This window comes from Ancylobacter sp. GW821-FHT10E12, assembly GCF_058809335.1.
The window spans coordinates 111291-153979 of the sequence record NZ_JBXASN010000016.1; the positions used below are offsets into that span (position 1 = coordinate 111291).

The 42689-nt window shown below is 64.5% G+C and carries 41 protein-coding genes (1 of these 41 only partly in view); 27 read left to right on the forward strand and 14 right to left on the reverse strand.

All coding sequences use genetic code 11. The features are described 5' to 3' along the window. The 6 genes from AC1RU4_RS20300 to AC1RU4_RS20325 form a co-directional block, all read left to right on the forward strand. On the forward strand, positions 1-329 hold the final stretch of the coding sequence (locus AC1RU4_RS20300) for an ABC transporter ATP-binding protein (protein ID WP_492892951.1). The gene continues 778 nt to the left of window position 1, outside the view; only the last 329 of its 1107 coding nucleotides appear in the window; the start codon falls outside the window, past its left edge; its stop codon occupies positions 327-329. A 2-nt stretch (positions 330-331) separates the two neighbouring features. After that, entirely contained in the window at positions 332-1402 is a 1071-nt protein-coding gene (locus AC1RU4_RS20305; protein ID WP_492892952.1) for an ABC transporter ATP-binding protein, read from the forward strand. A 3-nt stretch (positions 1403-1405) separates the two neighbouring features. After that, a complete protein-coding gene (locus AC1RU4_RS20310) occupies positions 1406-2311 on the forward strand; it encodes a carbohydrate ABC transporter permease (RefSeq protein ID WP_492892953.1) in 906 nt (301 codons plus the stop codon). Next, on the forward strand, positions 2308-3096 hold the full coding sequence (locus AC1RU4_RS20315; RefSeq protein WP_492892954.1) for a carbohydrate ABC transporter permease: 789 nt from the start codon (positions 2308-2310) through the stop codon (positions 3094-3096). The genes AC1RU4_RS20310 and AC1RU4_RS20315 overlap by 4 nt, the downstream gene beginning before the upstream one ends. Positions 3097-3106: 10 nt before the next feature. Then, the gene (locus tag AC1RU4_RS20320) at positions 3107-3412 is read left to right on the forward strand and encodes a DUF2160 domain-containing protein (protein WP_492892955.1); all 306 of its coding nucleotides are present in this window, start codon (positions 3107-3109) and stop codon (positions 3410-3412) included. 123 nt (positions 3413-3535) lie between these two features. Continuing rightward, positions 3536-5266, forward strand: a complete 1731-nt coding sequence (locus AC1RU4_RS20325) for an ABC transporter substrate-binding protein (protein WP_492892993.1) — start codon at positions 3536-3538, stop codon at positions 5264-5266. A 182-nt stretch (positions 5267-5448) separates the two neighbouring features. Here the strand turns inward: AC1RU4_RS20325 and AC1RU4_RS20330 are convergent, their stop codons facing one another. The 12 genes from AC1RU4_RS20330 to AC1RU4_RS20385 all read right to left on the reverse strand — a co-directional run bounded on the left by AC1RU4_RS20330 (position 5449) and on the right by AC1RU4_RS20385 (position 15231). Continuing rightward, positions 5449-5892, reverse strand: a complete 444-nt coding sequence (locus tag AC1RU4_RS20330) for an acyl-CoA thioesterase (RefSeq protein ID WP_492892956.1) — start codon at positions 5890-5892, stop codon at positions 5449-5451. A gap of 9 nt (positions 5893-5901) precedes the next feature. Next, positions 5902-7428 carry an acyl-CoA carboxylase subunit beta gene (locus AC1RU4_RS20335; protein WP_492892957.1) on the reverse strand — a complete coding sequence of 509 codons (1527 nt, stop codon included), beginning with the start codon at positions 7426-7428 and terminating at the stop codon, positions 5902-5904. 1 nt (position 7429) lies between these two features. Continuing rightward, entirely contained in the window at positions 7430-7648 is a 219-nt protein-coding gene (locus tag AC1RU4_RS20340; protein ID WP_492892958.1) for an acyl-CoA carboxylase biotin carboxyl carrier protein subunit, read from the reverse strand. Positions 7649-7661: 13 nt separating this feature from the next. Next, positions 7662-8408 (reverse strand): amino acid ABC transporter ATP-binding protein, encoded by a 747-nt coding sequence (locus tag AC1RU4_RS20345; protein WP_492892959.1) that lies wholly within the window; start codon positions 8406-8408, stop codon positions 7662-7664. A 1-nt stretch (position 8409) separates the two neighbouring features. Next, on the reverse strand, positions 8410-9255 hold the full coding sequence (locus AC1RU4_RS20350; RefSeq protein ID WP_492892960.1) for an amino acid ABC transporter permease: 846 nt from the start codon (positions 9253-9255) through the stop codon (positions 8410-8412). Further along, complete coding sequence (locus AC1RU4_RS20355; RefSeq protein ID WP_492892961.1) at positions 9252-10001, reverse strand: amino acid ABC transporter permease; 750 nt, start codon at positions 9999-10001, stop codon at positions 9252-9254. The genes AC1RU4_RS20350 and AC1RU4_RS20355 overlap by 4 nt, the downstream gene beginning before the upstream one ends. Positions 10002-10049: 48 nt before the next feature. Further along, positions 10050-10868 (reverse strand): transporter substrate-binding domain-containing protein, encoded by an 819-nt coding sequence (locus AC1RU4_RS20360; protein WP_492892962.1) that lies wholly within the window; start codon positions 10866-10868, stop codon positions 10050-10052. Between the two features lie 63 nt (positions 10869-10931). Beyond that, entirely contained in the window at positions 10932-11843 is a 912-nt protein-coding gene (locus AC1RU4_RS20365; protein WP_492892963.1) for an HpcH/HpaI aldolase/citrate lyase family protein, read from the reverse strand. After that, positions 11840-13099, reverse strand: coding sequence for a CaiB/BaiF CoA transferase family protein (locus AC1RU4_RS20370; RefSeq protein WP_492892964.1), 1260 nt, complete (start codon positions 13097-13099; stop codon positions 11840-11842). Before AC1RU4_RS20370 ends, AC1RU4_RS20365 begins: the two co-directional genes overlap by 4 nt. Then, the gene (locus tag AC1RU4_RS20375; protein ID WP_492892965.1) at positions 13096-13575 is read right to left on the reverse strand and encodes a MaoC family dehydratase; all 480 of its coding nucleotides are present in this window, start codon (positions 13573-13575) and stop codon (positions 13096-13098) included. The genes AC1RU4_RS20370 and AC1RU4_RS20375 overlap by 4 nt, the downstream gene beginning before the upstream one ends. A 1-nt stretch (position 13576) precedes the next feature. Further along, positions 13577-14731, reverse strand: coding sequence for an acyl-CoA dehydrogenase family protein (locus AC1RU4_RS20380; RefSeq protein ID WP_492892966.1), 1155 nt, complete (start codon positions 14729-14731; stop codon positions 13577-13579). Beyond that, positions 14728-15231, reverse strand: a complete 504-nt coding sequence (locus AC1RU4_RS20385; RefSeq protein ID WP_492892967.1) for a MaoC family dehydratase — start codon at positions 15229-15231, stop codon at positions 14728-14730. The genes AC1RU4_RS20380 and AC1RU4_RS20385 overlap by 4 nt, the downstream gene beginning before the upstream one ends. A gap of 234 nt (positions 15232-15465) precedes the next feature. Here AC1RU4_RS20385 and AC1RU4_RS20390 point away from each other — a divergent pair, with 234 nt between their 5' ends. The 18 genes from AC1RU4_RS20390 (at position 15466) to AC1RU4_RS20475 (ending at position 36451) form a co-directional block, all read left to right on the forward strand. After that, entirely contained in the window at positions 15466-16218 is a 753-nt protein-coding gene (locus tag AC1RU4_RS20390; RefSeq protein WP_492892968.1) for a helix-turn-helix domain-containing protein, read from the forward strand. Continuing rightward, positions 16218-17624: an acetyl-CoA carboxylase biotin carboxylase subunit gene (locus tag AC1RU4_RS20395; protein ID WP_492892969.1), complete on the forward strand. Its 1407-nt coding sequence runs from the start codon at positions 16218-16220 to the stop codon at positions 17622-17624. The genes AC1RU4_RS20390 and AC1RU4_RS20395 overlap by 1 nt, the downstream gene beginning before the upstream one ends. Before the next feature lie 68 nt (positions 17625-17692). Then, a complete protein-coding gene (locus tag AC1RU4_RS20400; protein ID WP_492892994.1) occupies positions 17693-18046 on the forward strand; it encodes a RidA family protein in 354 nt (117 codons plus the stop codon). A gap of 36 nt (positions 18047-18082) precedes the next feature. Further along, positions 18083-19507: an aldehyde dehydrogenase family protein gene (locus AC1RU4_RS20405; RefSeq protein ID WP_492892995.1), complete on the forward strand. Its 1425-nt coding sequence runs from the start codon at positions 18083-18085 to the stop codon at positions 19505-19507. A gap of 314 nt (positions 19508-19821) precedes the next feature. After that, positions 19822-20037: a hypothetical protein gene (locus AC1RU4_RS20410; protein WP_492892970.1), complete on the forward strand. Its 216-nt coding sequence runs from the start codon at positions 19822-19824 to the stop codon at positions 20035-20037. Positions 20038-20230: 193 nt separating this feature from the next. Continuing rightward, positions 20231-21445: an efflux RND transporter periplasmic adaptor subunit gene (locus AC1RU4_RS20415; RefSeq protein ID WP_492892971.1), complete on the forward strand. Its 1215-nt coding sequence runs from the start codon at positions 20231-20233 to the stop codon at positions 21443-21445. A 10-nt stretch (positions 21446-21455) separates the two neighbouring features. Next, complete coding sequence (locus AC1RU4_RS20420; RefSeq protein ID WP_492892972.1) at positions 21456-24611, forward strand: efflux RND transporter permease subunit; 3156 nt, start codon at positions 21456-21458, stop codon at positions 24609-24611. 52 nt (positions 24612-24663) lie between these two features. Then, on the forward strand, positions 24664-24936 hold the full coding sequence (locus AC1RU4_RS20425; protein ID WP_492892973.1) for a hypothetical protein: 273 nt from the start codon (positions 24664-24666) through the stop codon (positions 24934-24936). Between the two features lie 305 nt (positions 24937-25241). Continuing rightward, positions 25242-25499, forward strand: coding sequence for a hypothetical protein (locus AC1RU4_RS20430; RefSeq protein ID WP_492892974.1), 258 nt, complete (start codon positions 25242-25244; stop codon positions 25497-25499). Between the two features lie 180 nt (positions 25500-25679). Then, on the forward strand, positions 25680-26399 hold the full coding sequence (locus AC1RU4_RS20435; protein ID WP_492892975.1) for a response regulator: 720 nt from the start codon (positions 25680-25682) through the stop codon (positions 26397-26399). Continuing rightward, positions 26396-27934 (forward strand): ATP-binding protein, encoded by a 1539-nt coding sequence (locus AC1RU4_RS20440; protein WP_492892976.1) that lies wholly within the window; start codon positions 26396-26398, stop codon positions 27932-27934. The genes AC1RU4_RS20435 and AC1RU4_RS20440 overlap by 4 nt, the downstream gene beginning before the upstream one ends. 420 nt (positions 27935-28354) lie before the next feature. Further along, complete coding sequence (locus tag AC1RU4_RS20445; RefSeq protein WP_492892977.1) at positions 28355-29104, forward strand: DUF2189 domain-containing protein; 750 nt, start codon at positions 28355-28357, stop codon at positions 29102-29104. Positions 29105-29163: 59 nt separating this feature from the next. Next, on the forward strand, positions 29164-29970 hold the full coding sequence (locus AC1RU4_RS20450) for a cytochrome c oxidase subunit II (protein WP_492892978.1): 807 nt from the start codon (positions 29164-29166) through the stop codon (positions 29968-29970). Positions 29971-30029: 59 nt separating this feature from the next. After that, complete coding sequence (locus AC1RU4_RS20455) at positions 30030-31802, forward strand: cytochrome c oxidase subunit I (RefSeq protein ID WP_492892979.1); 1773 nt, start codon at positions 30030-30032, stop codon at positions 31800-31802. After that, a complete protein-coding gene (locus AC1RU4_RS20460) occupies positions 31799-32503 on the forward strand; it encodes a cytochrome c oxidase subunit 3 (RefSeq protein WP_492892980.1) in 705 nt (234 codons plus the stop codon). Before AC1RU4_RS20455 ends, AC1RU4_RS20460 begins: the two co-directional genes overlap by 4 nt. A 15-nt stretch (positions 32504-32518) precedes the next feature. After that, positions 32519-33241: a heme-copper oxidase subunit III family protein gene (locus AC1RU4_RS20465; protein WP_492892981.1), complete on the forward strand. Its 723-nt coding sequence runs from the start codon at positions 32519-32521 to the stop codon at positions 33239-33241. A gap of 5 nt (positions 33242-33246) precedes the next feature. Further along, on the forward strand, positions 33247-33600 hold the full coding sequence (locus tag AC1RU4_RS20470; protein WP_492892982.1) for a cytochrome C oxidase subunit IV family protein: 354 nt from the start codon (positions 33247-33249) through the stop codon (positions 33598-33600). 1444 nt (positions 33601-35044) lie between these two features. Further along, a complete protein-coding gene (locus AC1RU4_RS20475) occupies positions 35045-36451 on the forward strand; it encodes a TolC family outer membrane protein (protein ID WP_492892983.1) in 1407 nt (468 codons plus the stop codon). 303 nt (positions 36452-36754) lie between these two features. On the opposite strand, the gene AC1RU4_RS20480 is transcribed toward AC1RU4_RS20475, so the two are convergent. Beyond that, positions 36755-37387: a hypothetical protein gene (locus AC1RU4_RS20480; RefSeq protein ID WP_492892984.1), complete on the reverse strand. Its 633-nt coding sequence runs from the start codon at positions 37385-37387 to the stop codon at positions 36755-36757. 208 nt (positions 37388-37595) lie between these two features. Here AC1RU4_RS20480 and AC1RU4_RS20485 point away from each other — a divergent pair, with 208 nt between their 5' ends. Then, positions 37596-38360 (forward strand): response regulator, encoded by a 765-nt coding sequence (locus AC1RU4_RS20485; protein WP_492892985.1) that lies wholly within the window; start codon positions 37596-37598, stop codon positions 38358-38360. Then, positions 38357-39613: an ATP-binding protein gene (locus AC1RU4_RS20490; RefSeq protein ID WP_492892986.1), complete on the forward strand. Its 1257-nt coding sequence runs from the start codon at positions 38357-38359 to the stop codon at positions 39611-39613. Before AC1RU4_RS20485 ends, AC1RU4_RS20490 begins: the two co-directional genes overlap by 4 nt. A 57-nt stretch (positions 39614-39670) precedes the next feature. Here the strand turns inward: AC1RU4_RS20490 and bamA are convergent, their stop codons facing one another. Beyond that, complete coding sequence (gene bamA, locus AC1RU4_RS20495; RefSeq protein ID WP_492892987.1) at positions 39671-42043, reverse strand: outer membrane protein assembly factor BamA; 2373 nt, start codon at positions 42041-42043, stop codon at positions 39671-39673. A gap of 415 nt (positions 42044-42458) precedes the next feature. Between bamA and AC1RU4_RS20500 the strand changes: the two genes are divergently transcribed. Then, on the forward strand, positions 42459-42689 hold a 231-nt coding region (locus tag AC1RU4_RS20500; protein ID WP_492892988.1), incomplete at its 3' end, for a GCG_CRPN prefix-to-repeats domain-containing protein.

Below are 42689 nucleotides of genomic sequence, written 5' to 3' on the forward strand. Positions count from 1 at the left end.
CCGGCGGGCCGCTCGCGGGGCTGGCCGACGGCGCCTACCGGCTCGGCGTGCGTGCCCATCACCTGCGCCTCGCGCCCGGAGCGGGGACGCTGGCCTTCACCGGCACGGTGGACGTCACCGAGATCACCGGCTCGGAAAGCTACATCCACATCCATGCGGGCGCGCTGCGCTGGGTGGCGCTGGCGCCGGGCGTGCACGAGCTGGTGCCGGGCGCGCCCATCGTCGTGCATGTCGATCCGGCGCGGATGTTCGTCTTCGATTCCGGCGGGCGCGTGATGATCGCGCCCGACAGCGCGGCGCCTGGCGCGCCGCTGCGCGTGGGAGGCTGACCATGGCACGCATCGAACTCGTCGACCTGGCCCACGCCTACTGGCCCAGCGCGCAGCTCTCCGACTACGCGCTCAAACCAATGACCACCACCTGGCGGCAGGGCGGCGCCTATGCGCTGCTCGGGCCCTCCGGCTGCGGCAAGACCACGCTGCTCAACATCATCTCCGGCCTCGTCGTGCCCTCGCACGGAAAGGTGCTCTTCGACGGCACCGACGTCGCCCGCCTGCCAACCGAGCGGCGCAACATCGCGCAGGTGTTCCAGTTCCCTGTCGTCTACGACACCATGACCGTCTACGAGAACCTCGCCTTCCCGCTGCGCAATCGCGGGCTGGACAAGGGCCGCGTCGATGCGCGGGTGCGCGAGATCGCCGCCCTGCTCGACCTTGCCCCGGACCTGCAGCGTCGGGCGCGGGGGCTCGGGGCCGACGCCAAGCAGAAGATCTCGCTGGGGCGCGGCCTCGTGCGGCCGGATGTGGCCGCGGTGCTGTTCGACGAACCGCTGACCGTCATCGACCCGGCGCTGAAATGGGAGCTGCGCTCCAAGCTGAAGGCGCTGCACCGCGCCCTCGACATTACCATGATCTATGTGACGCATGACCAGACCGAGGCTCTGACCTTCGCCGACACGGTGGTGGTAATGCACGATGGCGGCATCGTGCAGTCCGGCCGGCCAGACGAGCTCTACGACCGCCCCGCCCACACCTTCATCGGCCATTTCATCGGTTCGCCGGGCATGAACCTCATGCCCGCCGAGGTGGACGGCGCCCGCGCGCGGGTCGGCCAGGCGGTGATCGGCCTCGCCCGCCCCTATGCGGCGCTGCCGGTGGCGGCGCGGGTGGAGATCGGCATCCGGCCCGACCATCTGCGTCTCACCTCGGGGCCGGGCCACGCGGTGCGCGTCGAGCGGATCGAGGACCTCGGGCGGGTGCGCTATGCGCGCATCGCCTTCGAGGGCCAGCGCCTCGCCGCGGTCGTGCCGGAGGGCGAGCCGCCGCCGACCGGGCCGGAGGCGCGCATCGCCTTCGATCCCACACAGATCCACGTCTATGCCGACAGCCGGCTGGTGGTGTGAGCCATGACAAAGCCCTTCGACAACCGCGCCTGGTTCTTCGTGCTGCCGGTGTTCGCGCTGGTCGCCTTCAACGCCATCCTGCCGCTGATGACGGTGGTGAACTACTCGTTCCAGGATTCCTTCGGCAACAACCAGTTCTTCTGGAACGGCACCGGCTGGTATCTGGAGCTGCTCGACCCCTCGAGCGAGCTCGGCGGACGCTTCCTCGCCGCGCTCGGGCGCTCCACCGCCTTCTCCCTCGCCATCCTCGCCATCGAGGTGCCGCTCGGCATCCTAGTGGCGCTGTGCATGCCGCGCCACGGCACCCAGCTCGCCGTCGGGCTGGTGGTGATGGCGCTGCCGCTTCTTGTCCCGTGGAACGTGGTCGGCATGATCTGGCTGCTCTACACCCGATCCGACATCGGGCTGTTCGGCTGGCTGATCAACTGGGCGGGGGTCGACTTCAACCCCACCAGAAACGTCGCCGACGCCTGGGTGGTGCTCATCGCCATGGATGTGTGGCACTGGACCAGCCTCGTGGCGCTGCTCTGCTTCGCCGGGCTGAAGTCGATCCCCGACGCCTATTACCAGGCGGCGCGCATCGACGGCGCCTCGCGCCTCGACGTGTTCCGCCGCATCGAGCTGCCCAAGCTCGGCCGGGTCCTGATGATCGGCGTGCTGCTGCGCTTCATGGACAGCTTCATGATCTACACCGAGCCCTTCGTGGTGACCGGCGGCGGACCCGGCAACGCCACCACCGTGCTGTCCATCGACCTCGTGAAGATCGCGCTCGGCCAGTTCGACCTCGGCAAGGCCGCCGCCATGTCGATCGTCTACACCCTCATCGTGCTGACGGTGTGCTGGGTGTTCTACACGGTCCTCGTCACCCGCGACAGCCAGACCTCCGACAGTCAGGAGCCCCGGTCATGACCCGCCGGATCGTCTTCTACGCCTATCTCATCTGCCTGATGCTGCCGCTCTACTGGCTCATCAACCTGTCCTTCAAGGACAATGTCGAAATATCGACCACGATGACGCTGTGGCCGACGCAGCCGACCCTGAAGAACTACACCGTCATCTTCACCCAGCCGGAGTGGTTCGACGGCTTCGTGTTCTCGCTCACCTATGTGACGCTCAACACGCTCATCTCGATCAGCGTCGCCCTGCCGGCCGCCTATGCCTTCTCGCGCTACACTTTCCTCGGCGACAAGCACCTGTTCTTCTGGCTGCTGACCAACCGCATGGCGCCGGCGGCGGTGTTCGCGCTGCCCTATTTCAACCTCTACTCCTCGATCGGGCTGTTCGACACGGTGTGGGCGGTCGCACTCGCCCATTGCATCTTCAACGTGCCGCTGGCGGTGTGGATCCTGGAGGGCTTCATCTCCGGCGTGCCGCGGGAGATCGACGAGACCGCGCGCATCGACGGCTATCCGTTCCCGACGTTCTTCGTGAAGATCTTCATGCCGCTGATCGCCAACGGCATCGGGGTGGCGGCGTTCTTCTGCTTCATGTTCTCGTGGGTGGAACTGCTGCTCGCCCGCACGCTGACCAACAGCAAGGCGATCTCCGCGATCATGACGCGCTCGGTCTCGGCCTCCGGCATCGACTGGGGCCTGCTCGCCGCCGCCGGCGTGCTCACCCTCATTCCCGGCGCGCTCGTCATCTGGTTCGTCCGCAATCACATCGCCAAGGGCTTTGCCCTCGGGCGGGTGTAAGGAGGCTTTGATGGACGGCTTTTTCGCCCATTTCGCCGAGGCCACCGCCTGGATGGCCTGGACCTGGCAGACCGGCCTGTTCTTCCTCGCCCTCGCCGCCACCCTCGTGGTGATGACGACGCTGGCGGCGACGCGGCCGGAGGTCGCCCGTACCGGCGTGCTCGACTTTCCCACCACGCGCGGCGACCGGCTCTTCGTCGCCCTGCTCACCGCCGCCTTCATCCACCTCGCCTGGATCGCGCTCATGAGCACGGATCTCGTCTGGGCCACCGGCCTGTCGCTGCTCGTCGCGGCGGCGGTGTTCCGCTGGGTCTGACCTCTTCGTTCACGCCCCGCAATTCCAAGGCCGGCGCCAGCGCCCAGCGCCGGTCATTCATCACGAGAGGCGCAGTCACTAGGTTCCAAGGAAACGACCATGCAGACAGTCTCGCGCATCTCAATGGCGGCACTTCTCGTCGCCCTGTCCGTACCGCTGTCCGTCCCTCTCGCCCGTGCCGACGATGCGGCGGCGAAGAAATGGATCGACAGCGAGTTCCAGCCCTCGACCCTGTCGAAGGACGACCAGCTGAAGGAAATGCAGTGGTTCGCCGAGGCGGCCAAGCCCTATAAAGGCATGGATATCTCGTTCATCTCGGAATCGCTGACCACGCATGACTACGAATCCAAGGTGCTGGCCAAGGCCTTCGAGGAGATCACCGGCATCAAGGTGAAGCACGACATCGTCCAGGAGGGCGATCTTGTGGAGAAGCTGCAGACCGCTCTGCAGTCCGGCAAGTCGGTCTATGATGGCTGGATCAACGATTCCGACTTCATCGGCACCCATCCGCGCTACAACCAGACCGTCAACCTCTCCGACTGGATGGCCGGCGAGGCAAAAGACGTCACCGACCCGATGCTCGACCTGAAGGACTTCATCGGCAAGTCGTTCACCTCCTGGATCGACGGCAAGCTTTATCAGCTTCCCGACCAGCAGTTCGCCAATCTCTACTGGTTCCGCTACGACTGGTTCACCCGCCCCGACATCAAGGAGAAGTTCAAGGCAAAATACGGCTACGAGCTCGGGGTGCCACTCAACTGGTCGGCCTATGAGGATATCGCCGAGTTCTTCACCAACGACGTCAAGGAAATCGACGGGGTGAAGGTCTACGGCCATATGGACTATGGCAAGAAGGACCCCTCGCTCGGCTGGCGCTTCACCGACGCCTGGCTGTCCATGGCCGGCAATGGCGACCGCGGCCTGCCCAACGGCAAGCCTGTCGACGAATGGGGCATCCGCCTCGAGGGCTGCAACCCGACCGGCTCCTCGGTGGAGCGCGGCGGCGACACCAACGGACCGGCGGCCGTGTATGCGGTGAGCCGCTATCTCGACTGGCTGAAGAAATACGCCCCGCCGCAGGCCGCGGGCATGACCTTCTACGATTCCGCCCTCATCCCGGCGCAGGGCAACGTCGCCCAGCAGATGTTCTGGTACACCGCCTTCACCGCCGACATGGTGAAGCCCGGCCTGCCGGTGATGAACGCCGACGGCACGCCGAAATGGCGCATGGCGCCCTCGCCGAAGGGCGCCTACTGGAAGGACGGCATGAAGCTCGGCTACCAGGATGTCGGCTCGCTCACCCTCTTGAAGTCGACGCCGGTGGAGCGGCGCAAGGCAGCCTGGCTCTACCAGCAGTTCATCGTGTCGAAGACGGTGTCGCTGAAGAAGAGCCATGTCGGCCTGACCTTCATCCGCGAAAGCGACATCTGGGACAAGAGCTTCACCGAGCGGGCGCCCAGGCTCGGCGGCCTGATCGAGTTCTACCGCTCCCCGGCCCGCGTGCAGTGGACCCCCACCGGCGTCAACGTGCCGGACTATGCCAAGCTCTCGCAGCTCTGGTGGCAGAATATCGGCGACGCCTCCTCCGGCGCCAAGACCCCGCAGCAGGCGATGGACGCGCTCGCAACCGCGCAGGACTCGGTGATGGAGCGTCTCCAGCGCTCCGGCGTGCAGGGCGATTGCGGCCCGAAGCTGAACGCCAAGCACCCGATGGACTACTGGGTCGATCTCGCCAAGAAGGAAGGCAACCTCGCCCCGCAGCCCAAGCTCGCCAACGAGAAGCCCAAGCCCGAGACCATCGATTACGACACGCTGATCAAGAGCTGGCCGGCAACCCCGCCGCAGAGCAACTGACCTTGGGGCAGACCTCCTCGGAAGGCGGAGCCGGTCCCGGCTCCGCCTTCACCGTTCCCATTGCACGAACCGGCCCGCTGGACAAAATCCTGGCCGGACTGCACACCTCACTGCACTCACTGGACAGTCGGTCGCAGCGCCCGCAGCCACTCGCACCAGTCCTCCGCTCGACCGTGACGCCATCACTGGCCGAGCAGCCGCAGCAACCCTTCGCGCTCGTTGTCGGCGAAGGGAGCCGCCTTTCGCTGCACGCGATCGACGTTGACGGTCACCGCCCGGCCGGTCGCCGCCACCCGCCCGCCGTCGAACAGCGCCTGTCCGAACACCACCGAGGAGCGCCGCACCTCGATGATGCGGCAGGCGGCGTCGACCGTGCCGGGATAGTGCAGCTCGCCCATGAAATCGGCCTCGAGATGCACCAGCATGAAGGTGCGCTCATCGTTCCGAACCAGCGGGGTGCGTCCGGCGATGAAGCGGTTGCGGACATTCTCGAACAGCTGCAGGAAGGCGATGTTGTTCACATGGCCGTTCTGATCGAGATCGGCGATCCGCAGGCTCTCCTGGGTGAAGAAGTCGAAGGACGAACGCTGCTTGAGGTCGATGGCCGGCTCGGTCGTCTCGTTCATCGCGGATCCTCAATAGGTCGTCGGCCAGGTCGACAGGCGGTGCAGCCCGATGCCGCCGGAAGGCCGGCGCGCGTGCAGTGCCCGCATGCGGATCAGCCAGTCGCGTGTCTCGGTCGGCTTGATGACGTTCTGCGCCATGAAGGCATCGGCGAGCGCATAGGCCGAGGTGTTGCGGGTCAGCTGGGCTTCGAGCTCGGCATATTGCTCCGGCGTCTCGCCGGGCTTGAGCCGGTGCAGCACGTTCATCGCCGGCTGGCGACCCATGAGGCTGACTTCGGCGGTGAACCACGCCGCCATCTCGTCGCAATAGCCCGCACCCATGTTCAGATGCGCCTGCCCGTAGGACTTGCGCATGATGACGCTGAGCTTGGGCACCGTGGCCGCGCCGAGCGCCTGCAGGTAGTTCATGATCTTGCCCGGCATCTTCTGCCGCTCGCCGGCGGCGCCGACCATGAAGCCCGGCGTGTCGGCGAAGGTGATCAGCGGGATGTTGAAGCTGTCGCACAGCACGATGAAGCTGACGATCTTGTCGCAGGCGTCGGCGTCGAGCGCGCCGCCCTTGTGCATCGGGTTGATGGCGATGATGCCGACCACCTCGCCGGCGAGGCGGGCGAGGCCGGTGAAGGCCACCGGGGCGAAGCGCTCCTTCAGCGGGAACAGCGTGCCGGCATCGAAGACCACCTGCAGGATGCGGCGCACGTCATAGGTCCGCTTCGGGCTCTCCGGCAGGATGGCGAGCAGGCTCTCCTGGTCGCCGCCCGGCGCGCCGGCAGCGATGCGCGGCGGCAGTTCCTGGCCGTGCGAGGGCATGTAGGAGAGGAAGCGCTTGATGAGGTCGATGGCTTCCTCGTCGGTGTCGACCGCGCGGTCGACGACACCGGTGACGGAGGTCTGCACCTCCCAGCCGCCGAACTCACGAGGATCGCCCGCCTCGGCCAGCGCCACCGACGTGACGTGCTCGCTCGATACGGCCATCACCGCGCCCTTGCGCATGACGACGAAGTCTGACATCGAGGCGTAGAAGGACCCGTCGCCATAGGTGAGACCGAGGATCGCCGCCGCCCAGGGCGACGACCGGTCGCGCCAGAGCTCCGAGTGCTCGCCGGCGCGGTGCAGGCCCTGCGCGCCCATGATGTCGGGGATGCGCGAACCCGCGCACTCGTTCAACAGCACCAGCGGCACGCCGTTCCTGGCAGCGTTGGCCTTGGCGTGGTGGAACTTCTTGTCGCCGATCGCCGAAGTCGAGGCACCGAGCGTGGTGAAGTCGGCGGCGTGGACCACCACGGGACGGCCCTCGACGCTGGCACTGCCGCTCACATAGCCGTCGCCGGCCGAGCGCTCGCGGTCCTCGGGACGCACCGAGACCGCGAGCAGTCCCCATTCGGCAAAGCTATCCGCGTCGGTGAGACGGGCGACGCGCTCGCGTGCGTTGAGGATGTTCTGCGCGCGCCGCTCCTCGATGCGCTTGGCCGAACCCATGGCGAGCGCGCGTGCGCGGCGGGCTTCGAGTTCGTCGATTTCCTTCTCGAACGCCATGTCAGTCGATCCACGCGACGGTCTGCCCGGCGGCGACGGAATCCTTCTCCACCACCGGGATCTCGGCGACGCGGCCGGCGCGCGGGGCCAGCACGGGAATTTCCATCTTCATAGATTCGATCAGGAGCAGCTCCTGAAATTCCTCGACGGTGTCGCCGACGGCCACCAGCACCTGCCACACGGTGCCGGACACCTCGGATATCGCTGCGGTCTTCGCCATGATGCCGAACGTCCTATAGGAGATGATTGAGGAAAGTGCGGGTGCGCGGATTCTGGGGCTCGTTGAAAAGCTGCGCGGGAGGCCCCTCCTCGACGATGCGTCCCCCATCGGTGAAGCAGACGCGATCGGCCACTTCGCGTGCGAAGCCGATCTCGTGGGTGACCAGGATGCAGGTCATCCCCTCCTCCGCGAGCTGGCGGATGGTGTCGAGCACGTCCTTCTTTTTTTCGGGATCGAGCGCGGCGGTTACCTCGTCGAAAAGCATGACTTCCGGCCGGAGCGCGAGCGAACGGACGATGGCAACGCGCTGCTGCTGGCCGCCGGACAGTTCGCCCGGATAGCTCCGCGCCTTGTCCTCCAGCCCGACCTTTCGCAGCAAGGCCTGCGCTTCTTCCCGCACCTCGCGGCGCCTGCGGCCGAGCACCTGCACCGGAGCCATGCAGATATTGTCGAGCACAGTGCGATGCGGAAAGAGGTTGTACTGCTGGAAGACGATGCCGACGGCCCGGCGCAGTGCCGCCTTGTCCATGTTCGGATCGTCGACGCGAATGCCGGCGACCTCGATCGAGCCTTCGGTGATGGGGGTGAGCGCGTTGACGCAGCGCAGGAAGGTCGACTTGCCGGAACCGGACGGACCGATCAGGCAGATGGTCTCGCCGCGCGCCACCCGGAGGTTGAAGTCGCGCAACACGACCGTCGTCCCATAGGACTTGCCGACCATCTTGGCGGCCAGGATGGGCTCCCCGAGTGAATGCGCCATATCAGCCCCGCTCCGCGATCCGGCGTTCGAGATAACGGGTGTAGCGGGCGATCGGATAGCAATAGGAGAAGAACATGGCGAGGAGGATGAGATAGACGGGGATCAGGAGGTCCGAGCGCCCCTCCGCCACCTGCGCCGCCTGCGCCATCGCCAGCCCCTCCTGAATGCCGACGATGGAGATGATCGTCGTGCTCATGGTGAGGATGGCGTACTGGTTCATCCAGGGCGGAATGATCCGGCGCACCGCCTGCGGCAGGATGACGAGCAGCAATGTCTGCGTGCGCCCGAGCGAGAGCGCCTGTGCCGCTTCCCACTGCCCGCGCGGCAGCGATTGCAGAGCGCCGCGAACCGTCTCGGCGATGTTGGCCATCACCGGCAGCGACAGGCCGAAGACCGCCTTGATCCAGGCCGGAAAGGAGATGGTGATCCCGAAGACGCTGAACTGGAAGGGTACCAGCAGCATCACCGCGAAGAGCACCACGAGCCAGGGAGCATTGCGGAAGAACAGCACCGGCGGGCGGCAGATGCCGCGCAGCACCCGGTTCGGCGAGGAGGTGCCCGCGCCGAGAAGGACGCCGAGCACCGTCGCCACCATCATGGTCACAACGCTGACCAGCAGGTTGAACAGGAAGCCGGAGAAGATGAGCGGCGTCCATTTGACGGCCAGCTCGAACGCGCTCGCCTTCGAAGGGGCAAGGCCCTGCGCAAGGGCGGCCGAAGCCGTCAGGCAGCCCAGGACGACGAGAAGCGCCGAACGCGGGCCCAGCCGGCCGACATCGAAGACCCCTTCGCACGAAGGGCCGGTGAAGGCGGCGGCGAGAACCGAGACGGGACGCTTCGCGCTCATCGGCCGTATCCCGGCACGCGCAGCCACCGCTCCAGCTGCCACATGACGAGGGCGACGACCACCACGAGCGCCATGTAGCTGACGAGCAGCACCACCATCATCTCGCGCACATTCAGCACTTCCGACCAGATCTGGGAGCAGACCGACAAAAGCTCCTGCACGCCGATGGCGAAGGACAGGCTGGTGAATTTCACCAGCGCGACGAGGTTGTTGGTAAGCGAGGGCAGGCAAACCCGGAATCCCATCGGCAGGATGACATAGACGAACGCCTTGAAGCGTCCGTAGCCGAGCGCCTCCGCCGCCTCGATGGTCGCGCCCGGCACCGCCTCGATACCCGAGCGGAACACCTCGGCGTTGAAGGCGCCGGTGGCGAGCGACAACGAGATCACCGCCCAGCCGAAATTGGAGATCAGTGGCTCGCGCAGCCCCGGCGCGACTTCCACGGTCGGAAGCAGCGTGCTGAAGGCGAAATAGAAGAAGGCGAGTTGCACCAGCTGCGGCGTGTTGCGAAACGCCTGTACATAGGCATTGACGACCGTGCGGACGAAACGGTTCGGGCTCGTCTGTAGCCAGGCGCAGGCGACACCGATGACGACGCTCAGCGCAATGCACGAGGAGGCCAGCTCGATGGTCGTGCGAAAACCCGCCAGAAAGCGGCCCTGGTCATAGGAATCGTAGAGGACCGAAAAGTTGATTCCGTGGGCGTCGTTCAGCCAGCGGAAGAACTCGGCGACCGTGCCGTCCATCGCGGTTCACTTTCCTGCGGCGGCGCGGCAGAGATACGTGACTGATGATCAGTCGTTCTTATGCTTCTCGTGCATCTCGACGAGGTATTCGTTCGGCTTGATGCCCCACTTCTTCTCGAACTCGATCAGCCGACCGGCCTTGTGCCAGCCCTTCGACGTGTCGATCATGAATTTGCCGAACGGACCGTCGAGATCGGAGAGCTTCACGCCGATGATCCAGGGCTCGTTCTCCTCGGTCTCCAGCGGCATCTCGTAATCGGCCCATTGCGGGTCGCCGGCAGCGAGAGTGCCCTCGATCAGCGAGCTGTCGAACAGGAAAGCCACGCAGTTGCCGCCGAGCAGCGCCTTCTTGGCGTCCTCGACACCGGGGAACACCACGAGATCGGCACCGTAGTGCTGCGCCGTCGGGCGGTTGTAGTAGGCGCCCTGAATGGCGCAGACCTTCTTGCCCTTCAGCTGCTCCCAGGAGGTGAACTTCGCGGCCTTCGGGGCGAGGATGTTGCCGCCCGAAGCGTAGTATTGCGGCTCGATGGCGCCGACCACCTTGCGGCGGTCCGGGCGGTCGCCCATCGTCGCGATGATCAGGTCGATGCGCCCCTGGTTGAGGAATTCCATGCGGTTGGCGGCAGTGACCGGCACCATCTCCAGCTTGACGCCGAGCTTGTCGGCGACGTCGCCGGCCATGTCGATCTCCATGCCGACGATCTTGCCCGACGGATCGAGATAGCCCCAGGGCTTGTAGTCGGTCTTCACGCCGACGACGATCTTTCCGGCGTCCTTGATCCTGGCGAGCGTGTCCTGCGCGAGGGCAGGCTGGACCGCCAGTCCGAAGACCAGGGCGGCGAGTGCGGTAAAGCGTGTCTTCATAGTCCCCTCTTCGTTTTTGATGGACGCCGGCTTGAGCCGGCGCGGAAAGAAAGCAACGCCTCCCTACATGCCGATCAGGTCGGCTCTCTTCAGGATCGCCCCGAACATGCGGATCGAGGCGACATCCACCATGGTGCCGTCGACCTGGATGGCGCCAAGGCCCTGCGATTCCGCCTCCTTGTAGGCGGCGGCGAGCTTGCGGACGCGAGCCACCTCGCCGGCGTCCGGCGTGAACACATCGAGCGCCCAGTCGATCTGCGCCGGATGGATCGCCCATTTGCCGACGCAGCCGAGGGTGAGCGAGCGCGAGGCTTCCTCGATGTAGCCGGTGGGGTCGCGGAAATCGGCATAGGGGCCGTCGACCGGGTCGATGCCGGCGGCGCGGCAGGCCATCACCAGGCGGAAGCGCGAATAGTGCCAGACATCGCCCGGATAGGGCCCCACCTTGCCGTCCGGCTTGATCAGCACGCCCATGGAGGCGGAAAAGTCACCCATGCCGAAGATCAGGCATTCGAGGCGCGGCGAGGCCTTGGCGATCGCCTCGACGTTCTGCAGCCCCTCGACCTCCTCGATGAGCGCTTCGAGGCCGATGGACTTGGTCAGCCCGATATCCTGCTCGACCTGGTTCAGCAGCGTGTCGGCGAACAGGATGTCGGCCGGCGTCTTCACCTTCGTCAGCATGATCGTGTCGAGGTTTTCGCGCGCGCCTTCGACCACCTCGATGATGTCGCGATAGGCGTATTTCGTCGTGAAGTCGTTGATGCGGATGCAGCGCGTCTTGCCACCCCAATCCAGCGTGTTGAACGCCTCGACGATCTTCTTGCGCGCACCGGGCTTCTCGCTCGGCGCGACCGCGTCCTCGAGATCGAGGAAGACGTGATCGGCGGCCGAGGCGGCCGCTTTGCGGATCATCTTCTCGGAGGATCCCGGAACGGCGAGCTGGACGCGCCGCAGGCGCTGGGGACGAGTGGTCATGCTGCTGTCTCTGTGGTCTGGGAAGGCGCGGCACCGAAAACGTCGGCGGCGCGCAGTTCTTCAATGGCGGCGAGGGTGAGCCCGGCCTCGGCGAGCACGTCGTCGGTATGTTCGCCGAGAAGCGGCGCGCGATAGCGGATGGAGCCGGGGGTCTGCGTCATCTTCACCGGCACGCCGGCAAGCATGACCGGCCTGTCCATGCCCGGCTGCTCGACCGGCACGATCATCTCGCGGGCGGCGAAATGCGGATCGGCCATGATGTCGGCGACGTTATAGACAGGCCCGAAGGGGATGCGCCCGCCGAGAAGGGCGAGCAGTTCCTGCTTGGTCTTCCGCCGCGTGAAGCCGGAGAGGATATCGATCAGCGCGACGTGGTTGTCATAGCGCGCCTGCCAGGTGGTGAAACGCGGATCGGCGGGCAGTTCCGGCATGTCGAACAGCCGGCACAGTTCGCCGAACATCCGGTCGTCATAGGCGGTGATGGTGCAGGAGCCGTCGCGGGTCGGGAAGGTGCCGAAGGGGCAGAGGAAGGGATGCTGGTTGCCCTGCGGTGCCGGCACCATGCCGCCATAAGCGTATTGATGGAGAACGCGCTCACACAGGGCGAGGATCGAATCCACCATGCTGACGTCGACGAACTGCCCCTGCCCCGTCCGCCGCGCATGATGCACGGCACAGACGATGCCGAAGGCGGCGAACATGGCGGGAACGATATCGCCGATGCCCGGACCGATCTTCGTGGGCTCGCCTCCAACCTCCCCGGTAATCGCCATGATGCCGCCGAAGGCCTGCGCGACCACGTCATAGGCCGGCCAGTCGCCATAGGGGCTCGGCAGGGTGCGTGCGTCGCCGAAGCCGCGAATGGTGGCGTAGACGAGCCGCGGGTTTCGCTCGCGCAGGGTCTCGTAGGAGAGACCCAGCTTCTCCATCACCCCGGCACGGTAGTTCTCGACCACGACGTCGGCCCGATCGACCAGCTGGAGCAGCACCTTGCGCGCCGCTTCCTGCTTGAGATCGAGGGTAATGGATCGCTTGTTGCGGTTCACCGAGGCGAAATAGCCGGCATAGGCCTTCAACCCGTCCTCGGGGTGGAACGGCCCGAAGGTGCGGGTGACATCGCCTCCCGGCGGCTCGACCTTGACCACGTCGGCGCCCTGGTCGGCCAGCATCTGCGTGCAGTAGGGGCCGGCAAGGAAATGCGTCAGGTCGACGACCCTGAGGTCGCCGAGCGCCCCTGCCGGCGCGCCGCCGCTCACGCCGCCCCCCAGTGGCTGGCGCGCTTGACGAGCACCGTGCGCACGCACTCGCAAACGACGACGTCGTCCTGGTTCACCCCCCAATGCCTGAAGGTGACGAGACCGGCATCCTCGCGTCCGGCATCCTCCTTGGCGAGCACCTCGGTATAGGCATAGAGCGTGTCGCCGTGGAACACCGGCGACTTGAGGCGCAGCCCGGTCATGCCGATCTCGGCGAGCGCGTTCTCGGCGGTGTCCTGGCTCGCCATGCCGATGACCAGCGAGGCCGTGACGCCGCCAAAGGTAACGCGTCGGCCGAAGGGCGAGTCCTTCATCGCGTGCTCGTCGAAATGACCGGCGGCAGTGTTCATGACCAGATTGGTGATCAGCACGTTCTCCAGCGGCTCCACCGTCTTGCCGCGCGCGTGCCTCATCACCTCGCCGACGGTGAACGCCTCGAAATAGCTGTCTGGTGACGTGAGCGATGCGATCCTCATCTCACATCCTCCCGAGGATCTGGTCGGAGATGACGCGCAGCTGGATCTCCGAGGTGCCTTCGAACACCTTGGTGAGGCGCGCGTCGCGCCAGTAGCGCTCCACCGCGTGGTGAGTGGTGTAGCCGGCCCCGCCGTGGATCTGCAGCGCCTCGGAGGTCACCTTCTCCGCCATCTCCGAGGCGAGATACTTCGCCATGGAGGCCTCGCGGTCACAGCGCTCGCCGGTGTCGATACGGTCGCAGACATAGTGGACGAGCTGCCGGCAGGCCTCGATCTCCGAAGCCATCCTGGCAATCTTGAAGCGGGTATCCTGGAAGCTCGCGATCGGCTTGCCGAACTGGACACGTTCCTTGGCGTAGTCGACCGCGTCCTCGAGGCCGGCGCGCGCCACGCCGACCGCGCGGGCGGCCGTCTGGGCGCGGGCGGATTCGAGTCCCTGGGTCGCGTAATAGAAACCCTTGCCCTCCTCGCCGATCATGTTTTCCGCCGGGATGCGGAAATTGTCGAAGGCGAGCTCGTAGGTCTTCATCCCGAAATAGCCGATCTTCGGAATGGCCGAGCCTGCCATGCCCTCCGGGAACTCGCCCCGCTTCTTCTCGAAGATGAACATGGACAGGCCGAGATGCCGGCGCTCCGGCGGCGCCTTGGAGGTGCGCGCCACCAGGATGACGAAGTCCGCCTCCTTGGCGAAGGTGCACCAGTATTTGTTGCCGGTAACGAGATAGGAGTCCCCGTCCTTCACCGCGCGGGTGCTGATGGAGGCGACGTCGGACCCCGCGCCCGGCTCGGACATGGCGAAGGCGCCGATCATCTCGCCCGCCGCCATCTTCGGCAGGTAGTGCTTGCGCTGCTCCTCGCTCATCATGTGGCTGCCGACGAGCAGGTTGCCGCGCACGATGATCGAGCCGACCGACATCCAGCCGCGCGCCAATTCCTCCGAGACCAGGCAATATTCGAAGCAGCCCATGCCGAGGCCGCCATATTCCGACGGGATCAGGATGCCGAAATAGCCCATCTCGGCGAGCTTCTCGCGCAGCGACATCGGAATGTCGGCGCGTTCGGGGTCGAGCTTGTTGGCGAGCGAAATCACCTCGCGGCGGGTGAACTCGCGGGCGTGCTCCTGAATGTCACGCCGCTCTTCGGTCATGTAGGTCATTGGACGGTCACCTCCCGCGGCTCGAGGCGCGGGACCATGTTGGTGCGGACGAAGGAGATCACCCGCTCGCCCTTCTGGTTGAAACCTTCGGTGTGCCAGGTCGCGATGCCCATCATCGGGTTGGACGAGGAATCGCGAAGGGCGATCACCGTGCTTTGGGCGGTGAGCGTGTCGTCGGGATAGACCACGACGCCGTATTCGAGGTCGTCGACGCCGAGAAAGGCCCCGCCCACCTCCGACAGGTCCTCCACCGAGAGCCCGAGCACGAGGGTGAACACCATCAGCGGATTGACCGGCGTGTCGGCATGGCCGAGCGCGACGGCGTATTCGCGATTGAAGTACAGCGGATTGAAATGAAGCGTCAGCGTGGAGAACAGCGCGGCTTCGGAATGGCGCAGCGTCCGCCCCCAATGATGTTCGAAGCGCTTTCCCACTTCGAAGGCCTCGAAGTGGTTTCCCTTCGGCCTGAGCCGTGCCGATTTCAGGAAATCATTCGTCATTTCAACATGATCCACCCAGACACGATGCCATGGCCACATTTTTCGGCATCGCTGCACAACCTTTAATCACGATTAAATCAGTGCTGACAGGTTTGATGGAGTGAAAAAAAATGTCAACGGCAATTTTTCATGAGATCAAAACTTGACACCGAATTTTCGATACCACTAATTGTCATCCAACCGCCGCGAAGGCATCGGCCACCCGGAAGCGAGTGGCCCGCAGGAAGCGTTTCCATGAATGACAGGACCAAGATGGCCGGCACGAAGTCCCGGACGAGGGCAGCGAAGGCCGGGGTGGATGCCGGAGAACACCCGCCGGCGAAGCCCGCGGGCAAGACGGTGCACGCGCCCCGTAGCGACACGGACGCGGCCGCCGACATATTGCCCGACGACATTCATGCCGAGGCCGATGCCCGTGTCGGCGCCGTGGTGCGCGCCGAACGCCTCCGGCGCAGCTGGTCCCTGGGGACGCTGGCCGAACAGGCGTCGATCTCGATCGGCATGCTGAGCCAGATCGAGCGCGGCCTCGCCACGCCCTCGCTGCGCACGCTGCGGCTTCTCGCCGGCGCGCTCGACATGCCGATCACCCAGTTTTTCCAGGGCGATTCCGTCCCGCCCTCGGCCAATCCCTTCATCGTCAGGGCCGGCGCGCGCCACTGCCTCAACCTCACCGAAACCGGCATCAACAAGATGTTCCTGATGCCGCCGGGGGCGAGCCTGCTCGAAATGTGGGAGTTCCGCTTTGCGCCGGGCGGCACGTCGGGCGGCGCGCTCTACAATCACAACGGGGAGAAGGCCGGCATCGTCATCAAGGGACGCATCCGGCTGCTCATCGGCGACGAAACCTACGTGCTGGAGGAAGGCGACAGCTTCCGTTTCTCCAGCATGCTGCGCCACCGCGTCGACAACGATTCCGACGAGGAGGCCCGGGTCATCTGGGTGGTCACCCCGCCTGCCTCGGGAGGCCGTGCCCCGTCACGGCAGTGATGAGCCCATCGGTTCTGGAAGGCTATCTCATGAAGAAGGTGCTGGTCGCCAATCGCGGCGAGATTGCCAGACGCGTGTTCCGTTCCTGCCGCGCGCGGGGCATAGCGACCGTCGCGGTCCATTCGGAGGCCGATGCGACGGCCGCTCACGTCGCCGAAGCCGACGAGGCGGTCGCCATCGGTCCGGCGCCCGCCCGAGAAAGCTATCTGCGCCCCGACGCGATGATCGCGGCGGCACGCGCGAGCGGAGCGGACGCCATACATCCCGGCTACGGGTTTCTCGCCGAGAACGCCGCCTTTGCCCAACGCGTCGCCGATAGCGGCCTCATCTGGATCGGCCCCTCGCCCCGGGCCATCACCGACATGGGCGACAAGCAGCGCGCTCGCGAGATCGCCAGGCAGGCGGGCGTGCCGGTGGTCCCCGGCAGCCCGCGCTTCGGCGTGGAGGACGGGGGCTGGCAGGAAGCTGCCGCGGAGGTCGGCTATCCCCTGCTCGTCAAGGCCGCCGCCGGCGGTGGCGGCATCGGCATGCGCCGTCTTGACAAGCCGGATGCGCTCGCCGGCATGATCGCCGCCACCCGCTCGATGGCGGCGAAGGCCTTCGGCGACGCCACGGTCTATATGGAGCGCTACGTCCCCAGAGCCCGCCACGTCGAGGTGCAGGTCTTCGGCTTCGGCAATGGCGAGGCCATCCACCTTTTCGAGCGCGACTGCTCGCTCCAGCGACGCTTCCAGAAGGTGATCGAGGAGAGCCCCGCTCCCGGCCTTCCCCCGGAAACGCGCAATGCTATGGCGGAAGCGGCGCTGAGGCTCGCGCGTGTGACGCGCTATGCCGGTGCCGGGACGGTCGAGTTCATCTTCGACGTGACGAGCGGCGAGTTCTTCTTCCTGGAGATGAACACCCGCATCCAGGTCGAGCATCCGGTCACCGAGATGGTGACCGGTCGCGATCTTGTCGGCATGCAACTGGACTTCGCCGCCGGCACGCTCGACGGAATGTCCCAGGAGAGCATCACGACGAGCGGCCATGCCGTCGAATGCCGCCTCTATGCCGAGGACCCCGCCAAGAACTTCCTGCCCGCTCCCGGCCCGATCACCCGCTACGAAGAACCACCGGAGATGGAAGGCATTCGCGTCGATTCCGCCTATCGCCAAGGCGACGTGGTGACGCCCTTCTACGACCCGATGATCGCCAAGCTCATCGCGCATGGACCGACCCGCGAGGTGGCTCTCCACCGAGCGGTGGAGGCCCTTTGCCACTTCCGCATCGAGGGGATCGTAACCAATCGCGACTTCCTCATCGCGTGCCTCAAGGATGCCGAGTTCGCTGCGGGCCTCGTGCATACAGGCTTCATCGAGACCCGTCGCCCGCTGCTTCTGCAAGCGCCCGCTGCGGCGGCCGAGTAACCGGCGCCTGCAAGACCACCCTTTCTCTCGTCCCCTATAAAATTGGAAGGTCGCCCATGAGCGCCAGCATGCCGATCGAGCGTCTCGGAACCGGCCCGCGCATGTCGCAGGTCAATGTCTTCGGCGGCGAGACCGTCTATCTCGCCGGGCAGATCGCCAAGGCGAAGGCCGGCGCCTCCATCCGGGAGCAGACGGAGGAAATCCTCGCCAATATCGACGCGCACCTCGCCTCGGTCGGCAGTTCCAAGGAGCGCATCCTTCAAGCGACCATCCTGCTCGCCGACATGAAGGACTTCGATGAAATGAATTCGGTGTGGGATGCCTGGGCGCCTCAGGGCAGCACGCCCGCCCGCGCGTGCTACGAGGCGAAGCTGAACCGTCCGACGCTTGGCGTCGAGATCATCATCGTGGCGGCACGCTGAGCAACCGCCGTGGCACATGCGAGGCAACAGACCGTCATATCTCGGCTCGATCGGTTCTATATCGACGGCGCCTGGGTCGAACCAAGCTCCACGGCCGCCATATCGCTGGTCGATCCGGCGAGCGAAGCGCCGATTGGAGAGATCACCCTCGGCAGCGAGGCCGACGTGGATCGAGCCGTCGCCGCCGCGCGTGAGGCCTTTCCGGCTTTTGCCGTGACGGATGTCGCAGAACGAATCCGGCTGCTCGAACGGATCGCGGAGATCTATCGCCGGCGCATGGGCGAGATGGCAGAGGCCATCTCGCAGGAAATGGGGGCGCCGATCCGACTGGCGACCAAGGCGCAGGCGCCCGCCGGTCTCGGACACATACTCGAGGCGGCAGACGTCCTGCGCCGTCACGATCGCGATGAGATGATCGGGAAAACCCTGGTCACCCGGGAGCCGATCGGCGTCTGCGCCCTCATCACGCCCTGGAACTGGCCGATGAACCAGATCGGCTGCAAGGTTGCGCCGGCACTCGCGGCCGGCTGCACGATGGTGCTGAAACCCAGCGAGTTCGCGCCGCTCTCGGCCTTGCTCTTCGCCGAAATCCTGGACGAGGCCGGCGTACCTGCCGGCGTCTTCAATCTCGTCAACGGCACCGGAACGGTCGTCGGGGCCGCGCTGTCGCGCCACCCGGATATCGACATGATCTCCTTCACCGGCTCTAACCGTGCCGGGGCGCTGGTGGCGAAGGCCGCAGCGGACAGCGCCAAGCGCGTTCATCAGGAACTCGGCGGAAAGTCCCCCAATCTTCTTCTCGACGACGCGGACTTCGCCAAGAGCGTCCCGGCGGCCGTGCGGGCCTGCTTCCTCAACAGTGGCCAGAGCTGCAATGCGCCGACGCGGCTCCTCGTACCCCGCAGCCGGCTTGCCGAGGTCGAAGCCTTGGCGCGGGCCGAGGCCGGATCGCTTGCGGTGGGCTCGCCGCACCACGAAAACAGCTTCATGGGGCCGGTCGTCAGCGCGACCCAGTTCCAGCGCGTGCAGGCCTTCATCGAGGCCGGACTTGCGGAAGGGGCGAAACTCCTTTGCGGCGGCGTGGGCAGGCCGGAGCACCTCGCGACGGGCTTCTATGTCAAGCCGACCATTTTCAGCGACGTCGACAATGCGATGTGCATTGCTCGGGAGGAAATCTTCGGTCCCGTGCTCTGCATCATCACCTATGAGAGCGACGAGGACGCCATCGCTATTGCCAACGACACGCCCTACGGCTTGTCCAGCTACGTTTCCTCCGCGGACCCGCAGCGCGCACGCCATGTCGCCCGGCAGTTGAGGGCCGGCATGGTGCATATCAATGACGCCTTCTCCGACTTTGCCGCACCGTTCGGGGGCTACAAGGCTTCAGGCAACGGTTCTGAATGGGGCCGCTACGGAGTCGAGAGCTATATCGAGGTGAAGTCGATCTTTGGCCATGCGTGACCGGGCAGCACGTTGCCGCAGGATATGATCGGAAGCGTGCGGAACGGGCGCCATGGCCAAATTCCACGCGCCACCAGCATCCTTGCCTTTGCGAGGGCGATCCGGAATCCGTCAACAACGCGCTTGTAGCAGCTGACTTTCCAAGCATGCTCCCGGCGGCTCCTTGCGATACGCCGAGGACAAGCATTCCACGATTGTATCAAGACGTATGCTCACCGCGGTTGGCGACAGCTGACGACAAAACTCATGCTGCGCCGCGGAAAATCTGCGACAATTGCCCCCTAATGTGCCTCACGGTTCAACCGAGGGCAGCCATGTGCAATCCCATCACTCTCGCCGTGACGGTCGGTGCGGTCGCCCTGGCGGCGCCTGATGCCGGTCAGCATCGGCGCGATCCCACGATCCGGTCATTGCCGGTATCGGCGCCGGCCGCGGCCGCCGGCTGCAGCTCCATGCCAACTGCCGCGGCCGCCGGGCCGGCATCGCCGCGGCTCTGCATTGTCGAACTGGAAGCGCTGGGCCGCGATTAGCCCGGTCCGGCCCGGCATGCTTCGAGCTCTCTCCCAATAAGCGACGCCTGCGGCAACAGGGCCGGCAACGAAGCACTCCATCGCCCTTGCGGCTTGGGGGCCGGCCTCGTTCGTCCTTCACCGCGTCAACCTGTGCGTGCCGCAGCGGACCCCCGCGACTCCGCAGGCTACCGCCAAGATGGAAAAACACCTGATGTCTCGTCACGGCAAACTCATGATCGGCGCAGGACTTTCCGTTTCCGCCGCCCTCGTGGCCGCCGGCGTCATATGGAGCGGCCTCGGTGCCCTGCCATTCGACGCCTATGCGCAGACGGCTCCGCAGAGCCTGCCGCCGACACTCCCGACCGTCATGGTGGCCCGCCCGGTCACGCGCGAGATCGTCGAATGGCGGGAGTTCGCCGGCCGCTTCGAACCCAGCGCCGGAGTGGAGATCCGTGGACGTGTAGCGGGTCATCTCGCCTCGATCGATGTCGAGGACGGTACGCTGGTCGAGCAGGGGCAGTTGCTCTTCACCATCGACCCCCGTCTCTATCGCGCGGCACTCGACGAGGCGCGCGCCCAGCTCGCCAGCGCTGCGGCACAGGTCGAGCTTGCCGATCTGGAGCTGAACCGCGCCGAACAGCTCGTCAGCACCAGCTCCGTCTCGCAGGCGACGCTCGACCAGCGGCGCCAGCAGAAGAAGGCCGCCGACGCCGCGCGGGCGCTGGCGGAGGCCGCCGTCTCCCGCGCCGAGATCGACCTCGGCTTCACGCAGGTGCGCGCCCCCTTCGCGGGGCGCATCTCCAACCGCCGGCTGGACCTCGGCGCCCTGGTGACGGATGGCTCGATACTGACGACGCTGGTGGCGCTCGACCCGCTCTATTTCGTGTTCGACATGAGCGAACAGGACCTGCTGGCCTATCGGCAAGCCGCAGCGAGCGGCGCATTGCCGCTGCTCTATGGCCGGCAGATCCCGGTCGAGGCGCGCGGACAGGCGGATCGCGACTGGCCCCACAAGGGGACGATCGATTTCGTCGACAACCGGCTCGAAGCCGGCGCCGGCACCATCCGGGCGCGGGCGGTGATCTCCAATGCCGGAAGCGACATCGTTCCCGGCCAGTTCGGCCGGGTGCGCCTGCCTTTCTCCGGCTCCTACCCAGCGATGCTGGTGCCGGAGACCGCGCTGCTGACCGATCAGGCCGGCCGAATGGTGCTCACCGTGGCGCCGGACGGCACGGTCAGTTCCGCCAAGGTGCAGCTCGGCCCGCGCGAGGCGGACGGGCTGCGCATCGTGCGCGGGGGCATTGCCCCGGACGACCGTGTCGTCGTCAGCGGCCTCCTGCGCGTTCGCCCCGGACAGAAGGTGACGGCGCAGGCCGCCGATGCCGAGCCGCGCGCCGCCGCGCTCGCTCCCCTTCCCGTCAACTGAGGGACGCCCGATGCGCCTCGCCCATTTCTGCATCGACCGGCCGATCTTCGCGACGGTGATGTCGATCCTCGTCGTGCTGGTCGGCCTCGCCGGCTATTTCACCCTGCCGCTGGCGCAATATCCCGAGATCGCGCCGCCGACCGTGGTGGTGAACGCGCAATATCCCGGCGCTTCCGCGGAAGTGGTCAGCAATACGGTCGCCACGCCGATCGAACAGGAGATCAACGGCGTCGAGAACATGCTCTACATGTCCTCGCAGGCGACCGGCGACGGCCAGCTCACCATCACCGTCACCTTCACGCTCGGCACCGATATCGACGAGGCACAGGTGCTGGTGCAGAACCGCGTCGCCGTCGCCGAGCCGCGCCTGCCGGAGGACGTGCGCCGCCTCGGCGTCACCGTGCGCAAGTCGTCGCCGGACATATTGATGGTGGTGCAGCTGTTCTCGCCGGACAATTCGCGCGACCAGCTCTATCTCGCCAACTACGCCACCCTGCAGATTCGCGACGCGCTCTTGCGCGTACCCGGCGTCGGCGACGTGCGCATGCCGGCCTCGCGCGACTACGCCATGGTGGTCTGGCTCGATCCCGACCGCGTCGCCGCGCGCAACCTCACCGCCGGCGAAGTAGTGGCGGCGCTCAGGGCGCAGAACGTGCAGGTCGCCGCCGGGGTGATGAACCAGCCGCCGGTGCCCACGAGCGGCGCCTTCCAGCTCAATGTCGAGACATTGGGACGTCTCTCCGATCCGGCGCAGTTCGAGGACATCATCGTGCGCACCGACGCGGATGGCCGCGTCATCCGGGTGCGCGACATCGCCCGCGTCGAACTGACCGCGCAGAGCTATCGCGCCGGCGCCAATTTCGACGGCCGCCCGTCGCAGCCGATCCAGGTGTTCCAGCAGCCGGGCTCCAACGCGCTGGAGACCTCCGAGCGGGTCGCCGAGGAGATGCAGCGGCTCGGCGAGCGTCTGCCGGCCGGCCTCGCCTATGACATCCCCTTCAACCCGACGCTGTTCATCGCCGAGTCGGTCGACGAGGTCTACAAGACCCTCGCCGAGGCCATCGTGCTCGTCGTCGTGGTCGTCATCCTGTTCCTGCAGAGCTGGCGCGCCGCGATCATCCCGATCCTCGCCATTCCGATCTCGCTGGTCGGCACTTTCGCGGTGATGGCGGCGCTCGGCTATTCGCTCAACAACCTGTCGCTGCTCGGCCTGGTGCTGGCCATCGGCATCGTGGTCGACGACGCCATCGTGGTGGTAGAGAACATCGAGCGGCATCTGCGGGCCGGCCTGTCGCCGCGCGACGCGGCGCATCGCTCGATGGACGAGATCTCCGGCGCGCTGGTCGCCATCGCTCTAGTGCTGTCGGCGGTGTTCATCCCCGCCGCGCTGATCCCGGGCATTTCCGGCCAGTTCTTCCGCCAGTTCGCCGTCACCATCGCCGCCTCGACCATCATCTCAGCCTTCGTCTCGCTCACCCTCAGCCCGGCCCTCGGGGCGCTGCTCCTCAAGCCGCACCAGCCGCATGCCCCTCGGCGCGGCCCGCTCGGCTGGCTGGAGCACGGCTTTGCCATCTTCAATGCCGGCTTCGACCGGCTCGCGCGCGGCTATGCCGGCATGACCCGGTGGGTGCTGCGGCTCGGCGCCTTCACCTTGCTTCCCTATGCCGGGCTGCTCGCCCTAACCGCCTGGCAACTCGAACGCGCGCCGCGCGGCTTCATCCCCGAGATGGACCAGGGCTATTTCATCACCTCGGTGCAGTTGCCGCCCGGTTCGGCGCTGCCGCGCACCGAGGCCGTCATGACCCAGCTGTCGAACCGGCTGATGGAGATGGACGGCGTCGCCCATGTCGTCGCCATTGCCGGCATCGACGGCGCCACCTTCACCAGCAACTCCGCCGGCGGGGTCGCCTTCGTGATCCTCGATCCCTTCGCCGAGCGGGCGGCGCGCGATCTCGGCGTCGATGCCATCATGGCGGCGATGCCGCGCCGGACCGCCGACCTCTCCGAGGCCCGGCTGATCCCGATCAAGCCGCCCTCGGTGCGCGGCATGGGCAATGCCGGCGGCTTCAAGATGATGGTGCAGGATCGCGGCGGCGGCACCCCGGCCGAGCTGGAGGCCGCGCTGCGCGCCGTGGTGGCGGAAGCCGCCCGCCATCCCGAACTGATGCGCGTCTTCACTCCGTTCAACACCGCCACCCCGAAGCTCTATGCCGACATCGACCGGGTGAAGGCGGAGATGCTGGGCGTGCCGGCGAGCCGCGTCTTCGAGACGCTGGAGGTCTATCTCGGCTCCTCCTATGTCAACGACTTCAACTTCCTCGGCCGCACCTTCCAGGTGCGGGCGCAGGCGGACGGCGCCTTCCGGCAGGATCCCGCCGTCATCGCCGGCTTCCGGACCCGCAGCGACTCGGGCGCCATGGTGCCGCTGAGCGCGGTGGCGACCTTCGAGGAGCGCACCGGCCCCTACCGCGTGCCGCGCTACAACCTCGCGGCGGCCGGCGAGGTGCAGGGCGCGGCCGCGCCGGGCGCCTCGACCGGCAACGCACTCGACCGCATGGAGGAGATCGCCGCACAGGTCCTCCCCGAGGGTTACGGCTTCGAATGGACCGAGCTCGCGCTGCAGGAACGGCTCGCAGGCAATTCCGGGCTGATCGTCTTCGCGGCGTCCATCGTCTTCGTCTTCCTGCTGCTGGCGGCGCAGTACGAGAGCTGGATGCTGCCGCTTTCTGTCATGCTCATCGTGCCAATGTGCCTGCTCGCGGCGGTGAGCGGCCTGCTCGTCGCGGCCATGAACGTGAACATACTGGCGCAGATCGGCTTCGTGGTGCTGATCGGGCTCGCGGCCAAGAACGCCATCCTGGTCGTCGAGTTCGCCCGCCAGCGCGAGGAGGAGGGCGCGAGCCCGGCGGAGGCCGCCGTGGACGCGGCGCGGGTGCGGCTGCGGCCGATCCTCATGACCTCGCTCGCCTTCATCCTTGGCGTGGTGCCGCTGGTCCTCGCCACGGGCGCGGGAGCGGAACTGCGGCAGGCGCTCGGGGTGACGGTCTTTTCCGGCATGTTGGGCGTCACGCTGTTCGGGCTTCTCTTCACGCCGGCCTTCTATGTGATCTGCCGCACGCTGCCACGGCAATCCCGTGCAGGCCGGCTGACACAGGAACACGCCTGAGGCGGTCGGGTCAGTCGCCCTGACCGTCACCTCATCCGGAACGGAGGTTCACATGTCGTATGATCCCAGGGATTTCATGCTCGCTTGGCGCGATGTCGGCGCGGGGTACCTGCTGTTCGCCATTGTGCTTGCTGGCCTGTTCGCCTTCGGCGGCGACGGCGCGACGAGCACCGATCGCGTCGAATACGCCTATCGGGTGCAGATGCCCGACGCGCAGGCCGATGAAGCGGATTTCCATGAAGAAGAAGAGCGCGACGACTGGAGGCTTCGCTCCCGGCTGTATTGCCGCAGCGACCAGCCCATCATCCTGCTGAAACCGAGTTGAACCGGCTTGCGGGCTCATGACCGGGAGACGACGTGGTCGCGGATGACGACCCGCTGTCTCCTCATGCACCAGGGACGATCCGGCGCCGGCAGCCCGATCGCCGGAGGACGGCCTGCAAATGTATCGGGTCACACTTAAGGTACAATATCGACCGTTTACGGTACATTATACCGACAATAAGGTATAATGACGCGACAGACGAAAAATACATTTGTCATCGGGCGATAAGCACCTCGCCTATCACCACCAACACGTTGTCTTCGTGGAGATCTGTACTTCACGTGGATAACCGAAAGGAATGGCAAATGCGTACGACGTTTTCTCTTGTCCTCATGATGGCGGCGCTCACCGGAGCCGCCATGACACCGGCCCGTGCCGAGCCTCGCGATCCCAGCGATGCCGCTGGGTTTGCCGAGGCGCTCCGCAGCGCGAGCCAGGCGCGGCGCGGCGCGATCAATGTTCCTCCCGCGAAGGAACATCGCCACGTCGGGATGCCCTCGACCATCGGCGTGGAACCCTACATCGCACGCACGATCGAGCGGAACGCCCGCGGCGATCGCTGACGTCAATATCTGCGGGCGCCGTCAGCGGCGTCCGCAGATATTGCGATGCGGAGAGCTGCGGCGGACATCGGGCAGAATTGTCGCAATCCATCGCGCTCCAAGTGCCGGCGACACTCTGCGACAAATTTTTCGATCGAGCTGGAGATTCTCCCTATATTGGGAACGGCAAAGGGCCAGCTCATGGAAGCGACACCGCACATTGCCGTCGTCGACGATAATCGCGACATACGCGACCTCGTCGGCAAGTACCTGCAGAAGCACGACTACCGCGTGACCCTTGCCGAGAACGCGGCGGCTTTGCGTCGCCTGATCGAACGCAGCGCCATCGACCTTGTCGTCCTCGACATCATGATGCCCGGCGAGGATGGCCTCTCCCTCTGTCGCCACCTGCGCGAAGCCACCAATCTGCCGGTGATCATGCTGACGGCGATGGCGGAAGAGACCGACCGCATCGTCGGCCTTGAACTGGGCGCCGACGACTATCTCACCAAGCCCTTCAATCCACGTGAGCTGCTGGCCCGCATCAAGGCAGTGCTGCGCCGGGTGCAAAGCCTTCCTCCCCAGCGGGGACAGATCCAGGCGAAGGAGGTGCGTTTCGACCGCTGGCTGCTCCATGTCGGGCGCCGCGAACTCATCGACCAGGACGGACTGGCCGTTCCGCTCAGCACCGCCGAATTCCGACTGCTGAGCGTCTTCCTGGACCATGCCGGGCTTGTCCTGAGCCGCGATCAGCTCCTCGACCTGACCGTCGGGCGCAACGCCGAACCCTTCGACCGCGCGATCGACAACCGCGTGAGCAGGCTGCGCAAGAAGATCGAGATCGACCCGAAGTCGCCGGCGCTGATCAAAACCCATTGGGGTGGCGGCTACAGTTTCTCGGCCGAGGTGATGTCGCGATGACAAGCCTGTGGAGCCGCAGCCTTACTGCGCGGTTTGTTGCGATCATGCTGCTCGCGCTTGCCTTCTCGCAGGGGGTGAGCTTCCTGCTTTCCATGGACGAGCGTGGCCAGGCGCTCAACAAGGCCGCGAAGTCCGAGTTCCTGAGCCGCTCGGCATCGGTCGCCCAGTTGCTCGAATCCACGCCCCCGGCGCTGCGGGCGGACATCTTGCGCGCCAGCGGCACCAGCTATACCCGCTTCTGGGTCACTCCCGCCTTCCCGGCCGATGCGGCGGCGTGGCGGGAGGATGCCAAGAGCCGGCTGGCCGAGCCGCTGCCGACCGTGGCGAACCTCGCCGCTCCCGGCAGCGGGAGGGTGACGGCCGGCGAGGCGATGCCGGCGGTCGAGGCGGGCGCCGCCCACGCGCAGGCGCTCGACCGGCTCTCCTGGGTGGAGATGCCCGCCTATGCCTGGCCGTTGTCGCGGCCGGCGAAATTCCTCCCTCTCGACGATGCCAACGGCATGGGCCTGACGGTGCGGCTCCAGGACGGCTCCTGGCTGTGCAGCGCTTTCGGCAAGAAGATCGTCAACAGCATCTGGACCTCTCAGTCGCTGCTGTCGCTGGGCGTCACAGCGCTGGTGCTGTCGATCAGCGCCGCCTTCATCGCCCGCTGGATGACCCGCCCGATGCGACGGCTGGCGGTGGCGGCGGAAGCCCTGGGACGGGGGGAGAGCGTCGAGCCGCTGCCGGAGAGGGGGCCGGACGACATCCGCCAGGCCGCGGTGGCATTCAACCTGATGCAGGCGCGCCTGCAGCGCTTCGTCGAGGACCGCACGCGCATGCTTGCGGCGATCGGCCACGACCTGCGCACGCCGATCACCACGCTGCGGCTGCGCGCGGAGTTCGTATCCGACGACGAAACGCGCGAAAAGATGCTGTCGACCCTCGACGAACTGCGCGCCATGACGGAGGCGACGCTTGCCTTCTCCCGCGACCAGGCCACCACGGAGCCGACGCGCAATGTCGATCTTACGGCACTGGTCGAGAGCTTGTGCGACGATCTCGTGGAACTCGGCCACGAGGTGGCATTCACCGAAGCGCCGAAGATCGGCTATCGCTGCCGCGCCGATGCCCTCAAGCGTGCCATCCGCAATCTCGTCGAGAATGCGGTGCGCTACGGCGAGCGCGCGCGCGTTTCCGTCGTCTCGCGGCCGAACGCGATCGAGATCGTGGTGGAGGACGATGGACCAGGTATTCCCGCCGACACCCTGGAGCGGGTGTTCGCGCCGTTCTTCCGGCTGGAAAGCTCACGCAACCCCGAGACCGGCGGCTTCGGTCTCGGCCTGTCGATCGCACGCAACCTGGTGCGCCATCACGGTGGCGATGTGACCTTGACGAACACCGGGCGCGGCCTGCGGGCCATCATCAGCCTGCCTTACGCCGTTCCGACAATGGCGGCGGGCGACGGGCGGAGCGGGGCGACGACGGGCCGGCCGGGCTTCGGTCCGGGACTGGCGGCCACAGCTTCCATAAGAAAGAACTCTCCCGCCGTTTGACCTGCGCTCTCCGCGGTATCGACGCGGGGCCGAGGCCCGCCACCGCCGCGCGCAGCCTGTCCTTGCTGGGGAGGCCGGCATCCACAAGCGCCTCCATGTCCGGCAGATCGGCAGATGCAGCCACTCGAAAGAAAATGACCGAAAACAGAAGAAAGCTGACACCTGTTAAAAGCAAGCGTATCATTTCGTCGATCTGATCGCGTGCATTCGTGATCGACGTCTTAGAGGCACGATGCTCTCGCGACCATGACTTCTCGGGCTACCGCTTCGGGAGAATTGGCGATGACGATTAGAAATCCTGTCGAATGGGGTGTGGTACAGCTCAGGCAAACAGCCAGTAGCGTCAGATCGGTGAGGTATGCTTTTCGTCATGCGGCTGACGAGACGGGATTGCCTCCACTGCAGGTTCGTCGGATAAAATTGGCCGACCTCCGGGATGTGCTTGTCGCAGGCTTCGGTGACTTCGCGGCTTATCGCACCGATGTGCTGTTCATCTGCCTGATCTACCCTCTGGCCGGGGCGGTAATAGCGAACGCAACATTGGGCAGCGGCATGCTGCCATTGCTCTTCCCTCTTGTGTCCGGCTTCGCGCTCATCGGTCCCGCCGCCGCGGTTGGGCTCTATGAGATGAGCCGCCGCCGCGAGCAGGGCAAGCCGGTGTCATGGGTCGATGCATTCGGGGTGCTCAGCTCGCCCTCCATTGCCGCGATTGTCGAACTCAGCCTGCTGCTTGCCGGCATTTTCGTGCTCTGGCTGCTGACGGCGCTGCTCATCTACAACACGACCCTCGGCCCCTCACTGCCAAGTTCGATACCGTCTTTCGCGCGTGACGTGTTCACCACGCGAGGCGGCCTTGAACTGATCGTCTACGGCGTCGCCACCGGGTTCGTCTTCGCGCTGGTCGTGCTGGCCATCAGCGCGGTGTCATTCCCCTTGCTGCTCGACCGACGCGTGGGGGTTTCCGCCGCGGTCCGCACCTCGGTGCGTGCTTTCATGCTCAACCCGGTTCCCATGCTTGCCTGGGGATTGATCGTCTCCGGCGGATTGGTGCTGGGTGCCCTGCCGCTGCTGATCGGGCTCGTCGTGGTCATGCCGGTGCTCGGTCATGCCACCTGGCACCTGTACCGCAAGGTCGTACTGCCACCGCCGGGGCCATTCATTCAAGAATGATACAGGAACCAGATTCGAAAATATTCGCTGCCTGAAAGATGTGATAAGGTATCGATGCGATGTATATCGTTCTTGTTCTCATCATTCTGGCAGTAGGATCGGTTCTGTTCCACCTCATAAGCCCATGGTGGTGGACACCTATCGCCTCCAATTGGAGCTACATAGACGATACGATCATCATAACTTTCTGGATAACCGGAACTGTCTTTGTAGCTGTCCTTCTTTTCATGGCTTATTGCATCTTCCGGTTTCGTCATAGGGAAGGACACCGGGCAACCTTCGAGCCGGAGAGCCGCAAGCTCGAAGGTTGGCTCACCCTCGTCACCGCGATCGGGGTCGCGGCGATGCTGGCGCCCGGCCTGTTCGTCTGGAAGCATTTCATCACCGTCCCGGACGATGCCTCGACGATCGAGATCATTGCCCAGCAATGGCAATGGAGCTTCCGGCTGCCCGGCAAGGACGGCCGGCTCGGCCTGTCTTCCATCGACGACATCACCGACGAGAACCCGCTGGGCCTGAGCCCAAGCGATCCGAACAGCAAGGATGACGTCGTCATCCAGGGCGCGGAGCTGCATCTGCCGATAGGCAAACCGGTGAAGGTCCTTCTGCGCTCTACCGATGTCGTGCACGATTTCTACGTCCCCGAATTCCGGGCCAAGATGGACATCCTGCCAGGCTCGAGCAGCTATTTCTGGTTCACCCCCACACGCACCGGCACATTCGACATTCTCTGCGCGGAGCTCTGCGGCACCGGGCATCCCTATATGCGCGGATCCGTCGTGATCGAGGAAGCGGCAGATTTCCAGGCATGGCTAGACAACCAGCAGACACACATGGTCGCGCAACAATCCGACACAAGAAACTGAGGGAACGCACCGCAACCGGTTAGGCGCGAGCGAAGGCAAACAGCAGAAGGGCCGTTGCGATGGTAGAGGTTCCGTTTGGCGCAGACATCGCCCCTCCGGCCGAGGTCGAGGATGTCGAGCTCTATCATCCGAGATCCTGGGTGACGAAATACGTCTTCAGCCAGGACGCCAAGGTCATCGCCCTCCAATATTCGACGACCGCGCTCGCCATCGGGCTGGTCGCATTGTCGCTCTCATGGCTGATGCGGCTGCAACTGGCGTTTCCCGGCCTTCTCTCCTTCATCGACGCGGATGCCTATTACCAGTTGATCACCATGCACGGCATGATGATGGTGGTTTACGTGCTTACGGCGCTGTTTCTCGGCGGCTTCGGCAATTACCTCATTCCCTTGATGCTCGGCGCCCGGGACATGGTGTTCCCTTACGCCAACATGCTCAGCTTCTGGCTCTACTTCCTCGCCGTGCTGGTACTGTTCGCGAGCTTTCTCACACCGGGCGGGCCAACCGGGGCCGGCTGGACGCTCTACCCCCCGCAAGCCATCACCTCCGGCACGCCCGGGCTGGCGTGGGGCATCCTGCTCATGCTGGTCTCGCTGATGATCTTCATCATCGGCTTCACCATGGGCGGGCTGAACTATGTCGTCACCGTCCTGCAGGGTCGTGCGCGCGGCATGACGCTGATGCGCATGCCGCTCACCGTATGGGGCATCTTCACGGCGAGCGTGATGGCGCTGCTGGCCTTCCCCGCTCTGTTCGTCGGTGCGGTGATGATGCTGTTCGACCGCCTGCTGGGCACCAGCTTCTTCATGCCCGCCATCGTCGAGCAGGGCACACGCCTGCCCTATGGTGGTGGCAGCCCCATATTGTTCCAGCATCTGTTCTGGTTTTTCGGCCACCCCGAAGTCTATATCGTCGCCCTGCCCGCCTTCGGCATCGTCTCGGACCTGATCAGTGTCCACGCGCGGCGCAACATCTTCGGATACCGGATGATGGTATGGGCGATCATCGGCATCGGCGCGCTCAGTTTCGTGGTGTGGGCGCACCATATGTATGTGAGCGGGATGAATCCCTATTTCGGATTCTTCTTCGCCACCACCACCCTCATCATCGCCGTGCCGACCGCTATCAAGGTCTATAATTGGGTGCTGACGCTATGGCGCGGCGACATCCACCTGACCCTGCCGATGCTGTTCGCGCTGGCCTTCATCGTCACCTTCGTGAATGGCGGGCTCACGGGTCTTTTTCTCGGCAATGTGGTGGTCGACGTGCCGCTGTCCGACACCATGTTCGTCGTCGCCCATTTCCACATGGTGATGGGGGTGGCGCCGATACTGGTGATCTTCGGCGCAATCCATCATTGGTACCCGAAGGTCACGGGGCGCCTGCTGAACGTACCGATGGGTCATATCCATTTCTGGATCACGTTTCTCGGTGCTTATGCGATCTTCTTCCCCATGCATTATCTGGGGTTGATGGGTGTTCCCCGGCGCTATTACGAGATGGGCGAAGCGGCCGTCTATCCTCCCTCCGCCCATGACCTGAACATCTTCATCACGCTGACGGCCCTTCTGGTCGGCGCGGCCCAGCTCCTATTCGTGTTCAACCTGGTCTGGAGTCTGTCGAGGGGCCGCACCGCCGGCGGCAATCCCTGGCGCGCCACCACGCTCGAATGGCAGACGCCGCAAACGCCCCCACCCCACGGCAACTGGGGCAAGGATCTGCCCGTGGTCTATCGCTGGGCTTATGATTACAGCGTACCGGGAGCGCCGGAAGACTTCATCCCCCAGAACCAGCCGACACCGAGCAAGGCGACACCGGAGATCGCATCATGACAGCCATGGTGGTCTTCCTCGCCGTCACTGCCCTGATCGTCGCCTGGTGGATGTCGTCCCAACATCTGATGTCGAAGCCATGGCTCGAACAGGGCGTGATCGACGATCCGTCCACGGCGCGTTTTCCACCCTTGCCGGCGGCGAAAATCGGGCTGGGCATCTTCATCGCTGTCGTCAGTTCGCTGTTCGCGCTCGCCATCAGCGCCTATTCGATGCGGCTGCAAGCGAGCGACTGGTGGCCTCTGCCGGTACCGCGACTGCTGTGGCTCAATACCGGCCTGCTCCTGATGGCGAGCGTCACGCTCGAATGGAGCAAGGCCAGGGCCCGCCGCGAGGACATTGTGGGCATTCGCCGCGGGCTTCTGGCGGCAGGTGTCTTCACCATTGCCTTCCTCGTCGGTCAGCTTGCGGTCTGGCGAGAGTTGAGCGACGCCGGTTATTCCCTCGCCGCCAATCCGGCAAACTCGTTCTTCTACCTGATCACCGGATTGCATGGCCTGCATGTGGCTGGCGGCCTCGCCGCTTTGGGGCGAACCATGCTCCGGGCTCGACGAGCCCGGGACGCCGGCGAAATGCGCCTGAGCGTGGAGCTCTGCGCAACCTACTGGCATTTCCTGCTTTTCGTCTGGCTGGTTCTGCTGGCGCTTCTCGCGGGTTGGGCGGGCGACTTTCTGGCCATATGTCGCCAGGTGCTGAACTGAAAGATGGAGGGAGCGATGGCAGAGACCAGTCCGGCCGACACGCCGCAGATGCTTTCTCGCTACAGCGGCCTGCAGAGCATCGCCGCCGACCTTTCCTCCGACCAGCGGGTGTTCAAGGACGTCTCCTGGGGGAAGGCCATGATGTGGATCTTCCTTCTCAGCGACACCTTCGTCTTCAGTTGCTTCCTGATCGCCTACATGACGGCCCGCATCTCGACCACCGTGCCGTGGCCCAATCCGAGCGAAGTGTTCGCGCTGGAGATTGCGGGCCACACCTTTCCCCTGCTGCTTATCGCCATCATGACCTTTGTGCTGATCAGCAGCAGCGGCACCATGGCGATGGCGGTGAATTTCGCCTACCGGCGCGCACGCCGGCCCACCGCCATGCTCATGCTGGTAACGGCAGCATTGGGCGCGGCTTTCGTCGGCATGCAGGCCTTCGAATGGAGCAAGCTGATAGGGGAAGGCGTCAGGCCATGGGAAAACCCGTGGGGCGCCGCGCAATTCGGCTCGGCCTTCTTCCTGATCACCGGCTTCCACGGCACGCATGTCACCTTCGGCGTGATCTTCCTGCTGATCGTAGCGCGGAAGGCTCTTCGCGGAGACTATGACAATAGTACCCGAGGCTTTTTCACAAGCCGCAAGGGGAATTACGAGTCCGTCGAAATCATGGGGCTGTATTGGCACTTCGTCGATCTGGTATGGGTCTTCATCTTTGCTCTTTTCTACCTGTGGTGATTAAAATGGCACGCACCGCGACACAAACCCACGTTCAGCTTCCCATTTGGCTGTACCTCTCCGTTTGGATTGGCCTTTTCGTCCTTAGTACCTTTTCATACCTGGTCGATTATTTCAATCTTCAGGGATATATGAGATATTCCCTCATACTCATTTTCATGGTTCTGAAGGCGGGTTTAATTGTCGCAATATTCATGCACATGGCCCTGGAAAGGCTCGCCTTGATTTACGCCATACTTCTTCCCATCGGGGCCGTCTTGGTTTTCGTCATCATCATGACCTTCGAAGCGGACTACACGCTTTTGAATCGCATGTATTTTCTCGGCGAATTGGCCGCCCCCACCTTCACACCTCAATAGCTGTTCGCACGCCGGCGCACGCCGATTTTTCTTGAACGCGTCTTTCCGTTTACCGATCAGCACCATCGGCATCGGGCCGATCGAGAATGCGCCGGCGCCGGCCGGCGCAGCAATGATTCTCGTGATCTGAAGGTGCCCTCAATTACAGGCTTCCCTTCCCGCGCCTCAAGGCCCTCGAACAGTCGCCGTGCTCCCCAGCGCGACAGCTTGGCCGTCTGCAATGTACCCGGCACCACATCCTCGTCGAACAACAGCCGGATCGCCTGCCCTGCCCCCCTTTGCCCGCAGCTCTGGCACCTCGGCCTTGAGTCGGGCAGCGCCGGCGGCGACAGGGCGCGACCTTTCAATTCTGTCGGTCCACAAGGACCTGCCGAATGCATCCGCGGCAGGGGTAGCCAGCGTTGGGATACCCAGAGAAACACAGCGAAACAACTCGTAACACCGTCCGCAGCGGCGGTGCGGTAGGCTCCGTTCGGCTTGATGGTCGCACAACACATCAGGCCTCGGCCGGGCACTGAGCAATCACCGCGCAATGTGTCCGGCCGCACCGCAGCTGCAAGGGATTGCGGTCACCGCCGCTCGTGCCGGCAATGGCGGACGAACCGTCCATGACGGGCGATCGGGCCGACGGACGCGAGCCCGCCTCCGGCGCCGGGGTGGCGGCTCCTACGTACTTGCACATGAAACAGGTATGGCGCGTGGAATTTATATCAAGTGATTGAGGCGGCGCATTTAGGTTAGGAAGAGGCGAAGAAGGCATATTCAGGTGAGAAAGAGGCGAAAAATAAGTGAAGAACTGACACCGCCGATGCTGGCTGCACTTCGCACGATAGAATTGGTGCCACTAACCGTCCTGATGCTGAGGGGAACGGCAAACTCGGGTGCCTTATATGGGCCGATGTGCAGAGGGACACTCGACGCGCTTCAGCGGCGCAGACTGGTTCATCTCGCCAATATTCAGGGCGCGCAATATACGTACGCCATCACCCCCGCCGGGCGCATCGCTCTCGCTACCGCGATTCCAAGTAACTCTCCGGGGCCGCGCGCACCAGCTTCTTGGGCAAATGTGAGCGCGATGCACAAATAGCCTGCGACGCGCAGGTCGCGACGACGTAGCTGGCCGGCACGGCTATCCGACTTCGCCGCCATCTCTGGTCTGGTTGGGAGGCTACGCGATGGCGGCGGCTATCTAGCACCGCAATTGGGCATCTATCCCAACTGAAAAGTCTTGCTCAATTCAATCGCGCCTTCACTCAGCATTGCGAAACTCAAGCGGCACTACTCTGCCACAAATACAGTACTATGAAGTTTCATAATTCGTTGATAGTGTTCTGAACTATCGGAAACCGGATGGAGTGACGGCTCCGTTCCGGCGGGGGCCAGACCGCCATCCCACCCCTGCGGATTGGCGCGTCTGGCCCTGACTTTTGAACAGAGGGCAGCGATGAATCCTAACCATAGGGCATCGAAGCGTTTTTTCGCGGCACTTCTCTTTCTCGGTTGTGCCGCTTCTACATCCGCCGCACGATCGCAGACACTCGATCAAGCTTTGGTCTCGGCCTACAACGCGAATCCGTCCCTGAATTCACAACGCGCGGCCACCCGCGCCACCGACGAATATGTACCGATCGCCCTGAGCGGCTATCGCCCCCAAATCTCCGGCAGCGCCTCCATCGGCACGCAATGGGTGGAGTCGCGCTACGATGTCGGACTGGGCTCGGCGACCACCCGCTACAAGACCGACCCGTCGAGCATTGGCATCACCATCAGTCAGACCGTTTACAACGGGCTGAAAACGGCCAATTCGGTTCGCGCCGCCGAATCGCAGGTGAAAGGCCAGCGTGAACTGCTGCGCAACACTGAACAGACGGTGCTGCTCGATGCCGCGACCGCCTATATGAACGTGCTGCAGAATTCTGCTCTGGTCGATCTGCGCAAGCAAAACCTCGCGGCCTTTCAAGAAGAGCTGCGTGCAGCACGTGACCGCTTCTCGGTCGGAGAGATCACACGTACCGATGTCGCCCAGGCGGAAGCCAGCGTTGCCAATGCACAGAGTACGCTGGCGCAGGCCGTTGCCGACCTGAATACCGCCAATGCCGTGTTCCTGAGAGTCACGGGGCTGAAGGCAAATAAACTGAGCCCGGGCCGGCCGATCGATCCGCTGCTGCCCAAGACTGTCGACGCGGCGGTGGCGCTCGGCCTGTCGCGACATCCCGCCATCCTCGCCGCCCAGCATGCCGTGGATCAGGGCCAGGCAAATGTGAAGGTCTCGGAAGCCGCGCTCTCTCCAACCCTCACGCTCAACGGCGAAGCCGCCTCGCAATATAATTATTACGACGATGGCGACCCTATCGAGCGCGGAACCAGCGCTGCCGCCACTCTCAACCTCTCCGTACCGATCTATCAAGGTGGCTCGGAATTCTCCAACATCCGCGAGAGCAAGGAGTTGTTGAGCCAATCGCGCATCGAGGTCGACGTGAACCGCGTCGAAGTGCGCGCCAATGTCGTGCAGTATTGGGGCGCGCTGCAGGCCGCCAGGGATGCCATCGAGTCAGCGCAAGCCTCGGTCACCGCCAATGAGATTGCATTGCGCGGCGTGCGCGAGGAATGGCGCGTCGGCCAGCGCACAACGCTCGACGTGCTGAATGCACAAACGTCGTTGTTCGACGCCCGCTCCAGTCTCGTCACCGCTCAGCGCGACAGGGTGGTCGCCTCCTACGCGCTGCTGTCCGCGGTTGGCGAACTCAACGCCACCAAGCTGGCGCTCAAGGTTGCGACCTACAATCCGAAAACCCACTACGAGCAGGTGCGTGACGCCTGGATCGGCGTGCGCACCCCCGGTGGGCAGTAGCTGCGATCGTCGAGATGATATGCCGAGTGCATGACCGACGGCATGGAGGCGCGGCCGGTCGCCGGGGCGGTGGGTGAGGTCCGGTGGCTCACGCCTGCTCGTCCTCGAACGTCTTCCACTCGAATATCGGCTGTTGCTTGCCGCGGCGTGGATCATGCCAAGACACGTCGAAAGCCTCCCGCACGCACATGCCGTGCTGGGCAGGAGGCTCATAGTCTAGCCGGGAACCTATGTGGGGGGTGTCCGGTCAAAAGCTTGCGGCGGACACTCGCTGTGCGAGCGTCCGCCGCTGCCGGAAGCCCGTCAGGGGTTAGACGTGCAGGCGGCTCCCTTTGCCTCCGGACAGTTCTCGAACGGAGGCATTCGATCGACGTCGGGAGCGGGGCGAGCCAAAGGGGCGAATACCCGTCCAGTCTCCCTCAGCCGATCAAATTGTTCAGGGGTCAATTGGCTACGCAATCCATCGATGGCGACCATCAGCCGGCGTGCCGCTTCGCCTTTATCGGTCAATCGGTGCGCCAGATCCTCGCCGGGCAACAGCGCATCGCCATGAGGCGAACGCCCGCCGGGGGGAGCCATGCGCGGAAGCGGCCCAAGGCTCTGCGACAGGTCGGGCGGAGCCATTATCGCCTGGAAGGCATTGGTATAGCCGCGCCAAGCGTCAAGCTGGGGAGCCGTAATGCCGATATAGGTTTCCAATGCCGAGAGATAGACGGCAAGGCCGAATGGCGGTCCCACGGGTGGAATGGGAGGAACCTCGAATTCGCCCATCCGAGCAGGCAATGGCAATTCCGGCGGTGGGAAAGGGTCTGGGGCATCGATGCAATGCGCTATCGTGTTGGAAACCACTGCGATCTCCGCAATCGCCGGGCCTGGCGGGACGACAGCGGTGCAAAGTGCCAGGGCGGCAAATCGTGTCGACAGATGTGGAAGCATCCAATCCTCATAGGCCTTTGAATGGGTGCAGTCTGGCATCTCCGTTTTGCCCCCGAAGGTCCGAATGTTTCCGAGCGTAAACGGTGACCGTTTTGTTGTGTCCAAGCATTGCCGGATCCACCTCCGCTACCGTCAATTGCCTATATCACGTTGAAATTGCGCCACAATTTTCCCAGAGACATGTATCCATTCGGTCTGGAGGCGAGATTTGGAGACGTCCCCGCACATCCTCGTCGTCGACGACGACCACGCCATTCGGACGCTGCTCGGCCGCTATCTGCAGGGACAGGGATTCCGCGTGTCGCTGGCGCAGGACGGGCGGCACGCCGACGAGGCCATCGCGTCGCAACAGATCGACCTCGTGGTGCTGGATCTCATGTTGCCGGATATACCCGGCCTCGATCTCTGCCGGAATTTACGAGCCCGTTCGCAGGTCCCGATCATCCTTCTCACGGCACTGAAAGAGGACGTGGATCGCATCATCGGTCTCGAGATCGGTGCAGACGACTATCTCGGGAAGCCATTCAATCCGCGCGAACTTCTCGCCCGCGTCCGGGCAGTGTTGCGGCGAACGACCTCGCGCCCGGTCGTCGTGGATCCCCAGCCGCAATCCATCGACGGCGGCGGCCCGGTTTACTGCTTCGCCGGCTTTACCGCCAAACCCAGCACCCGGGAGTTGGCTGACGCGGAAGGCAGCGACATTCAGCTGACGGGCGCCGAATTCGATCTTCTTGTGGCCTTTCTTGAGCGTCCGGGTCGAATGCTATCCCGGGACCAATTGCTCGATATTACCCAGGGCCGCAACGCTTCGCCGTTCGATCGATCAATCGATGTGCTTGTCAGCAGGCTGCGGCGCAAGCTCGGCGACGCCGGAAGTTTCCGCATCCTGAAGACGTTGAGAAACGGAGGGTACCAGCTCTCGGTGCCGGTCGAGGCGCGGACTGCGTCTGCTAGATCTATGGACATACCTTGAACAGGCTGCGCACCAAGCTCACGATATTGCTGGTTGCGGCCATCCTGCTCGTGGCCGTCGTTGCGACTACGCTGTCATTCTTGTTGCTGTCGCCGCCGCGTTTCAATGAAATCGAGGATGCGCTCGCGTCTCAGTGGGCCCTGGTCGCCGACCTGGTCGCGCATGGCGACGTGCCGTTGTCGACTTCCGGCCGCGTCATGGGGGTGCATGAGCAGCAACCGTTGGGAGATCTGCTGGACGGACCGACACATGGAATAAACGCGGCGCTGGCGGCCAAGGGGCGGTCCGAGAGGATCGCGGTATATAAGCCTCCCAACACGTCATGGCCGATGATCGCCGGTCGACTGGCAGACGGACGCTGGCTGTGGTTGCCGTTGACGGTGCCGCCGGAACCTCGGAACCAGCATTGGGCGCTGTTCGGCTGGGTGCTCGCCATGCTGATGGGCACGACGCTGGTGATGCTGATCGCCGTGCGTCGTCTCACGGAACCGCTGGCTCTTCTCGAGCGTACCGTTGCCACCATTGGCCCCGGTGGCGAGATATTGCCACTGGCGGAAAACGGCCCTGAGGAGGTCCGCGCTGCCGCCCGAGCGATCAATCTGCTCGCCTCGCGACTGAAGCAGGCAATGGAGAGTCGCATTCGCCTGGTTGCCGCGGCGGGACACGACCTGCGCACGCCGATGACGCGTATGCGATTGCGCGCCGAATTTCTGCCCGAGGAAGACCGCGACACGTGGATCGCGGACCTCAACGAACTCGACCGCATCGCGGACAGCGCGATTCAGCTGGTGCGCGAGGAGGTGGAGGGCTCAACGCACAGCCCGATACAGCTCGACGCGCTGGTGCGCGAGGTCGTCGACGAGCTCAGGGAGGTCGGGTTGGCGATCAGCCTCGATTCAACCGTGCAGGTATGTGTCCAGGCCCGGCCGCTCTCCCTGCGACGGGCCATCCGCAATCTGGCGATCAATGCAGCAACGCATGGGGGAGGCGCGCATGTCGCCCTCTCTTCTGCCGAAGGAGAAGCTCTGATCACCATCTTCGACCGAGGACCGGGGATTCCCGAAGAGTTGATGAGCCAGGTATTCGAACCGTTCTTCCGCGTCGATCCGGCGCGTGGAGCTGCGGTGCCCGGCGCCGGGCTTGGTCTTGCCATCGCGCGAGAGATCGCCATCGGCAATGGGGGGCGGCTTACGCTGCAGAATCGTCCGGATGGTGGCTTGGTCCAGCATCTGTCGTTTCCCGTCGCCGGCTGACGGGACATCGTCGCCGCCAATGAGGCGACCGACGCGGCAATCTTCATCCGAAACGCGTCAGAACTTCGTGCCGCCGCTGAAGCGGAACGACTGCGTCTGGTCGTAATCCTCCTTGGTCAGCACCCAGGCATAGTCGAAGCGCAGCGGGCCGAAGGGTGACTTCCAGATCAGGCTGACGCCGACCGAGGAGCGGACCGAGTCGCTGTCGGCGACGCAGGCATTGGCATAGCCTTTGGTCTTGGAGCCTTCAATGGCGCTGCAGTCGACGAGATTGTCCTGCCAGCCGGAGACATTCTCGAACGTCGTGCCACCTTCATATCCCCACAGCGAGCCGGCATCGGCGAACAGCGCGGCTGTCATTCCCACCTCCTTCGGCAGGAAGGAGAGCGGGAACTGCAGCTCCGCCGAGGCTCCCCAATAGAGCGTGCCGCCGAGCGCGTCCGGGTCAGAACCGTCGAGGCCGGAGGCAAGGTCGCGCGGGCCGATGCCGTTCGATTCGAAGCCGCGCACCAGGTCCGGGCCCTTGAAGAAATTGTCGAGGATGCGCAGGTCCTCGCCACCCCAGGAGGTGACGTTGCCCGCCTGCCCGCGCAGCATAAACACGAGGTCGCCATACACCGGCATGTACCAGCGCGAATCGAAGGTGGAGCGGATGTAGTTCACATCACCGCCGAGCCCGGCGAAGTCCTGCTTGAACTCCAGGAGATAACCGTTCGTTGGATTCATATTGTTATCCAACACGTTGTAACTCAACGTATATCCAATTGCCGAAGTGATATATGCTTGATTATTTATCTCAAGAAGAGCCCATGATGGCGTGCCGTATTCTTCAATAGTGTCCTCGTCGATCGAGATCTCCTTCTGCGACAGCGTATAGCGCAGGCCGAGCGTCAGCTCGTCGGTGAGCGGCAGGCCGACGCGCAGCGTGCCGCCGGCGGACCGCGTATCGTACGGGCTGGAGCTGGTGGCCTCGGTCTCGCGCCAGGACAGGTCGAAGCCCGTCGAGACGCGGTAGTCGAGGAAATACGGCTCGGTGAAGTTGAAATCGACGCCCTGGGTGCTATCGCCGAGCGAACCGGCAAGGCGGACATACTGGCCACGACCGAGGAAGTTCTTCTCCGAGATCGCCACTTCACCGATGAACCCGTCGTCGGTCGAATAACCGCCCGACACCGAGAACTCGCCGGTGGGCTGATCGTCGACCTGCACCACCAGGATCACGCGGTCGGGCGCCGAGCCCGGCTCGTTGGTGATCTTCACGTCCTTGAAGAAGCCGAGATTGCGCAGACGGCGCTCGGCGCGATCCACCAGCACCCGGTTATAGGCGTCGCCCTCGGCGAGGTCGAACTCGCGGCGGATCACCCAGTCGCGCGTGCGGGTGTTGCCGCGCACCTCGATGCGCTCGATATAGACGCGCGGCCCCTCTTCCACCGCGAAGACCAGCGAGATGGTGCGCGCCTCGGCGTTGCGGTCGCCGCGCGGCTTCACCTGCGCGAAGGCATAGCCGCTCTTGGCGACTTCGATGGTGGCGTTCTCGACCGACTTCTCCACCAGCTCGGCATTGTAGACCTGCCCCTTGGCGACGCGCAGGGCGGAGCGGATGCGGCTGGGGTCGACATCCTTGATGTTGGACACGACGTCGACCGAACCGACGCGATATTGCGGCCCCTCCTCGAACACATAGGTGAGGACGAAGCCGTTCTTCTTGCGGTCGAGGTCGGCGGTCACCGACACGATGCGGAAATCGGCATAGCCGTTCTTCAGGTAGAAGCGGCGCAGCAGCTCCTGGTCGGAATTGATGCGGTCGACGTCGTAGACGTCGGTATTCTTCAGCCAGGACAGCCAGTTGGTCTCGGTGGTGGTCAGCTCGTCCTTGAGCTTCCAGTCGGAGAACGCCTTGTTGCCGACGAACTTGATCTCGGCGATGCCGAGCTTCTCGCCCTCGGTGATCTCGAACACCAGGTCGACGCGGCCCTGGCCGCGGTCGATGGTCTTGGGCTCCACGCGCACGTCGTAGCGGCCGGCGCGGTGATACACCTCGATGATGCGCTGGGTGTCGGCCTGCACCGTGGTCCTGGAGAACGGCGCGCGCGCCTTGGACTGCACCTCGCCGGCGAGCTGCTCGTCCTTGACCTTCTTGTTGCCCTCGAAGGCGACCTTGTTGATCACCTCGTTCTCGGCCACGATCACCACCAGGCGGCCGCCGCGATTGGAAATGCGCACGTCGGAAAACAACCCGGTGGCGTACAGCGCCTTCAGGCCCTCGTCGATCTTGGCCGGCGTCAGCGGCGGCGCACCAAAATAGGTGCGGATGGTTTCGGCGTCGACCCGGCGGTTGCCTTCGACGATGATCAGAGGCGTCGACTGAACAGCCGCATTGCCAGCATTCAATTGCCTTGAAGTGGCGTCCCAGACAGCGACAATGGCCATGACGGCCAAAATAATACCTATTTTATTCAAAGTCAAAGCGATCACGTTTATCAACCACATTGAAAATGCAGAAACTCGATACGTGAACATCAGCTAGCTACACTTTACATGATCAAACATGCACATCTCGATATACATGTTATCGGAAATGATGGGGTCGAGCAGAGTGAGCGTTGCGCCACGCAGAGCGCTCGACCCCGAATTCAGTCGCGCGATGTGACGATAGGAACGCCACGGTCAACATTTAGGTATTTGAACGAATAATGTCGAGTTTCATAGTATTTCTTATTGTTTCCGAATGTGTACGGTATGTAAATATTGGCAGAGAATAAGGTATTTCCTCTTCAAGGGCATTGTTCTGGCTGGTCCGGCATGCATGCATGACGCTGCATGATTTGCCCCGATGGAGCAACCGATGACGCCTCATTTACATACCGTTGCCGGTTCCGCGCCGGCCCGCCGTGCCCGTGCCGGATTTACCTATGCCGTTCTGGCTGCCGTCGCCTCCGGCTCCCTCGCTCTGCCGGTCGCGGCCGCGCCGGTGTCGCCGGCCCTGCCTACCCCCAACGCGCTTGTGACGCCGGTCGCGCAGGGCTGCGGCCCCGGCTTCTGGCGCGGGCCGTGGGGCGGCTGCCGCGATACACCC

Bases quoted from the DNA above. Each gene is read 5' to 3' on its own strand.
- AC1RU4_RS20310 (WP_492892953.1), top strand. From the start codon at position 1,406: ATGACAAAGCCCTTCGACAACCGCGCCTGGTTCTTCGTGCTGCCGGTG.
- AC1RU4_RS20410 (WP_492892970.1), top strand. From the start codon at position 19,822: ATGTGCAATCCCATCACTCTCGCCGTGACGGTCGGTGCGGTCGCCCTG.
- AC1RU4_RS20440 (WP_492892976.1), top strand. From the start codon at position 26,396: ATGACAAGCCTGTGGAGCCGCAGCCTTACTGCGCGGTTTGTTGCGATC.
- AC1RU4_RS20430 (WP_492892974.1), top strand. From the start codon at position 25,242: ATGCGTACGACGTTTTCTCTTGTCCTCATGATGGCGGCGCTCACCGGA.
- AC1RU4_RS20420 (WP_492892972.1), top strand. From the start codon at position 21,456: ATGCGCCTCGCCCATTTCTGCATCGACCGGCCGATCTTCGCGACGGTG.
- AC1RU4_RS20360 (WP_492892962.1), bottom strand. From the start codon at position 10,868: ATGAAGACACGCTTTACCGCACTCGCCGCCCTGGTCTTCGGACTGGCG.
- AC1RU4_RS20350 (WP_492892960.1), bottom strand. From the start codon at position 9,255: ATGAGCGCGAAGCGTCCCGTCTCGGTTCTCGCCGCCGCCTTCACCGGC.
- AC1RU4_RS20460 (WP_492892980.1), top strand. From the start codon at position 31,799: ATGACAGCCATGGTGGTCTTCCTCGCCGTCACTGCCCTGATCGTCGCC.
- AC1RU4_RS20365 (WP_492892963.1), bottom strand. From the start codon at position 11,843: ATGACCACTCGTCCCCAGCGCCTGCGGCGCGTCCAGCTCGCCGTTCCG.
- AC1RU4_RS20355 (WP_492892961.1), bottom strand. From the start codon at position 10,001: ATGGACGGCACGGTCGCCGAGTTCTTCCGCTGGCTGAACGACGCCCAC.
- AC1RU4_RS20335 (WP_492892957.1), bottom strand. From the start codon at position 7,428: ATGGCGTTCGAGAAGGAAATCGACGAACTCGAAGCCCGCCGCGCACGC.
- AC1RU4_RS20380 (WP_492892966.1), bottom strand. From the start codon at position 14,731: ATGACCTACATGACCGAAGAGCGGCGTGACATTCAGGAGCACGCCCGC.
- AC1RU4_RS20455 (WP_492892979.1), top strand. From the start codon at position 30,030: ATGGTAGAGGTTCCGTTTGGCGCAGACATCGCCCCTCCGGCCGAGGTC.
- AC1RU4_RS20435 (WP_492892975.1), top strand. From the start codon at position 25,680: ATGGAAGCGACACCGCACATTGCCGTCGTCGACGATAATCGCGACATA.
- AC1RU4_RS20325 (WP_492892993.1), top strand. From the start codon at position 3,536: ATGGCGGCACTTCTCGTCGCCCTGTCCGTACCGCTGTCCGTCCCTCTC.
- AC1RU4_RS20450 (WP_492892978.1), top strand. From the start codon at position 29,164: ATGTATATCGTTCTTGTTCTCATCATTCTGGCAGTAGGATCGGTTCTG.
- AC1RU4_RS20315 (WP_492892954.1), top strand. From the start codon at position 2,308: ATGACCCGCCGGATCGTCTTCTACGCCTATCTCATCTGCCTGATGCTG.
- AC1RU4_RS20305 (WP_492892952.1), top strand. From the start codon at position 332: ATGGCACGCATCGAACTCGTCGACCTGGCCCACGCCTACTGGCCCAGC.
- AC1RU4_RS20470 (WP_492892982.1), top strand. From the start codon at position 33,247: ATGGCACGCACCGCGACACAAACCCACGTTCAGCTTCCCATTTGGCTG.
- AC1RU4_RS20480 (WP_492892984.1), bottom strand. From the start codon at position 37,387: ATGCTTCCACATCTGTCGACACGATTTGCCGCCCTGGCACTTTGCACC.
- AC1RU4_RS20475 (WP_492892983.1), top strand. From the start codon at position 35,045: ATGAATCCTAACCATAGGGCATCGAAGCGTTTTTTCGCGGCACTTCTC.
- AC1RU4_RS20375 (WP_492892965.1), bottom strand. From the start codon at position 13,575: ATGAGGATCGCATCGCTCACGTCACCAGACAGCTATTTCGAGGCGTTC.
- AC1RU4_RS20345 (WP_492892959.1), bottom strand. From the start codon at position 8,408: ATGGCGCATTCACTCGGGGAGCCCATCCTGGCCGCCAAGATGGTCGGC.
- AC1RU4_RS20425 (WP_492892973.1), top strand. From the start codon at position 24,664: ATGTCGTATGATCCCAGGGATTTCATGCTCGCTTGGCGCGATGTCGGC.
- AC1RU4_RS20340 (WP_492892958.1), bottom strand. From the start codon at position 7,648: ATGGCGAAGACCGCAGCGATATCCGAGGTGTCCGGCACCGTGTGGCAG.
- AC1RU4_RS20415 (WP_492892971.1), top strand. From the start codon at position 20,231: ATGTCTCGTCACGGCAAACTCATGATCGGCGCAGGACTTTCCGTTTCC.
- AC1RU4_RS20400 (WP_492892994.1), top strand. From the start codon at position 17,693: ATGCCGATCGAGCGTCTCGGAACCGGCCCGCGCATGTCGCAGGTCAAT.
- AC1RU4_RS20385 (WP_492892967.1), bottom strand. From the start codon at position 15,231: ATGACGAATGATTTCCTGAAATCGGCACGGCTCAGGCCGAAGGGAAAC.
- AC1RU4_RS20395 (WP_492892969.1), top strand. From the start codon at position 16,218: ATGAGCCCATCGGTTCTGGAAGGCTATCTCATGAAGAAGGTGCTGGTC.
- AC1RU4_RS20390 (WP_492892968.1), top strand. From the start codon at position 15,466: ATGAATGACAGGACCAAGATGGCCGGCACGAAGTCCCGGACGAGGGCA.
- bamA (WP_492892987.1), bottom strand. From the start codon at position 42,043: ATGGCCATTGTCGCTGTCTGGGACGCCACTTCAAGGCAATTGAATGCT.
- AC1RU4_RS20330 (WP_492892956.1), bottom strand. From the start codon at position 5,892: ATGAACGAGACGACCGAGCCGGCCATCGACCTCAAGCAGCGTTCGTCC.
- AC1RU4_RS20320 (WP_492892955.1), top strand. From the start codon at position 3,107: ATGGACGGCTTTTTCGCCCATTTCGCCGAGGCCACCGCCTGGATGGCC.
- AC1RU4_RS20465 (WP_492892981.1), top strand. From the start codon at position 32,519: ATGGCAGAGACCAGTCCGGCCGACACGCCGCAGATGCTTTCTCGCTAC.